This is a genomic window from Streptomyces sp. NPDC005303 (genome assembly GCF_040607335.1).
GTDB lineage: Bacteria > Actinomycetota > Actinomycetes > Streptomycetales > Streptomycetaceae > Streptomyces.
In genome coordinates this window covers 1-56,982 of sequence record NZ_JBEXGM010000031.1, presented here as the reverse complement: position 1 = coordinate 56,982, position 56,982 = coordinate 1, and the positions used below count along the sequence as shown (strand labels likewise).

Annotated in this window: 49 protein-coding genes, 1 tRNA gene and 1 pseudogene (1 of these 51 only partly in view); 36 read left to right on the top strand and 15 right to left on the bottom strand. The window is 68.1% G+C overall.

Annotation, left to right across the window (positions count from 1 at the left end):
* The 11 genes from bldG to ABZT93_RS32015 form a co-directional block, all read left to right on the top strand.
* On the top strand, nucleotides 1-59 hold the 3' end of the coding sequence (gene bldG, locus ABZT93_RS32065; protein WP_006132569.1) for an anti-sigma factor antagonist BldG. Its footprint begins 283 nt before the window's first position; only the last 59 of its 342 coding nucleotides appear in the window; the start codon falls outside the window, past its left edge; it ends in the stop codon at nucleotides 57-59.
* Nucleotides 60-176: 117 nt separating this feature from the next.
* Complete coding sequence (locus ABZT93_RS32060; protein WP_356111278.1) at nucleotides 177-614, top strand: ATP-binding protein; 438 nt, start codon at nucleotides 177-179, stop codon at nucleotides 612-614.
* A gap of 285 nt (nucleotides 615-899) precedes the next feature.
* On the top strand, nucleotides 900-3,308 hold the full coding sequence (locus ABZT93_RS32055) for a sodium-translocating pyrophosphatase (protein WP_356111276.1): 2,409 nt from the start codon (nucleotides 900-902) through the stop codon (nucleotides 3,306-3,308).
* A 215-nt stretch (nucleotides 3,309-3,523) separates the two neighbouring features.
* On the top strand, nucleotides 3,524-4,123 hold the full coding sequence (locus ABZT93_RS32050) for a small secreted protein (protein ID WP_356111274.1): 600 nt from the start codon (nucleotides 3,524-3,526) through the stop codon (nucleotides 4,121-4,123).
* A gap of 536 nt (nucleotides 4,124-4,659) precedes the next feature.
* Nucleotides 4,660-6,186, top strand: a complete 1,527-nt coding sequence (locus ABZT93_RS32045; protein WP_356111273.1) for a class I SAM-dependent methyltransferase — start codon at nucleotides 4,660-4,662, stop codon at nucleotides 6,184-6,186.
* Between the two features lie 521 nt (nucleotides 6,187-6,707).
* Nucleotides 6,708-6,905 carry a hypothetical protein gene (locus ABZT93_RS32040; protein WP_356111271.1) on the top strand — a complete coding sequence of 66 codons (198 nt, stop codon included), beginning with the start codon at nucleotides 6,708-6,710 and terminating at the stop codon, nucleotides 6,903-6,905.
* Between the two features lie 260 nt (nucleotides 6,906-7,165).
* Nucleotides 7,166-9,994 carry a type I DNA topoisomerase gene (topA, locus tag ABZT93_RS32035; RefSeq protein WP_356111269.1) on the top strand — a complete coding sequence of 943 codons (2,829 nt, stop codon included), beginning with the start codon at nucleotides 7,166-7,168 and terminating at the stop codon, nucleotides 9,992-9,994.
* A 125-nt stretch (nucleotides 9,995-10,119) separates the two neighbouring features.
* Complete coding sequence (gene tmk, locus ABZT93_RS32030) at nucleotides 10,120-13,362, top strand: dTMP kinase (protein WP_356111267.1); 3,243 nt, start codon at nucleotides 10,120-10,122, stop codon at nucleotides 13,360-13,362.
* A gap of 129 nt (nucleotides 13,363-13,491) precedes the next feature.
* A complete protein-coding gene (locus tag ABZT93_RS32025; RefSeq protein ID WP_356111266.1) occupies nucleotides 13,492-14,697 on the top strand; it encodes a DNA polymerase III subunit delta' in 1,206 nt (401 codons plus the stop codon).
* Nucleotides 14,698-14,794: 97 nt separating this feature from the next.
* Nucleotides 14,795-16,435: an alpha/beta hydrolase gene (locus ABZT93_RS32020; protein WP_356111264.1), complete on the top strand. Its 1,641-nt coding sequence runs from the start codon at nucleotides 14,795-14,797 to the stop codon at nucleotides 16,433-16,435.
* Between the two features lie 106 nt (nucleotides 16,436-16,541).
* Nucleotides 16,542-16,615, top strand: a tRNA-Thr gene (locus ABZT93_RS32015).
* 47 nt (nucleotides 16,616-16,662) lie between these two features.
* On the opposite strand, the pseudogene ABZT93_RS32010 reads toward ABZT93_RS32015, so the two are convergent.
* Nucleotides 16,663-16,818, bottom strand: a pseudogene (locus tag ABZT93_RS32010) (integrase); the annotation flags it as partial.
* A gap of 160 nt (nucleotides 16,819-16,978) precedes the next feature.
* Between ABZT93_RS32010 and ABZT93_RS32005 the strand changes: the two are divergent.
* The 4 genes from ABZT93_RS32005 to ABZT93_RS31990 all read left to right on the top strand — a co-directional run bounded on the left by ABZT93_RS32005 (nucleotide 16,979) and on the right by ABZT93_RS31990 (nucleotide 21,147).
* Nucleotides 16,979-17,353 carry a hypothetical protein gene (locus ABZT93_RS32005; protein ID WP_356111263.1) on the top strand — a complete coding sequence of 125 codons (375 nt, stop codon included), beginning with the start codon at nucleotides 16,979-16,981 and terminating at the stop codon, nucleotides 17,351-17,353.
* A gap of 865 nt (nucleotides 17,354-18,218) precedes the next feature.
* Nucleotides 18,219-18,527, top strand: coding sequence for a hypothetical protein (locus ABZT93_RS32000; protein WP_356111261.1), 309 nt, complete (start codon nucleotides 18,219-18,221; stop codon nucleotides 18,525-18,527).
* Nucleotides 18,528-18,738: 211 nt separating this feature from the next.
* Nucleotides 18,739-19,779, top strand: a complete 1,041-nt coding sequence (locus ABZT93_RS31995) for a hypothetical protein (RefSeq protein ID WP_356111259.1) — start codon at nucleotides 18,739-18,741, stop codon at nucleotides 19,777-19,779.
* A gap of 930 nt (nucleotides 19,780-20,709) precedes the next feature.
* On the top strand, nucleotides 20,710-21,147 hold the full coding sequence (locus tag ABZT93_RS31990) for a VOC family protein (protein WP_356111257.1): 438 nt from the start codon (nucleotides 20,710-20,712) through the stop codon (nucleotides 21,145-21,147).
* 125 nt (nucleotides 21,148-21,272) lie between these two features.
* On the opposite strand, the gene ABZT93_RS31985 is transcribed toward ABZT93_RS31990, so the two are convergent.
* Entirely contained in the window at nucleotides 21,273-21,587 is a 315-nt protein-coding gene (locus ABZT93_RS31985) for a hypothetical protein (RefSeq protein WP_356111255.1), read from the bottom strand.
* A 574-nt stretch (nucleotides 21,588-22,161) separates the two neighbouring features.
* Here ABZT93_RS31985 and ABZT93_RS31980 point away from each other — a divergent pair.
* The 3 genes from ABZT93_RS31980 to ABZT93_RS31970 all read left to right on the top strand — a co-directional run bounded on the left by ABZT93_RS31980 (nucleotide 22,162) and on the right by ABZT93_RS31970 (nucleotide 24,768).
* On the top strand, nucleotides 22,162-22,461 hold the full coding sequence (locus ABZT93_RS31980; RefSeq protein WP_356111253.1) for a hypothetical protein: 300 nt from the start codon (nucleotides 22,162-22,164) through the stop codon (nucleotides 22,459-22,461).
* 873 nt (nucleotides 22,462-23,334) lie between these two features.
* A complete protein-coding gene (locus tag ABZT93_RS31975; RefSeq protein WP_356111251.1) occupies nucleotides 23,335-23,769 on the top strand; it encodes an RDD family protein in 435 nt (144 codons plus the stop codon).
* Between the two features lie 558 nt (nucleotides 23,770-24,327).
* The gene (locus ABZT93_RS31970) at nucleotides 24,328-24,768 is read left to right on the top strand and encodes a hypothetical protein (protein ID WP_356111250.1); all 441 of its coding nucleotides are present in this window, start codon (nucleotides 24,328-24,330) and stop codon (nucleotides 24,766-24,768) included.
* A 373-nt stretch (nucleotides 24,769-25,141) separates the two neighbouring features.
* On the opposite strand, the gene ABZT93_RS31965 is transcribed toward ABZT93_RS31970, so the two are convergent.
* The 8 genes from ABZT93_RS31965 to fabG (ABZT93_RS31930) form a co-directional block, all read right to left on the bottom strand.
* Nucleotides 25,142-27,160 carry a pentapeptide repeat-containing protein gene (locus ABZT93_RS31965; protein ID WP_356111249.1) on the bottom strand — a complete coding sequence of 673 codons (2,019 nt, stop codon included), beginning with the start codon at nucleotides 27,158-27,160 and terminating at the stop codon, nucleotides 25,142-25,144.
* 1,584 nt (nucleotides 27,161-28,744) lie between these two features.
* Nucleotides 28,745-29,314: a sigma-70 family RNA polymerase sigma factor gene (locus ABZT93_RS31960; RefSeq protein WP_356111247.1), complete on the bottom strand. Its 570-nt coding sequence runs from the start codon at nucleotides 29,312-29,314 to the stop codon at nucleotides 28,745-28,747.
* 15 nt (nucleotides 29,315-29,329) lie between these two features.
* The gene (locus ABZT93_RS31955) at nucleotides 29,330-30,472 is read right to left on the bottom strand and encodes a beta-ketoacyl synthase N-terminal-like domain-containing protein (RefSeq protein ID WP_356111245.1); all 1,143 of its coding nucleotides are present in this window, start codon (nucleotides 30,470-30,472) and stop codon (nucleotides 29,330-29,332) included.
* A complete protein-coding gene (locus tag ABZT93_RS31950; RefSeq protein WP_356111243.1) occupies nucleotides 30,469-31,692 on the bottom strand; it encodes a beta-ketoacyl-[acyl-carrier-protein] synthase family protein in 1,224 nt (407 codons plus the stop codon). Before ABZT93_RS31950 ends, ABZT93_RS31955 begins: the two co-directional genes overlap by 4 nt.
* Nucleotides 31,685-31,966, bottom strand: coding sequence for an acyl carrier protein (locus tag ABZT93_RS31945; RefSeq protein WP_356111241.1), 282 nt, complete (start codon nucleotides 31,964-31,966; stop codon nucleotides 31,685-31,687). Before ABZT93_RS31945 ends, ABZT93_RS31950 begins: the two co-directional genes overlap by 8 nt.
* 50 nt (nucleotides 31,967-32,016) lie before the next feature.
* Nucleotides 32,017-33,276, bottom strand: coding sequence for an NAD(P)/FAD-dependent oxidoreductase (locus ABZT93_RS31940; protein WP_356111239.1), 1,260 nt, complete (start codon nucleotides 33,274-33,276; stop codon nucleotides 32,017-32,019).
* 813 nt (nucleotides 33,277-34,089) lie between these two features.
* Nucleotides 34,090-34,248 (bottom strand): hypothetical protein, encoded by a 159-nt coding sequence (locus tag ABZT93_RS31935; protein ID WP_356111238.1) that lies wholly within the window; start codon nucleotides 34,246-34,248, stop codon nucleotides 34,090-34,092.
* A gap of 45 nt (nucleotides 34,249-34,293) precedes the next feature.
* Nucleotides 34,294-35,097: a 3-oxoacyl-[acyl-carrier-protein] reductase gene (fabG, locus tag ABZT93_RS31930; RefSeq protein WP_356111236.1), complete on the bottom strand. Its 804-nt coding sequence runs from the start codon at nucleotides 35,095-35,097 to the stop codon at nucleotides 34,294-34,296.
* Nucleotides 35,098-35,279: 182 nt separating this feature from the next.
* Between fabG (ABZT93_RS31930) and ABZT93_RS31925 the strand changes: the two genes are divergently transcribed.
* Nucleotides 35,280-35,762: a hotdog fold thioesterase gene (locus ABZT93_RS31925; protein ID WP_356111234.1), complete on the top strand. Its 483-nt coding sequence runs from the start codon at nucleotides 35,280-35,282 to the stop codon at nucleotides 35,760-35,762.
* A 220-nt stretch (nucleotides 35,763-35,982) separates the two neighbouring features.
* The gene (locus ABZT93_RS31920) at nucleotides 35,983-36,681 is read left to right on the top strand and encodes a 4'-phosphopantetheinyl transferase superfamily protein (RefSeq protein ID WP_356111232.1); all 699 of its coding nucleotides are present in this window, start codon (nucleotides 35,983-35,985) and stop codon (nucleotides 36,679-36,681) included.
* 465 nt (nucleotides 36,682-37,146) lie between these two features.
* Here the strand turns inward: ABZT93_RS31920 and ABZT93_RS31915 are convergent, their stop codons facing one another.
* A complete protein-coding gene (locus tag ABZT93_RS31915; protein WP_356111230.1) occupies nucleotides 37,147-37,722 on the bottom strand; it encodes a TetR/AcrR family transcriptional regulator in 576 nt (191 codons plus the stop codon).
* Nucleotides 37,723-38,336: 614 nt separating this feature from the next.
* Here ABZT93_RS31915 and ABZT93_RS31910 point away from each other — a divergent pair.
* The 10 genes from ABZT93_RS31910 to ABZT93_RS31865 are packed head-to-tail and all read left to right on the top strand — an operon-like array spanning nucleotide 38,337 to nucleotide 48,012.
* Nucleotides 38,337-38,822: a nuclear transport factor 2 family protein gene (locus tag ABZT93_RS31910; protein ID WP_356111229.1), complete on the top strand. Its 486-nt coding sequence runs from the start codon at nucleotides 38,337-38,339 to the stop codon at nucleotides 38,820-38,822.
* Between the two features lie 45 nt (nucleotides 38,823-38,867).
* Nucleotides 38,868-39,929 carry a 3-oxoacyl-[acyl-carrier-protein] synthase III C-terminal domain-containing protein gene (locus tag ABZT93_RS31905; protein WP_356111227.1) on the top strand — a complete coding sequence of 354 codons (1,062 nt, stop codon included), beginning with the start codon at nucleotides 38,868-38,870 and terminating at the stop codon, nucleotides 39,927-39,929.
* Between the two features lie 52 nt (nucleotides 39,930-39,981).
* On the top strand, nucleotides 39,982-41,097 hold the full coding sequence (locus tag ABZT93_RS31900; protein WP_356111226.1) for an AMP-binding protein: 1,116 nt from the start codon (nucleotides 39,982-39,984) through the stop codon (nucleotides 41,095-41,097).
* A gap of 2 nt (nucleotides 41,098-41,099) precedes the next feature.
* Complete coding sequence (locus ABZT93_RS31895; protein WP_356111225.1) at nucleotides 41,100-42,473, top strand: aldehyde dehydrogenase family protein; 1,374 nt, start codon at nucleotides 41,100-41,102, stop codon at nucleotides 42,471-42,473.
* A gap of 46 nt (nucleotides 42,474-42,519) precedes the next feature.
* On the top strand, nucleotides 42,520-43,950 hold the full coding sequence (locus ABZT93_RS31890) for an MFS transporter (RefSeq protein WP_356111224.1): 1,431 nt from the start codon (nucleotides 42,520-42,522) through the stop codon (nucleotides 43,948-43,950).
* Nucleotides 43,951-43,982: 32 nt separating this feature from the next.
* A complete protein-coding gene (locus tag ABZT93_RS31885) occupies nucleotides 43,983-44,414 on the top strand; it encodes a hypothetical protein (protein ID WP_356111223.1) in 432 nt (143 codons plus the stop codon).
* Nucleotides 44,415-44,454: 40 nt separating this feature from the next.
* A complete protein-coding gene (locus ABZT93_RS31880; protein ID WP_356111221.1) occupies nucleotides 44,455-45,516 on the top strand; it encodes a ketoacyl-ACP synthase III family protein in 1,062 nt (353 codons plus the stop codon).
* Nucleotides 45,513-46,724, top strand: a complete 1,212-nt coding sequence (locus ABZT93_RS31875) for a beta-ketoacyl-[acyl-carrier-protein] synthase family protein (protein ID WP_356111219.1) — start codon at nucleotides 45,513-45,515, stop codon at nucleotides 46,722-46,724. Before ABZT93_RS31880 ends, ABZT93_RS31875 begins: the two co-directional genes overlap by 4 nt.
* Before the next feature lie 20 nt (nucleotides 46,725-46,744).
* On the top strand, nucleotides 46,745-47,641 hold the full coding sequence (locus ABZT93_RS31870) for an alpha/beta hydrolase fold domain-containing protein (protein WP_356111218.1): 897 nt from the start codon (nucleotides 46,745-46,747) through the stop codon (nucleotides 47,639-47,641).
* Complete coding sequence (locus ABZT93_RS31865) at nucleotides 47,638-48,012, top strand: nuclear transport factor 2 family protein (protein ID WP_356111216.1); 375 nt, start codon at nucleotides 47,638-47,640, stop codon at nucleotides 48,010-48,012. The genes ABZT93_RS31870 and ABZT93_RS31865 overlap by 4 nt, the downstream gene beginning before the upstream one ends.
* Nucleotides 48,013-48,206: 194 nt before the next feature.
* Here ABZT93_RS31865 and ABZT93_RS31860 read toward each other — a convergent pair whose 3' ends face one another.
* From ABZT93_RS31860 to fabG (ABZT93_RS31850), 3 genes are all read right to left on the bottom strand, one after another.
* A complete protein-coding gene (locus ABZT93_RS31860; protein WP_356111215.1) occupies nucleotides 48,207-49,028 on the bottom strand; it encodes an AfsR/SARP family transcriptional regulator in 822 nt (273 codons plus the stop codon).
* Nucleotides 49,029-49,210: 182 nt separating this feature from the next.
* Nucleotides 49,211-50,161: an aromatase/cyclase gene (locus ABZT93_RS31855; RefSeq protein WP_356111214.1), complete on the bottom strand. Its 951-nt coding sequence runs from the start codon at nucleotides 50,159-50,161 to the stop codon at nucleotides 49,211-49,213.
* A 20-nt stretch (nucleotides 50,162-50,181) separates the two neighbouring features.
* Complete coding sequence (fabG, locus tag ABZT93_RS31850; protein ID WP_356111212.1) at nucleotides 50,182-50,967, bottom strand: 3-oxoacyl-ACP reductase FabG; 786 nt, start codon at nucleotides 50,965-50,967, stop codon at nucleotides 50,182-50,184.
* Between the two features lie 156 nt (nucleotides 50,968-51,123).
* Here fabG (ABZT93_RS31850) and ABZT93_RS31845 point away from each other — a divergent pair, with 156 nt between their 5' ends.
* The 3 genes from ABZT93_RS31845 (at nucleotide 51,124) to ABZT93_RS31835 (ending at nucleotide 53,507) form a co-directional block, all read left to right on the top strand.
* Nucleotides 51,124-51,576, top strand: coding sequence for a nuclear transport factor 2 family protein (locus tag ABZT93_RS31845; protein ID WP_356111210.1), 453 nt, complete (start codon nucleotides 51,124-51,126; stop codon nucleotides 51,574-51,576).
* 91 nt (nucleotides 51,577-51,667) lie between these two features.
* On the top strand, nucleotides 51,668-52,741 hold the full coding sequence (locus ABZT93_RS31840) for a serine hydrolase domain-containing protein (RefSeq protein ID WP_356111208.1): 1,074 nt from the start codon (nucleotides 51,668-51,670) through the stop codon (nucleotides 52,739-52,741).
* 10 nt (nucleotides 52,742-52,751) lie between these two features.
* A complete protein-coding gene (locus tag ABZT93_RS31835; protein ID WP_356111207.1) occupies nucleotides 52,752-53,507 on the top strand; it encodes an SDR family oxidoreductase in 756 nt (251 codons plus the stop codon).
* Nucleotides 53,508-53,587: 80 nt separating this feature from the next.
* On the opposite strand, the gene ABZT93_RS31830 is transcribed toward ABZT93_RS31835, so the two are convergent.
* Nucleotides 53,588-54,448: a methyltransferase domain-containing protein gene (locus ABZT93_RS31830; RefSeq protein ID WP_356111205.1), complete on the bottom strand. Its 861-nt coding sequence runs from the start codon at nucleotides 54,446-54,448 to the stop codon at nucleotides 53,588-53,590.
* A 227-nt stretch (nucleotides 54,449-54,675) separates the two neighbouring features.
* Here ABZT93_RS31830 and ABZT93_RS31825 point away from each other — a divergent pair, with 227 nt between their 5' ends.
* From ABZT93_RS31825 to ABZT93_RS31815, 3 genes are read left to right on the top strand one after another with little or no spacing between them, the layout of a single operon-like run.
* Nucleotides 54,676-55,110, top strand: coding sequence for an ester cyclase (locus ABZT93_RS31825; RefSeq protein ID WP_356111203.1), 435 nt, complete (start codon nucleotides 54,676-54,678; stop codon nucleotides 55,108-55,110).
* Between the two features lie 3 nt (nucleotides 55,111-55,113).
* A complete protein-coding gene (locus ABZT93_RS31820) occupies nucleotides 55,114-56,007 on the top strand; it encodes an NAD(P)H-binding protein (protein WP_356111201.1) in 894 nt (297 codons plus the stop codon).
* Nucleotides 55,994-56,878 (top strand): NmrA/HSCARG family protein, encoded by an 885-nt coding sequence (locus tag ABZT93_RS31815; RefSeq protein WP_356111199.1) that lies wholly within the window; start codon nucleotides 55,994-55,996, stop codon nucleotides 56,876-56,878. The genes ABZT93_RS31820 and ABZT93_RS31815 overlap by 14 nt, the downstream gene beginning before the upstream one ends.
* Nucleotides 56,879-56,982: the final 104 nt, after the last annotated feature.

Sequence of the window (56,982 nt, the reverse complement as noted above, 5' to 3'; positions counted from 1 at the left end):
TCACCAAGGTGTTCCCGATCCACACCTCGGTCGAGGAAGCGGTGGCGGCGACCGACTGACACGTTCCCGGGCCCGTGCCCGGATCGGCAGAAGGACGCCGACAGAAGCAAGAGAGGGGGGCCGGGCTTTCGGCGCCCGGTCCCCCGACAGCACGCCCGTAGTTCCGAGGGGGACGCATGGCCACCGTTGAACTCCGTTTCAGCGCGCTGCCCGAGCACGTCAGGACCGCCCGACTGGTGGCGGCAGCGGTGGCGCGCAGGGCCGGAGTGGACGAGGCCGTCCTCGACGAGGTCAGGCTCGCCGTCGGCGAGGCCTGCACCCGTGCCGTCGGACTGCACCAGAGCGGCGGCATCACCGCGCCGGTCCAGGTGCTGCTGATCGAGGAGGAGAAGCAGTTCTCCATCGAGGTCGGCGACGAGGCACCGCGTTCGACTCCGGGTGACCGGGCGTCGGGCGCACCGGGCGAGGAGCACGACGTCGAGACCGAGGAGGACGAGATGGGCCTCGCGGTCATCAGCGGCCTCGTCGACGACGTCGAGGTTTCCGCAGGGGAGCATGGCGGTCAGATCCGGATGACCTGGCCGACCACGCCGCCGGCCGTAGCGCTTCCCTGACCCCCGGTTCGAATCAGTTTTCTGTTCGACATGCGGAAGGGCCCCACCACTCCGGTGGGGCCCTTCCGCATGTCGGCGTGGGCTTTCTGTGCCTACAGTGGTCTGGTGCGATGGGTTTCGTGAATTGGTTCACGATCAAGATATCGGCCATGAATGCCTTCGGGGCATTACTGCTTTCGGGTTCTGTAAAGGCGGAATTCCGTTTACCGCGCCCTGTTTTGATCAAGGCGGGGTACCTACAATCCGTCCACATCTTGAGCTCAGTCCAAGCGTCAAGGAGGACGAATGGCGGGGCTTTCTTCCCCTGATCAGTTGGACCAGCCCACAACAACCCTCGCGGCCGCGGTGCTCACCGATGACAACCGGGTGCTGATCGCGGTCATCGCGGTCGTCGCCCTGGCGGCGCTCGTGGTGGCGGGTGTCCTGGTGCGCCAGGTGCTCGCAGCCGGCGAGGGCACCGACAGCATGAAAAAGATCGCGGCGGCGGTCCAGGAAGGTGCGAACGCTTATCTGGCACGCCAGCTGCGCACGCTCGGCGTATTCGCCGTCGTCGTGTTCTTCCTGCTCATGCTGCTGCCCGCGGACGACTGGAATCAGCGTGCAGGCCGATCCGTGTTCTTCTTGATCGGTGCGGCGTTCTCGGCGGCCACTGGCTATATCGGCATGTGGCTCGCCGTGCGCAGCAATGTGCGGGTGGCCGCGGCGGCACGAGAGGCCACTCCGGCGGAAGGCGAGCCGGAAAAGGATCTCACCGCCGTCTCGCACAAAGCCATGAAGATCGCTTTCCGTACGGGCGGCGTCGTCGGCATGTTCACGGTGGGGCTCGGTCTGCTGGGCGCCTCCTGTGTGGTGCTGGTGTACGCGGCCGACGCGCCGAAGGTCCTGGAGGGTTTCGGTCTAGGCGCGGCGCTCATCGCGATGTTCATGAGGGTCGGCGGCGGCATCTTCACCAAGGCCGCCGACGTCGGCGCCGACCTGGTCGGCAAGGTCGAGCAGGGCATCCCGGAGGACGACCCGCGCAACGCCGCGACCATCGCCGACAACGTGGGCGACAACGTCGGCGACTGCGCGGGCATGGCGGCCGACCTCTTCGAGTCGTACGCCGTGACCCTGGTCGCCGCGCTGATCCTCGGCAAGGCGGCCTTCGGCGACTTCGGACTCGCCTTCCCGCTGCTCGTCCCGGCGATCGGCGTGATCACCGCGATGATCGGCATCTTCGCGGTCGCGCCGCGCCGCTCCGACCGCAGCGGCATGTCCGCGATCAACCGCGGGTTCTTCATCTCCGCGGTGATCTCGCTCGTGCTGGTGGCGATCGCCGTCTTCGTCTACCTCCCGGGGACGTACGCCGACCTCGACGGCGTCACCGACACGGCGATCAGCGGAAGGGACGGCGACCCGCGGATCCTCGCGCTCGTCGCCGTGGCGATCGGCATCCTGCTCGCCGCCGTCATCCAGCAGCTGACCGGCTACTTCACCGAGACCAACCGCCGCCCGGTCCAGGACATCGGCAAGAGCTCGCTCACAGGGCCCGCCACCGTCGTCCTCGCGGGTATCTCGATCGGTCTCGAGTCGGCCGTCTACACCGCCCTGCTGATCGGCCTCGGCGTCTACGGGGCGTTCCTGCTCGGCGGCACCTCGATCATGCTGGCGCTGTTCGCGGTGGCGCTGGCCGGCACCGGCCTGCTCACCACGGTCGGTGTGATCGTCGCCATGGACACCTTCGGGCCGGTCTCCGACAACGCGCAGGGCATCGCCGAGATGTCCGGTGACGTCGAGGGCGCGGGCGCGCAGGTGCTCACCAACCTGGACGCCGTCGGCAACACCACCAAGGCCATCACCAAGGGCATCGCCATCGCCACCGCCGTCCTCGCGGCGTCGGCGCTCTTCGGGTCGTACCGTGACGCGATCACGACCGGCGCGCAGGACGTCGGCGAGAAGCTCAGCGGGGCGGGCGCGCCGATGAGCCTGATGATGGACATCTCGCAGCCCAACAACCTCGTCGGCCTGATCGCCGGCGCGGCGGTCGTCTTCCTCTTCTCGGGGCTCGCGATCAACGCGGTGTCGAGGTCGGCGGGCTCCGTGGTCTACGAGGTGCGGCGGCAGTTCCGCGAGCATCCCGGGATCATGGACTACAGCGAGGAGCCGGAGTACGGCAAGGTCGTCGACATCTGCACCCGGGACGCCCTGCGCGAACTCACCACGCCCGGGCTGCTCGCCGTGATGGCGCCGATCTTCATCGGGTTCACCCTCGGGGTGGGCGCCCTCGGCGCGTTCCTCGCGGGCGCGATCGGCGCGGGCACCCTGATGGCGGTCTTCCTGGCCAACTCCGGCGGTGCCTGGGACAACGCCAAGAAGCTCGTCGAGGACGGACACCACGGTGGCAAGGGCAGCGAGGCCCATGCCGCGACCGTGATCGGCGACACCGTCGGCGACCCCTTCAAGGACACCGCGGGCCCCGCGATCAACCCGCTGCTGAAGGTGATGAACCTGGTGGCGCTGCTGATCGCACCGGCGGTGATCAAGTTCAGCTACGGCGAGGACAAGAGCATCGGCGTACGGATCTTCATCGCCGTCCTCGCGTTCCTCGTGATCGCCGGCGCGGTCTACGTCTCCAAACGGCGCGGCATCGCCGTGGGTGACGAAGACAACGAGAAGAAGGTGGCCAAGTCGGTGGATCCCGCGGTGGTTTCGTAGATCCTGGCAGGAGGCCCAGCTCAAGGGGCGGGCGTGCGGCGCGTGTTCATGCGCCGCATGCCCGCCCTGTGCGTGTGCGCCGCTCGGTCGTGAGGCTTCTCTCGCCTGGTGCGAAAGGCGATAAATAGTGCCTGTACGGGATATTCGGTGTGCGGGTGCGGTGCCTGTGCTGTGTAAGGTCCGGGGGCTGAGAGGCCACGGAAGGGACCGATCCGGTGAACAAGAAGCTCGCGGCCGCACTGTCAGGCGGTGCGGTACTGGTACTGGCGCTGTCGGGATGCGGTGGCAGCGAGGACAACAAGGAACTCGACGCCTGGGCCAAGAAGGTCTGTGACCTGGTGCCGGCCCAGAACAAGAAGATCACGGCGGCCTACGACGCGATCACCAAGGCGGCCGAGGACACCGAGAGCACCCCGGCGGAGCTCCAGAAGGCCGACTCCCAGGCCTTCCAGGACCTGTCCGACGGCTACAAGGCGCGCGCCACGGTCATCAAGAACGCCGGGGCGCCTCCCGGTGCCGAGGACGGCGCGAAGAAGCTCCAGGAGGCCGTCAAGCAGCTCACGGCCCTCTCGGCGTCCTATGCCGACATGAAGACACAGGTGGACGGGCTCAACACCAAGGACCAGGCGAAGTTCGCGACCGGTCTCAAGGATGTCTCGGCCGAGATGAAGAAGGTGGAGACGCAGCGCCAGACCGCCCTCGCCGCGCTGAAGGACCTGGAGTCGGGCGACACCAAGAAGGCGCTGTCCGAGCAGTCGGGCTGCAAGCCGGCGTCCACCTCGCCGGCGGCGTCCGCCTCGGTGACGGACAGCTGAGCGGACACGGCGGCGGAGGGCTGCGCGCAGTTGCGGCGACAGACGGTTGAACGTACCCGCGGCGACGGGCGGTTGTCCGTCCGTGGTCCCGGACGGCTGCCCGGCTGTGGCCCCGCACCCGTCGAGCCGTGGCCGGGGTGACGACGGTGGAGCGGCCGTTGGTTCCCGACGGTTGAGTGGCCGATGGGCCATCGGCGGCTGAGCACCCTTTGACGCGTCGGCCCGCGGGCGGCTGAGAGCGGCTGAGCGGCTGAACGGGACGTCACCTCGCATGCGCGGCCCCGCGCGGCCCGCGCGGAGGTCTCGTACGGTCCGCGTGGAGGGCCCGCACAGCCCGCGCGGAGGTCTGGTTCGGTCCGTGTGCCCGGCACTGGCCGACGTCGGGTGCGCGCCGCCTCGCGGGGGACCCACGGCCGACCTCGGCGCCGCGCCGTCGTACGTCCGTGGCGGCCTCGGTGGCCGAGCCGCGCCGTGAGTCGGGCGGCGAGTCGCCCGGTGAGGCGTGCCGTGCGGCGGGCGCGGGACACAATGGGGGCGTGAGTACTTCCAGTCTGCCCACGCTGCCCGCCGCCCCCGCTCCCGGCCGTCCCGACGTCACCGTCCGGCTGCGGGATGCCCTGCTCGGAGCCTCCTTCACCGCCGACGGACTGCTGGAGCTGCTGGGCGCCCCCGCGTACGCGGCCCTCGCGCGCAGCGAGACCGTGCCCGCGCTCCGGGCGACCCGCGGGGACACCCCGCTGGAGGTGCTCGTACGCCTGTTCCTCCTCCAGCAGCCGGTGCTCCGCGCGCGCGTGGCGGACGTACTGCCTCTCGACGCGTGTCTGGAGAGCGGCTGGCTGGTGCGCGCCGGTGCGGATGAGGTCGCCGCGACGGTGGACGTACGGCCCTACGGCGGCCCCGGTGGCGAGGACTGGTTCATCGTGTCGGACCTGGGCTGCGCCGTCGGCGGCGCCGGTGGCATCGGCAGCCGGGAGGAGGGCGTCGTCCTCGGCGTCGGCGGTGCCTCCACGACCCTCGCCGGCATCACCGTGCGCACGCCCGTCGGGTCCGCGCTCGACCTCGGCACCGGCTCCGGGATCCAGGCCCTGCACGCGGCACAGCACGCCACGCGCGTGACGGCGACCGATCTCAACCCGCGCGCGCTGCACATCACCGCGCTCACGCTGGCCCTGTCCGGCGCCCCGGCCGCCGATCTGCGGCAGGGCTCGCTGTTCGAGCCCGTCAAGCAGGGGGAGACGTACGACCTCATCGTCTCGAATCCACCCTTCGTGATCTCGCCCGGTGCGCGACTGACGTACCGCGACGGCGGGATGGGCGGGGACGATCTGTGCCGCTCGGTCGTTCAGGGGGCGGGAGAGCTGCTGAACGAGGGCGGGTTCGCGCAGTTCCTCGCCAACTGGCAGCACGTCGCGGGGGAGGACTGGCAGGACAGGCTCAGGTCGTGGGTGCCGCGCGGGTGCGACGCGTGGATCGTGCAGCGCGAGGTCCAGGACGTCACGCAGTACGCCGAGCTGTGGCTCAGGGACGCCGGCGACCACCGGGGCGACCCGGCCGAGTACCAGGCGCTGTACGACGCCTGGCTGGACGAGTTCGAGGCGCGCAAGGTGAGGGCCGTGGGCTTCGGCTGGATCACCCTGCGCAGGACGGGCTCCGCCGTGCCCTCCATCACCGTGGAGGAGTGGCCGCACCCGGTCGAGCAGCCGCTCGGCGACACCGTCCGGGCGCACTTCGAGCGCCTCGACTACCTGCGCGCCAACGACGACGCGGCTCTGCTGGAGGCCCATTTTAAGCTCGTGCCCGAGATCGTCCAGGAGCAGGTCGGGCTGCCCGGCGCGGAGGACCCGGAGCATGTGGTGCTGCGCCAGCACCGCGGGATGCGCCGGGCCACCAAGGTGGACACCGTCGGCGCGGGCTTCGCCGGCGTGTGCGACGGCTCGCTGAGCGCGGGCCGCATCCTGGACGCGATCGCCCAGCTGATGGACGAGGACCCGGTCATGCTGCGCGACCGTACGCCCGCGCAGATCCGGCTGCTGGTGGAGCAGGGGTTCCTGGAACCCGCGTGAGCCGCGCCGCCTCCGAAAAGAGTTCTGTCAGAGGTCAGAGGTCAGAGGTCAGAGGTCAGAGGTCAGAGGTCAGAGGTCCGTGGTCCGTGGTCCGTGTGAAGTGGGAATCCCCCACACCGACCAGGTGATCGGCACTGTTCAGTCCTCAGCCGGAATGAGCGCGACCGAAACAAGGGAATCACCAAGATCGTGTGCACGGATACCCGCGCCCGCCGCGGTCTGAATCCGGTCGGTTTTCGTGCCGAATCCGGTGCGGGACAGTCGCACAAGTGCGGGGTCCGGGTGAGAAGTGGGCGAGAACCCGACGGGATCTGGTCGGGATCCGGACGGGATCCGGACGGGATCAGTGGGCGTCGGAGGCGGCCGGGGTGGCGGGCCGGCGGTCGGCCGGGGGCCGGTCAGGGGGAGTCCGCGGTCGTGTCGGCGCGGCGTTCACCCGGGGTTCGTCTGTCCGCCGCCCGCGCGTGCCAGTCTCCATCAAAGGCGCACGCGCGGACGGATAAAAAGGGGCACGGGAGACCATGGAGAGCGGACCGGCGATCTTCGCGGGAATGGTGTTCGCCCTGTTCGGAGGAGGGCTGCTGGTGTGGACCGCGGCCCGGGTACGGCATCGCGAGCCCGTCGCCCACGGTGTGAGTCCCGTCGCATCCGCGACCCTCGCGACGCTCGCCGCGCTCCTCACGCTGGCCCTCGGCGCATGGTGCTTCACCCGCCTCTAGAGCGGCTGTCGGGACGCCTCCGCAAGCGGGCCGACCAGTAATGGGGAGATCGCCCTCCGGATGAGCACGAAAAGGCCGGTGGGTACTCCGGGCGGCAGGAATGGCGGTAGTCGGGTTACCGTTCGAGTGGCCGTTGCGGGCTTTTCCCGTTTGACACGGGGGCGGGATGTACCGTCACACTCCGCAGCGTCAGCATGACCCGACCCCGGGAACCAAGGCCTGGGGAGACCCCAGTGCCTCGACCGGAGAGAAGAGCGAAGTTGTCCCCGACCAGCGAGACCGCACAGGGCGGCCGCCGACTCGTCATCGTCGAGTCGCCTGCCAAGGCGAAGACGATCAAGGGCTATCTCGGCCCCGGATACGTCGTCGAGGCGAGTGTCGGGCACATCCGCGACCTCCCCAACGGCGCCGCGGAGGTGCCCGAGAAGTACACCGGCGAGGTCCGCCGCCTCGGCGTGGACGTCGAGCACGACTTCGAGCCGATCTATGTCGTCAACGCCGACAAGCGGGCCCAGGTCAAGAAGCTCAAGGACCTGCTGAAGGACTCCGACGAACTCTTCCTCGCCACCGATGAGGACCGCGAGGGCGAGGCCATCGCCTGGCACCTCCAGGAGGTGCTCAAGCCCAAGGTCCCGGTCAAGCGGATGGTCTTCCACGAGATCACCAAGGCCGCGATTCAGGCCGCCGTCGCCAACCCGCGCGAGCTGAACCAGAAGCTGGTCGACGCCCAGGAGACCCGCCGCATCCTCGACCGCCTCTACGGCTACGAGGTCTCGCCGGTCCTGTGGAAGAAGGTCATGCCGCGCCTGTCGGCCGGCCGTGTCCAGTCGGTCGCCACCCGGCTCGTCGTGGAGCGGGAACGCGAGCGCATCGCGTTCCGTTCCGCCGAGTACTGGGACCTGACGGGCACCTTCGGGACCGGCCGCGCGGGGGACTCCTCGGACCCGTCGTCGCTGGTCGCCCGCCTCCAGAGCGTCGACGGCAGGCGGGTCGCGCAGGGCCGTGACTTCGACTCCCTGGGACAGCTGAAGAGCGCGAACACCCTCCACCTCGACGAGGCGAACGCCCGCGCGCTGGCCGCCGCCCTGGAGCAGACCCGGTTCGCGGTCCGCTCGGTCGAGTCCAAGCCGTACCGCCGCTCGCCCTACGCCCCGTTCCGTACGACGACCCTCCAGCAGGAGGCCTCGCGCAAGCTCGGCTTCGGCGCGAAGGCGACCATGCAGGTGGCCCAGAAGCTGTACGAGAACGGCTTCATCACCTACATGCGTACGGACTCCACGACCCTCAGCGACACCGCCATCACCGCGGCCCGCGCCCAGGTCACGCAGTTGTACGGCGCCGACTACCTGCCCTCGGCCCCGCGCACCTACGCCGGGAAGGTCAAGAACGCGCAGGAGGCGCACGAGGCGATCCGCCCCTCGGGTGATCGTTTCCGCACGCCCGCCGAGACCGGCCTGACCGGCGACCAGTTCAGGCTCTACGAGCTGATCTGGAAGCGCACCGTCGCCTCGCAGATGAAGGACGCGACCGGCAACAGCGTGACCGTGAAGATCGGTGGCACCGCCGCCGACGGCCGGGACGTCGAGTTCAGCGCCTCCGGCAAGACGATCACCTTCCACGGCTTCCTCAAGGCCTACGTCGAGGGCGCCGACGACCCGAACGCCGAGCTGGACGACCGCGAGCGCCGGCTGCCCCAGGTCAGCGAGGGCGACCCGCTGTCCGCCGAGGAGATCACGGTCGACGGGCACGCCACCAAGCCCCCGGCCCGCTACACCGAGGCCAGCCTCGTCAAGGAGCTCGAAGAGCGCGAGATCGGCCGCCCGTCGACGTACGCGTCGATCATCGGCACGATTCTCGACCGCGGCTATGTCTTCAAGAAGGGCACGGCACTCGTGCCGTCCTTCCTGTCCTTCGCCGTGGTCAACCTCCTGGAGAAGCACTTCGGCCGACTCGTCGACTACGACTTCACCGCCCGTATGGAGGACGACCTCGACCGCATCGCCGCCGGTCAGGCGCAGTCCGTGCCGTGGCTGAGGCGCTTCTACTTCGGTGAGGGCACAGCCACCGGCGGCGCGGCCGACGCCGGCAACGGCGACGGGGACCACCTCGGCGGCCTCAAGGAACTGGTGACCGACCTGGGCGCGATCGACGCGCGCGAGGTCTCCTCGTTCCCGGTCGGCAACGACATCGTGCTCAGGGTCGGCCGCTACGGCCCGTACGTCGAGCGCGGCGAGAAGGACTCCGAGAACCACCAGCGGGCGGACGTGCCCGAGGACCTGGCGCCGGACGAGCTGTCCGTCGAGCTCGCGGAGGAGCTGCTCGCCAAGCCGAGCGGTGACTTCGAGCTCGGTGCCGACCCGGTGACGGGCCACCAGATCATCGCCCGCGACGGCCGCTACGGCCCGTACGTCACCGAGGTGCTCCCCGAGGGCACCCCGAAGACCGGCAAGAACGCCGTGAAGCCGCGTACGGCCTCGCTGTTCAAGTCGATGTCGCTGGACACCGTGACGCTGGAGGACGCCCTCAAGCTGATGTCGCTGCCGCGCGTCGTCGGCGCCGACGCCGAGGGCCAGGAGATCACCGCTCAGAACGGCCGCTACGGCCCGTATCTGAAGAAGGGCACGGACTCGCGCTCGCTGCAGACCGAGGACCAGCTCTTCACGATCACCCTCGAAGAGGCGCTGCAGATCTACGCGCAGCCCAAGCAGCGTGGCCGCGCGGCCGCCAAGCCGCCGCTGAAGGAGTTGGGCACCGACCCGGTCAGCGAGAAGCCGGTCGTGGTCAAGGACGGCCGCTTCGGACCGTACGTGACCGACGGGGAGACCAACGCGACCCTGCGCTCCGGCGACAGCGTCGAGGAGATCACCCCCGAGCGCGGCTTCGAGCTGCTCGCCGAGAAGCGGGCGAAGGGCCCCGCCAAGAAGACGGCGAAGAAGGCGCCCGCGAAGAAGGCCCCGGCCAAGAAGGCGACGGCCGCCAAGAAGAGCGCGGCGAAGAAGACCACGACGGCCGCGAAGAAGACGACGGCGAAGAAGACCACCGCCACCGCGAAGAAGGCGGCGGCTGCCAAGACGGCGTCCGAGGACTGAGCCCCGGCGCTGTTCCTCCACGGAGGCTTCGCAATGTGAACGTCCCGGCATCACTTTGGTGTCGGGACGTGCGCACGTCAGGATGGGCCCTCCGGGCTGTCGGTGGCTCCCGATAGGCTGAACGCATGACCCGTGCCGAGCAGCCAACGGCCCTTCACCCGGCCCCCGACGATGCCCTGGTCGCGGACTCCCGCGAGCGCGCCGTCCGCGCCCTGCTGCGCAGGCCTCAGCTCAAACGCCTGTGGAGCGCCCAGCTCGTCGGTGGGATCGGCGACACCCTCGCGCTTCTGGTGCTGGTGCTGCTGGCCCTTCAGGCGGCGATCGCCCAGGGCTCGTTCAGCGGCGGCTACCGGGGCGTGGCGTTCGCAGTGGCGACCGTCTTCGGTACGCGCATCCTGGCGACGCTGCTCTTCGGCGCAGTCCTGCTCGGCCCGCTGACCGCGCTCACTGCGCAGGAGGGGCCGCTCGACCGCCGCTGGACCATGGTCGGCGCGGACGGAGTCAGGCTCGCCCTGCTCATCGTCGCGCCTCTGTGGATCGACTGGATGCCGGACGACGCGCTCGCGGTCCTCCTGGTGACCGTCTTCGTGACCGGCGTCGCCGAGCGCTTCTGGACCGTGTGCCGCGAGAGCGCGGCGCCCGCCCTGCTGCCGGCTCCGCCTCCCGAAGGGGCGACCGTACGACCGCTGCCGGACCACCTGGACGCACTGCGCCGTCTGTCGCTGCGGACGACCTTCGTGGTGATCCCGCTGGCCGGCGCCGTGCTCGTCGCCGCCGGTCTGCTCAACAACCTGCTGGGCTCCGGCATCGACTGGTTCGGACAGCACCAGGCGGCCCTCGCGTCGTACGTCGCGGCCGGGCTGTTCGCCGCGTCCCTGTCCGTGCTGACCTTCCTGGAGCTGCCCGACACGCGCACCCCGCGCGCGCGTTCACCGCTGGAGGGGCTGCGCCGGCCCAAGTCGGGCACCGGCGTCGACAAGGGCCGTACCGGCGTGATCCCGCTGCTGGTGCCGGCCTGCGCGGCCGTGGCCGGGGCGATCGCGGCCGCCGTGGCCGTCGCCGTGCTGCACGCCAAGGACCTGGGCGGCGGCCCGGTGCTGTACGGCCTGATGGTGCTCGCACTGACCGGCGGAGTCGTGGTCGGTGTCCGTACGGCGCCCAAGGTGCTGGTCTCGCTCTCGCGGCGCCGGCTGCTCGCGCTGGCGATCGCCTTCACCGGTATCGCCCTGCTGGCCGCCGGGCTCGTCCCGGACGTCACCACCGTGCTGCTGATCGACGCGCTGGCCGGTGTCGGCGCGGGCGTGGCCGCCAACACCGGGCACACTCTGCTCGACCAGGAGACCGAGGAATACCGGCGGGCGCGGACCACCGAGCATCTGCACGCGGTCGTGCGGGTCGGTGTGGCGCTCGGTGCGCTGATCGCCCCCGTGGTGGCCGCGGCGATCGGACCGCACCGGCTGGTGAACGGCAAGTTCGTGTTCGCGCACGGCGGCGCCGCGTTCACCCTGATGCTGGTCGGAGCCCTGTTGCTGCCAGTGGCCGCGTTGGTGCTCGCCAAGGTCGACGACCGGTCCGGCGTGCCCCTGCGGCACGACCTGCGGGACGCGCTGCTCGGCGGCGACGACCCGGAGACGGTGCCCGCCTCCTCCGGCTTCTTCATCGCGCTCGAAGGCGGCGACGGGGCCGGGAAGTCCACCCAGGCCGAGGCGCTCGCCGAGTGGATAAGGGCCAAGGGGCACGAGGTCGTGGTGACGCGTGAGCCGGGGGCGACCCCGGTGGGCAAGCGGCTCCGGTCGATCCTGCTGGACGTGTCGAGCGCCGGGCTCTCGCACCGCGCGGAGGCGCTGCTGTACGCGGCGGACCGCGCGGAGCACGTGGACACCGTGGTCAGGCCCGCCCTCGAGCGCGGTGCGGTCGTGATCTCCGACCGGTACATCGACTCGTCGGTGGCCTACCAGGGCGCCGGGCGCGACCTGTCCCCGACCGAGATCGCCCGCATCAACCGCTGGGCGACGGACGGCCTGGTGCCGCATCTGACCGTTCTGCTGGATGTCTCCCCGGAGATCGCCCGCGAGCGGTTCACCGAGGCGCCGGACCGGCTGGAGTCGGAGCCCGCGGAGTTCCACGCACGCGTGCGGTCCGGATTCCTCACGCTGGCCGCCGCCGACCCCGGCCGGTACCTGGTCGTGGACGCCGGACAGGAGCCCGAGGCCGTCACGACGGTCGTACGCCACCGCCTCGACCAGATGCTGCCGCTGTCCGAGCAGGAGATCCGGGAGCAGGAAGAGGCCCGCCGCAAGGCGGAGGAGGAGGCGCGGCGCAAGGCCGAGGAAGAGGCCGCGCGCAAGGCCGAGGAGGAGCGCCTGGAGCGGGAGCGCCAGGAGCAGCTCGCCCGGTTGAAGGCCGAGGAGGAGGAGCGCAAGCGGCGCGAGCTGGAGGAGGCCCAGCGTCGCGAGGCCGAACGCCAGGCGGAGGAGGCCAGGCTGCGGGCCGAGGAAGCGCGCAGGCGGGCCGAGGAGGAGCGGGCACGGCTCCTCGCCGAGGAGAAGGCACGCGCGGAGGAAGAGGCACGGCGCAAGGCCCAGGAGGAGGCCGCCCGAAAGCGGGCCGAGGAGGAGGCGCGACTGCGCGCCGAGGCCGAGGAGCGGCGGCTGGAGAAGCAGCGCAAGGCCGAGGAGGCGCTGCTGAGGGCGGAGGAGGCCCGGCGGCTCGCCGAGGCCGCGACCGCGGCGGCGGAGGAGGGGCCCAAGCAGGCCGCCACTCCCGCGGCGGGGCTGGACGCGGCGACCGTGCCCACCCCCGTGGTGACGCCGACCAACGCGTCGGGCGGTCCGGTGGACGAGACGGCCGTGCTGCCTCGGGTACCCATGGAGAAGGACGACGAGGAGTCTTCCGGTAGCGGTGCTTCCGGTGCTTCCGGTGCTTCCGGTGCTTCCGGTGCTTCCGGTGTGTCCGGTGGGGCCTCCGACTCCGAGGTGACGGCTGAGCTGCCGCAGCCGCCGGTTCCGCCGGGGGCGGCGGACGAGACGGCGGTGCTGCCGCCGGTGCCTCCGGGTGCTGCCGATGAGACCGCGGTGCTGCCGCCGGTCGTGCCGCCGGGCGCGGCTGATGAGACGGCCGTGCTGCCTCCTGTGCCTCCGGCGCCGGGGGAGGGGCCTTCGAACCGGGTGCCGCCGGGGTACTTCCGGGACGAGGAGCGGACACGGGAGCTGCCGCAGGTCGACGCGGAGGGGACACCTCGGCGGAGGACTCGCTCGGACTGGGCCGAGGAGACTCCGCTGGACGACCTGCCTACGTTGGCTGACGAGCTGCTCGGGCCGCACGACGACGAGTACGGGGATGAGCGGGGGCGGCGTCGGGGCCGTTAGCGGCCGAACTGCGGGTGCGGGTGCGTCGTGGCTGGGCCCGCAGCCGACCATGGACCGTCGGCCCTTTGTCAGTGGTCGCCCCCACAATGGACCCAACGCACGAAGCATGACGAAAGGGCGGCGTGACCCATGACCGTATGGGACGACCTGGTCGGCCAGGAAAGGGTGAGCGAGCAACTCGCCGCCGCCGCCCGGGACGCCGACGCCCTGGTCACCGCCGTCGCCACCGGCACCCCGCCGCCCGAGGCGTCGAAGATGACGCATGCCTGGCTGTTCACGGGACCCCCCGGGGCGGGCCGGAACCAGGCGGCGAGGGCCTTCGCCGCAGCGTTGCAGTGCGTCAGTCCGGACCGGGCTCTCGGGGGAGCGCCCGGCTGCGGATTCTGCGACGGATGCCATACGGCACTCATCGGCACCCACGCCGACGTCACCTCCGTAGCCGCCGTCGGCACTCAGATCCTCGCCGACGACATGCGGGACACCGTCAGGAAGTCGTTCACCTCGCCGGCGACCGGCCGCTGGCAGATCATCCTTGTGGAGGACGCCGAGCGGCTGAACGAGAAATCGGCCAACGCGGTCCTCAAGGCCGTCGAGGAGCCCGCCCCCCGCACGGTCTGGCTGCTGTGCGCGCCGTCCATCGAGGACGTCCTGCCGACGATCCGCTCCCGCTGCCGTCACCTCAACCTGAGCACCCCCGCCGTGGAGGCCGTCGCCGACATGCTCGTGCGCCGGGAGGGTGTCGAGCCGGCCGCCGCGATGGCCGCCGCCCGTGCCACCCAGGGCCATGTCGACCGGGCCCGCCGCCTCGCCACCGACCCTGCGGCGCGCGAGCGCCGGGCCGCCGTGCTGAAGCTTCCCCTGCGCATCGACGCCATCGGCGGCTGTCTCAGGGCGGCGCAGGAGCTCGTCGACGCGGCGGCCGACGATGCCAAGCAGCTCGCCGAGGAGATGGACGGCAAGGAGACCGAGGAGCTGAAGGCCGCGATGGGCGCCTCACAGGGCGGCCGTATGCCCCGCGGCACGGCGGGCGTGATGAAGGACCTGGAGGACCGGCAGAAGCGCCGGCGCACCCGTACCCAGCGCGACAGCCTCGACCTCGCCCTGACCGACCTCACCGCGTTCTACCGTGACGTCCTCGCCCTCCAGCTCGGCTCCCGGGTCGCGATCGCCAACGCGGACGCGGAGGACGCGTTGGAGCGGCTCGCCCGCGGCAGCTCTCCGGAGACCACGCTCCGCCGTATCGAGGCGATCGGGGCCTGCCGCGAGGCCCTCGACCGCAACGTGGCCCCGCTGCTCGCGGTGGAGGCCATGACGATGGCGCTCAGAGCGGGCTGAGGGCCGGGCGGGTGATCACGCGTTGACGGGGTCACTCGTACGGGCCGGTTTGTTCACGCACGGCATGTGATCCAATGCGGAGAGTTAGGCTCGTTCGATGCACCTCAGGCGAAATCCCCGCCACACCAGCCTGCAGATTCCCACGCGACGGGTACAGGCACCGGCACCGGCGCACACGGCCCGCACGACCCGTGCCCTCGGCGCGCTCCTCGCCGTTGCCGCGCTGCTCGTCTCCGCCTGCTCCGCGGGTGCCTCGACGAGTTCGGCGACCTCAAACGCCGGGGTGGCCCTGGGCGCGCTGCCGCGGTCGACACCGGCCGCGCTGTCGCCGTACTACGGGCAGAAGACGCGCTGGCACAGCTGCGGGGTCCCCGGTTTCGAGTGCGCCACGCTGAAGGCGCCGCTCGACTACGACAAGCCGGCCGACGGGGACGTCCGGCTCGCCGTCGCCCGCAAGAAGGCCACCGGCCCGGGCAAGCGCCTCGGGTCGCTGTTCGTGAACCCGGGTGGTCCGGGCGGCTCGGCGGTCGGCTATGTCCAGGCGTACGCCGGGATCGGCTACCCGGCCGAGGTGCGGGCCCGTTACGACATGGTCGCGGTGGACCCGCGGGGAGTCGGCCGCAGCGAGCCCGTCGAATGCCTCGACGGGCGGGACATGGACACGTACACCCAGACGGACAGCACCCCCGACGACGCGCGTGAGACCGCGGAACTCGTCGACGCCTACAAGAAGTTCGCGGAAGAGTGCGGCGCGCACTCGGCGAAGCTGCTGCGGCATGTGTCGACGGTCGAGACGGCCCGGGACATGGACATCGTGCGGGCGGCACTGGGTGACGCGAAGCTGAACTACGTGGGGGCCTCGTACGGGACGTTCCTCGGGGCGACGTACGCGGGACTGTTCCCCGGCCGCTCGGGGCGGCTGGTGCTGGACGGCGCGATGGATCCCTCGCTGTCCGCGCGCCGGGTGAACCTCGACCAGACGGCGGGCTTCGAGACGGCCTTCCAGTCGTTCGCGAAGGACTGTGTGCAGCAGCCGGACTGCCCACTCGGCGCGAAGGGCACACCGAGCGCGGAGGCCGGCCGGAAGCTCAAGGCCTTCTTCGGCAAGCTCGACGCGCACCCCATTCCCACCGGCGATGCGGACGGCCGCACACTCGGCGAGTCCCTCGCCACGACCGGCGTGATCGCGGCGATGTACGACGAGAGCTCCTGGGCGCAGCTGCGGGACGCGCTGAGCTCGGCGATGAAGGAGAACGACGGCGCCGGGCTGCTGGTCCTCGCCGACAGCTACTACGAGCGGGACGCCGACGGCCACTACAGCAACCTGATGTCCGCCAACGCGGCCGTGAACTGCCTCGACGGCCAGCCCGCCTACGACAGTCCGGAGGAGGTCGAGAAGGCCGTCCCGACCTTCGAGAAGGCGTCCCCCGTCTTCGGTGAGGGCCTCGCCTGGCCCTCCCTCAGCTGCGCGTACTGGCCGGTCGGCCCCACGGGCGAGCCGCACCGCATCGAGGCACGGGGCGCCGGCCCGATCGTCGTGGTCGGCACCACCCGCGACCCGGCCACCCCCTACCGCTGGGCCCGTGCCCTGGCCGCCCAGCTCTCCTCGGGACGCCTGCTCACCTACGAGGGCGACGGCCACACCGCCTACGGCCGCGGCAGCGCCTGTATCGACTCCGCGATCAACGCGTACCTGCTCCGCGGCACTCCTCCGGTGGACGGGAAACGCTGCTCCTGACCCGGTCACCGGAGCGTCCGGGGGTGCCCGAGGGCTGGTGCGGAGCACCCCTCGAAACTGTGTAGACTTACCGACGTTGCTGACCGCACCATGGTGCGGACAGCGCGCCGCCTTAGCTCAGATGGCCAGAGCAACGCACTCGTAATGCGTAGGTCTCGGGTTCGAATCCCGAAGGCGGCTCTGTGGAAGCCTCAGGACTCACTCGCCGTGACCTGGGGCTTTTGCTATTACCGGATGCGGCGACGACGCCGCGCGCGGGCCGCGCGACTGTCCCTAGTCTCAGTTCCAGTCTCAGTTGGCGGCGCAGGCGCAGATTCCGGGGTGGGCAGGAAGGCGTCCCCCATACGACGCATGGCGTCCTTCGAGAGGTGCGAGCGGCTGCGGGCTTGTTGCGGTGCAGCTGCCGAATGTGCAACCCCCCATCGCGAGATCATCAACCCGTGAGGGCGCCCCCCCGGACGTCGTGGGCGGACGCCACCCCTTGCATGGGCCCGCCGGCACTCAGATGCGGACGCATGTGAAGGCTCGGGCGGCCGTGTGATTGTGGAAGGTCGCACTGGCAGACACGACACGCAGAACGTACGCGGCTGCACGCCCCCGTTGTCGACGGCCGTCGAACTCGTCGTGACGCTGCTGCGCTGCGAGCCCGGCCCCACCGAGGAAGGCTGCCCGCCGTCATGCGAGGAACTCGAAGCGGCGGCCAGGGCCACCTACATCGACGCCGTCGCCGTGTTCAACGCGATCACCTGCTGCCTAGCCGCCACCGGAAGACGAGGACGTCGGCGCGGCCGACCGTACATCCTCGGCCGTCAGCAGACCCTCGGCCCGCAGGGCGGCTGTATCGGCGTCGAGCAGCGCGTCACGATCGCCCTGCTCGGCTGTAAGTGCCCTGTGGAGGTGGCCAGTTGTGAGTGTTGAGGTACGAGTTGAGGCCGGCCGGATCGCCCGACTCCTGCGCGCCCGGGGCGGCATCGCCTACCGGCGGATCAGCCAGCGCACCGCACGTGTGGCGGAGATCGCAGAGAAGGAGGCGCCGGGTCCATGGGCTCCTACATCTCCAGGAAGGTCCAGGAAGGTTCAGGAAGCGCCCCGGCGCCTTGAGGGCGTGATCGTGTGCGACCACCCAGCGGTCCGGTTCGTGCTCGACGGCACCAGGCCCCACCTGATACGCCCGCGCCGAGAGAGGGCGCTGCGGTTCGAGATCGACGGCCGGGTCGTGTTTTCTGCCTACGCCCGGCATCCCGGCACCCGGCCCAATAACTTTATGGCGCGGGCGCTGCGGCGCGGCCTGTAACAACCTGGCCGTAGGAGGTACGCACGAGCACAGTGTCCGGGTGCGAGGTCGCATGGGATGCCTTAGAGTCACTTGAGGGGATGATTTCGGCGGGGTGGGAGCTGAGAATGGGTCGAAGCCTCAGTTTCTCTGTTTCCTCGGGAGGCTATTGTGCCTCGGCGCGCATTTTCCCTTGCTGCCGTATTTGTGGCGGCGTTCGCATTTAGCCCTTACCTCCCTCTCGCGGCTGCATCAGAGTCTCAGTCGGCAGCAGGAAATGGCTCGACTATGGAGAGGCCGCACCCCGATGTGCTCCATCCTATGTCGCGACAAGCATTCGATGCGGCTTGCAAGGAACAGGGCTACGCCGGGGGTGTGACTACGGTTGGGAAAACTGCGTACTCCATCCGGTGCGTCAATGAAGACGGAAGCCTTCAGACCTTTCGCCCGCGAGAGGAAATTCACAACTTCGTTGCCCAGGCCTGTCAAGACACCTATACCGATGTCAGGGTGACGGATCGTCTCGCCACCATGGGCGGCACCTACACAGCTTGGGAATGCGCCGACTATGGGTCGTACGCAGGAACTCCCGACCTCAAGGAATGGTGTGGGTCCAAAGGGCTGGGGCTTATCAAGTACGCACGTGCCTCGTACCCGGCCTACCAGTGGTTCTGTGCGAATTCATCGAGGAGTAGGGTGCAGGGAATCCCTATGGATGATGTCTGCGTGTCGCAGTTCGATGAGTCCGCTCTCGACCGGGTGTTCAACGTGTATGGGAAGACTGTTGAAGATGCCTGGGACTGCTTCTACACCAAGTAGATGCGTCGGCCAGCGTCAGCAGAAGAGCCGCGCTGCAACGCCAGTCGTCAGACCGAGATGCGGAGCAGTCTGTACGAGATGACTTTCGGATCGGTAGGTTGACCCTCGTTGCCGGAAGGAAAGACTTATGTGGGGAAGCTCCCGGCGATTCACCTGTGTAGCGTTGGGTGCCGCCTGCGTGTTGATGGGCGGACCGACCGTGGCTATGCCAATGAGTATGCGGGAAGTGCCGCAGGGCAGCAGCTTCCGGGGGTGGTCGGAAGCGGACGCGCACAAAGTAGCGGTTTCGACTGTTGACTGGAGGAACCGAAATTACCGCATCACTTGCGATGACACCGTCGATAAGCCAGTCAAGGTAGTTGTCCGCAATGGTAGGGGCGTCGCGCGTGGGGCAGGAATTGGGGACTATGATCGCTGGGAGGTGGGGTTGCAGCGGATCACCCAAGGGAAAATATCGAGCCTCGGGAGCGTCACTGCTGTGCTGTTCTACTGCAGTCCCCAACCGAGCAACTTCTTCACGCAAGAGTTGCGCGTTTATCGATCCAGTAACGGACGTGAGATAGCCCGCATTCCCCACTTGAGTGGCGGGAAATGGCTTCCTCCCGAATATCAGCCAGGATCCGTATCGATCAGCGATGACCGTATACTTGCTGATCTAAAATTCTACGGGCCCGGAGATTCTCATGGATCCCCGTCCAGCCTGCGCCATCTCGACTGGAGTTGGGATGGCAAGAAGTTCGTGACACATGTCCGTGGCGCGGCGTCGGAGGCTCCCGGTCGTATTGACTTGACCCGCGAACGTATCACCGTCAACGGGATGGGCCCTTTGAAGTTGGGCATGAGTCGTGAGGAAGCAGCGAATGTGATCGGTGCGCCGATTCCGGGGAAGGAGAACCGCGAGAGGTTCTGCACAGACTTCACTGTGGAAGGGGGACCGGAGGGACTCTACCTACGCTTTGTATCTGATCACCTCGTGGCCATCTACGTCCAACCGTCAGCGAGAACGGTCCTGACACGCTCGGGAATCCACGTAGGCAGCACTCGAAGAGATGTAATCGACACCTACGCCGGGCAAATCACAGTCGTCACCCCTGACTACGGAGGTGAAGAGCTTGTCTTCGCGCCATCCGCACCAGAATTTGCAGGAAAAGTGATCAGGTTTGGGATAAGCGATGGTGTCGTTGAAACGTTCATTGCCGGAGAACGTGACTGGGCGACCTTCTCCACCCCGTCTTGTGGGGTTCCCGAATAGAGGGTGGCTATACCCCGCAGGACTGCGCCACCTGTCTGGGTAACGACGGTCGCCTCTGGCCCCGTGAGCCTGCCCGGCCACGGGAGCGCCGCAACATGTTCCCCCCGGTAGGACGGCTGCCAAGGAGTCAACCCAACATGCGGTTCGCGACGGGCTGCGGCCCGCGCGAGGCGCTTGATGTCATCGGGCCATGCTCCGGTGGCCACATCGGCCTCGCTGTTGCGGGCGAAGCCACGGTCCACGAGCCCGCGGGCGTCGCCCGTGCGGGTGCCTGGCCGCAGCTTTGACGGCGCCGACCGCGTTGGCCAGGGCGCCGGCCAACCGCGACCACTCTCCCTCGCGGGCTTGTGCCGCCGGGTTGCCTACGTCGTAGTCCGCGTCGTCGGCGACGGACTGCGCGCGCACCGACAAGTCCAGCCGCCAGAACAGCGGCAGCTGTTCGAAACGGACGAACAGCAGGCGGCGGCGGTCGGAATGAAGGAAGTGTCGCTGCGTACCCCTGCCACGGGGTGTACCGGGTGCAGGACGGCGCTTACCTGCGCCAGGCAGGCGACGAACTGGTCGTCGGGGACGATCCACTCGGCGTCAATGTCGCTGTTGGCGCCCGCGCTGCCCGCCGCGAGAGACCTCAGCAGCCTCGTCCGCGAACCGGTGCACCCCCGCTCAAGGGCAGCTTGTACCTCGGCCGCCAGGCTTTCGCGGTCACCTCGAAACTCCATGCCGGGCACCCTGGAGCCACTTCGCCCGGCATCGGCAGTCACATCCCTCCCGGGCTCGTTCGGGGGCACCGGTTGAGCCCGGCCGGGCGCAGCCCGACACTTGGGCAGCAGGCGGATACGTTGTACGGGATCCGGCCGCTGAGAGCGGTGCCGGCGAGGCCGAATCTCCAGCCCTGGCAGTCCTGTCGCAGCAGGGAGTGAGGCCACCGGCATGGATGTGCTGTTCATCACGAGCGTGGCGGTGGTCGCCGCCGACCCGCCGCTGAGCCGCAAGCTGTTCATCGAGGCTCTTGGCCTTCCCCTGGAGGGGGAGGGCGACGGCTACTACTCCAGCGGGAGCGTTCCCGGCAGCAAGCACTTCGGCGTGTGGCCGCTCTCGCAGGCGGCCGAGGCATGCTTCGGCACGGCCCAGTGGCCCGCCGACCGGGTTCTCCCGCAGGCGTCGATCGAGTTCGAGGTGGCGAACGCGGAAGCCGTCACCGCCGCCGGTGCCGAGCTGCAGCGCGCGGGCTTCGAGCTGGTGCACCAGGCCCGCACCGAGCCGTGGGGTCAGACGGTGGCCAGGCTTCTCACGGCGGACGGCTTGATCGTCGGGATCTCGTACGCCCCCTCCCTGCACGACGTGCAGGACGACCAGCACCCCGGGTGAGCCCGGCCGCTGAGCCGCGCTCACGACACGGCATGGTCGGCCGCGGAGCTGCGTGCCGGACCGGGCCAGACGGCACGGTTACCCCACAGCTGAAACCGCTCGCTGCCGCGCTGGCGGACGCTCCCTCACCGTTCACCGCTATCCAGTGGATCAAGCAGAGCCCGAACACCAAGCTCCTTGCCTGGCTCGCGGCCGAAGGACACGAGCTCACCCACGACCTGCTGGACGAGTTCCCTCCCAGCCGGAACCAACGCTACATCCGCCAACTCCTTGTCCACACCGGCATCTTGGACGAGCGGAACGAAGACCTCGAACGCGTCATCGGTTGACTGGAGCACGAACTCGCGGGCAAGCCGGCCGCGCACGCCAACCTCGCCCGCCCGTTCCTGAACTGGTTCCTGCTTCGACGCACCCGCCAACGTGCCGCCACCCGGCGCCATCCCGCCTCCGCCGACCGCGACTTGGGGCGCCGCGTCAGCGTCGCTCTGGACTTCCTGGCCCGATAGACGAACGCGACCTGCCCCTCGCCGACCTCGCCCAGGAACACATCGACGACTGGATCGTCGGAGGCACCAGCCAACGGCGCTACCTGATCCGCCACTTCCTAAGATGGACCACGAGCCATCGGCTCACCCGCGAACTGCCCGTCCCCTCCATCCCGAGGCAGGAGCCCCAGAACCTGCTCGACGAGGACGATCGATGGCCCCTCCTCCAGCGCCGTCTCACCGACCATGCGCTACCTACGGACGTCCGGGCTGCCGACGCGATCACCCTGTTGTTCGCCCCGTCCACCGGAGCCTCTGCCATCTGACGCCTGAGCACCTCAAGTTCGGCGACGAGCACGCACACCTGAAGCTGGGCCGCCACACCATCCTGCTGCGGCCGCGACTCCCCCAACTCCTTCGACATCTCGCCGAACAGCCCCAGCTGTGGCCGCGGCTCTCGCGAGTCCGCCCAGGGTCTCGGTGGCTATTCCCGGGCATGGGCCCGGGCAAGCCCATCTCGACGCACGGCATGACCCAGAAGCTGGGCCGCTACGGCATCCCGGTCCGCACCGCCCGCAACGCGGCACTGGCCGCCGCCCTCGCCGCTGATCTCCCCAGCCCGATCCTCGCTCACCTGACCGGGATGCACCACCACACCGCGCTCCGCTGGGTCGCCTACGCCAAACGCGACTGGGCCGCATACCTCGCCGCCCGGACGGCAGACCGGATGCCGCCGTACAACGCGCCGTCGCCAGCGCGGTGTTCAAGCACGTGTATCAGGCCCACCGGCGACTTCACGAGCCCGTCGCACCCTGCACCGCATCGGTAAGCGCGAACAGTTCGCAACACCAGATTCGACGGACACGAGTGGAGCAGTAAATTCGGTGCGCATGCACACAGCGCCGCAGCCCTGCCCGAGATGCAGCCCGGGTGAGGGAAGCGCACGATGAGAAGAGGCCACCCTCCCCGGAGGTGATCAGGATGCGACGTGTGCTAACCGCCGCAGCGGCCCTGGCTCTTCCCATTTCCCTTGCAGGAGCACCGGCTTTAGCGGCATCGCACAGCATTTCTGCGACCGCCGCGGTGACCAGCACCCGGCCGCACACCAGTTGAAGCGTCCAACAAACCTCGTGACTCAGGGACCGGACGATGTATGCAACTACACCAATAGCCGACCGAGCCTTCACCTAGGGTCATCCGGGCCAGCAGTCCAACAAGCCCAGTGCTACCTAAATCAGGCCATCGTCGTCGACGGGCGCATCGGAGCCCAAACTTGGTCGTTCCTTTCCTTCTGGGTCAACGCGCCAGGGGCTCCCTTCTGTTGACGGTCCCGGGGCAGTGTGGTCCTGAACCGGGCGCCCGGCCTGCTCGGTGCCCCGCGCCGCTGGGCCGCCCCAATACGGCACAACATCCAAAGAATAGCGCCGAGACAAGCAACTCGCCGTCAAACCATGGCCCTTGTCTCCCTCACCTCATGACGACCTGACACCCTGGGGAGATGTCGATCATGGTTGAGAATCCAGATCGCGACATAGAAAACCGGAAAACTGACGAACAGCCCGAGCCAGTCCAATGGCCGAGTCGACCGGGCTACACACACCCTCCGGCGCCTACCGCTTGTCCTGTATGCGGGCAGGTGACAACAGGCGAACTCTCCTGTCAGTTCTGCGGGCAGGTCCTCTTCCTTCCCAAAGGGCTCCCCTTGTCCACCATCGGCCTTCGATTTGGTGGATATCTATTGGAGGGGGTCCTGTTCGTCTTCACAGCAGGGATCGGGTGGCTCATTTGGGCGCTCTTCCTTTTCCCGCAGGGGCAGACGCCTGCCAAGCAACTACTCCAAATGAGAGTAGTCCACATCGGGGAACCGATCGCTGCTCGGTTCTGGCGGATGTTCTTTCGTGAATTCATCGCGAAAACGATCGTCGCAATTCTCGCGACCTTCACATTTTTCATTCTCTATTTTTGGCTGTTCTGGGACCGCAACCGGCAGGAACTGTGGGACAAACTAGCCTCCACGCTAGTCGTCAGCGACCGGCAAGGCTTGCTCCGCCCTGTTCAGCGCCAGGACAGTACGACCGCAGGAGGGGAAGATGGGCGGTCGCACTGGGGCGCCCCACCCGACGCCAGAGGTGGATGACGACGAGCGCTGTCGTCCGCATCTCGACGATCAAAGGTCATCTGTCGTCGACGGGGAAGACCCTTCTGCTTATCGCTGTGGCAAAAGGGCAAGGAACTGTGCGGAGGTCTCATGACTGGCTACCGGCGCATAGTCTTGGCGGCTATTGTCTCGATAGCTATTTCCATTCTCTCTGCCCCCGTATCGGGACATACTTCGCCGGGGGTCAACGTAAGCGTTGAACGTGCGCTTACGTATGACTCTGCGGGACACGAGAAGAGTACATTTTCTCCGGGGGAGACGATTCGATACGCAGTGCTGGTTCGGGTTGCTGGGGGATCGGCGAGTCTTGACCTTTCATGGAAAGTCGGCAATAACGCTAGAAGTATCTACTCCTACCGCGAGGGCCACACCTTCGCAGCTGGTTACCACGCTATCTACTCTCCCAGTACGGCTCCTGAGGACTCAGCAGGCCCGTACGATAATGCCGTCAACGTAGGGTTTGGCGTCGGTCGGAACGTCACACGCCACAGCGTACTAACAGTTTCAGGTGGGCGCGTCTGTTTGTTCCATGCTCCTGTGTCAGTCATCGGACAAGAAGTGGGCCATGTGGGGTGGGCCTTCCGTACGACAACTGGCGATCGCTGGGAGTTCGGTGGGACAGAATTCTCCGCAGACAACAACTGGATTCGAACTGGCAGCTGGCAGAACGTTCTTTCTTCATTTAAATCACCTCCGACTTCCGTGAAAGGGCACTATACGGAATACCGCTGTCTCGATTGGCCAAAGGCATGGATGGATCCTGTGGCAGCGGCTCGCGAGGCGAAAGAGGGGCAAGCCCGCAACTATGATCTACTCATCGACAATTGCCTTACGCGTTCCGTAGCTATCTTCAACGGCTATGGCCTCAGCCTTGCGTCCGGCGAAACCGAATACCCCAGCACCTACTTCAGGAATCTTCCGCGAGCTACTGAAGGGGTAAACGCACCCACAAAATGGGGACCTGTTGTGGCATTGTGACTCAACGACGTCAGGCAGACGCTGGCCCTGTTCGACGGAGAATGGCTAGTTGCCGGCGCCAAGGTGCATCGAGCAGCCACTCTTGCAAGGTGATCAGGCAGCAGGAACGGTAGACGCCAAGGCCGCTGCCGTGAGGTGTGCCGCGACGGGCGATGACCGGCAGAATCCGACGGTTGCCCGCACCTGGTCGCGGTGCATCATGGCCGCAACCGTGGTCGGCGAAGACCGCCTGCGGCCTGCGCCGGGACCGACCGTGCCGGCCTCTGCCGGGCAGGATGGCGGGGAATAGTGCACCCCCTCCCGCCAGTAGTCCAGGGCCGGCGTCGGCAGAAAATTCTGCCTCTTCACCAGTAGGTGTGAGGACGGCGGACGATCAGCGCTTGACGCGGTTGCGGATGGCCAGGACCGCGAAACCGAGCAGGATGGGTTCGGCGACGCGGGAGGTGATCTCGGTGTAGGTGCCGGACGTGGTGAGGTCTTGGCCAGAGGAGCGGAACACGACGGAGTTAATGACCACGCGCAGGGCCTTCTCGAAGCGTTCGGTGGTGAGCCGGGAGGGCCATGGTCCAGTGGGGTTGACCGGATCGGCGGTTTCTGTGGTCAGGGTGATGTCCTGCCCGATCGCAACCTGACGACCGGTAATGGTTGGCTTCGGATCTTCGGCGGGCATGCCCCAGAGCATCAGCGCCAGTATGGTGGCCGTCATGGCTACTACTAGCCATGCCATGGCGCGCAGTGCTCGGAGGCCGTAGCCCGAAAGGGCCCAGTACGCCGTCAGGAGGGCCCGTTCGCTGGCCGTCCGGGTGGTGTCGTGGCGGCGCATCTCCATCTCGCCGTAGTAAAAGTCGGCGGCGTCCGGCTCGTTCTTTCCGTCCTCGAGCGACTTGCGCACTTGCCTGTACAGGGCTGCAAGCGCCGCTGGCTTCAGAACAGCGACACCCGCTGGCGGGGGCATCCAACCGCGGGCGCGGTTCTGCCGGGCAGACTGAGTGCGCCAGTGGTGCTCCTCGGTCAGGGTCCGTCGCGCACTCCACGGTCTCAGTGGGCGCCGGTACCACGGGCCGCCGGTGGGGGTTTCGGCAAAGGTGCACCAGCCGTCGACACGGAGCTGGTCGAGGTGGATTGCGCCAGCGAATTGGCAGATACTGAGATCGATGTCATGCAGCACCAGTTGTGCGGCGTCGACGCCGGCTACGGACTTTAGACGTACACCGTCACTGAGGCCCTGCAGCCCATTCTCCGGCAACGGCTCACCGAAGGGGCCTGGAAACGGCGTGGAGCGGGCTGTGACCGTCATTGGGTACTCCAGGACCGCTTCGCTCATGTTCAGTTCCGCGTAGCGCAGGCGCAGCGTAGCGGCCGAAGCCCATTGCGTACGCGCACAGCGCACCTCGCGGGCTGCTATCTCCACTGTGACGGGCACACCGAACCACGCCCCGTCCAAGGTCACTTGCTGACTGCACACCAGTGGTCCCAAGTGTGACTCGCTCTCAAAGCGCGTCCCGACGAACTCGGCGGGGCCTGCGAAGGAGGCCCGGTCGAACCCCGCGGTGCCAGCGAAGGATGCTCCGTCGAAAGCGGCGGTACTGGCGAAGGACGCCTTGGTGAACTCGGCGGTATCCGCGAATGTTGCCCCGTGCAAGCTCGCGATGCCCGCGAACGTTGCCGCGCGGAACCCGGCGTGGCCATCAAACGATGCATGGTTGAACCCGACGCTGTCTGAGAACGACGCACTGCCGAACTGGGCGCTGCCGGCGAAGGACGCACTGTCGAAACTGGCTCCGAGGGAGAAGCATGCCCTGTCGAACCCGGCGGTGCCGGAAAAGGAAGCCCTGTCGAACCCCGCGGTGCCAGCGAAGGATGCTCTGCTGAAGTTGGCATCGCTTGAGAAGGACGCGTTGTTGAACTGGGTGGTGCCAGCGAAGGTCGTACTGTCGAACCGAGCTTGGTGGGAGAAGTGCGTACTGCTGAACCTGGCGTCGTTGGCGAAGGAAGCACTGTCGAACCGGGCGGTTCTTGAGAAGGACGCACCAGTAAACCGGGCAGTGCCTGAGAAGGAGGCCCTGGTGAACGGGGCAGTGCCTGAGAAGGACGCCTCATTGAACCAGGCAGCGCCGAGGTGTGGATTGCTCCTCGTGGGACCGCGCAGGGCATTGAGGAGCTGGTCCAGAAGCGCTTCGGTGAAGGGGGTACCACGGTGGTCGATGTCGGAGCCGGGAGCCAGAATCGCCAGGTATGCGACGCGGTCGGCATCATTCAGATGCGCCAGGCACTCGGCGTATCCGCTGACACGTATGCCTCGGCAGCCGACAGGGTTCTCCGGCGTTGCGTCCCGGCCACAGTGCGACCATGGGGGCGGAGTGCGGGATGGCTCAGGCGCTGCAGACGTCATGCTCCAATGACGGTCCGGGCGAGCTTCTCGGTTGCCTGCTTTCCTCAAAGGTCACCACTCGTATGGCGAAGCGGTCGATCTCGCCGGGAATGTGGCGATCCGATCGCGGGTCGCTACACAAGGGCCACCTCCGTAAGACCCAGGTCAGCGCTTTCTATCGGTAGCCCCGTTTACCGGCGGCCAAGGCTCGGTGCGAGACGCTCGATCTTGTCGAGCTGGTGCACGCGGATCTCCGGACATGGCCGGACGTACGCGTCCCCGGCAGCGTAGAAGAGATCCGCAAGGGGTTCGGTTCGCGCTGGTGGATCCAGCACATGTCGCATGCCGGAGCCGTCGAGGTACGCGAGATCGGGTGGGGGAGGTCGGCCACATGACCGAGGGCCCCCGGAAGGGCCCTCGGCGGTGCTCTCAGCACCTGTCATCCGTGCTTATCACCTCTCGCGCACAATCATGAAGATGATGGCGATCAGCAGAAGCGCAAACGGATCCATGGATTGATCTCCTCAACAAATCGAGCCCCTGAGGGCGTGGGTTGTAGGGAGATCGCACTTCGGTGCTTCGAGCACTTCCAGCTTGCCCGAGTTGCCCCGTCGGAGCGACCAGCTGACAGGAAGTGAGGCATTGCGTTCCGGCTCGTCCCGACACGGCACAAAGGCATAACGGGGGCTGCACTGCACGCCGGTGCTGACCCAACCGTGGAGCGTGCGAGTCGTCCAGAGAGCGTTGGCCGTTACATAGGTCACCGAGCCGATGGACTGAGAAGAGTCGGATGGGAACGGTGACCCCTTGCCTGGCTACATCGACGACGCCGAAGCCCGCCTCGCCTACGTCGCCGTCACCTCGTCGCCCCGACCACTCAGCAGCGGTGCTGACAGTCGAGCGGCAGTCTCACTGGCGGGTCGGCGAGGACTCCACCGGTGGACAGCCGGTGGACAGACGCCTTTGGACGGTGCATCACGGGGTGGCCCGGGCCAACCTGTTGCACCTGCTCTGATCAGGAAGGACGTCACCACGCGTCACGACGGAGCACCAGGCAACACGATCGCTCATGGTCTCGTAATGCGTAGGTCTCGGGTTCGAATCCCGAAGGCGGCTCCATGGTGAACCCCAGGTCAGGGATCTGACCTGGGGTTTCTTGTTCTCGTTGACCTTGGAATTCGGGGCAATCGGGCACGTGTGCTTTGTGCATCGCAATGCGTGGGTCTGTTCGCAGACAGTGACGGTTCGGCCATGTGGTGGCCGAGCGTGTAGACCAGCTCCCGGTCGACCGCGAAATTGGCGGTTCACAGGGGAACGAAACTTGTGGACGCGCGGTCAACCTGCGCCCCGTCTCGGGTGGTCGCCGGAAGCCGTCGATGTGGACCAGGGCGGCACCAGTCGGTCACCTTCGGAGTCACAGCCCGGGTGGCCGGGGGACCTGCACCTGCCCGAGCGCGGTGGCGATGCTGCGCGGCGGGTGATGCGCACCGGCACCTTCTCCCGTTCCCGGTCGGCGATATGGATCCTCTCGTTCTGTGTCAGGTACAGAGATGACGAAATGAGCCTGCTCAGCCGACACCTTGCGGGCCGGCTGAGCAGGCTCATTCATTGGACGGGCTGGGCGAGCAGCCCCCGCAGTCGGCCCAGGGCGCGCTGCCGCAGCGGGCCAAGTGACCCGCGCGGCAGCCCGAGCAGCCGGCTGGCCTGGTCGTAGCTCGGTGGCGGATCGGCCATCAGGACGCCCAGCAGCTCTTGGTCACGACTGGGCAACCGGCGGAAAGCGGCCAGGACTTCGGAGGCGTCGGCACGCCGCAGCGCCTGTTCGTCGGGATGCTCCACCTCTCGTGCACAGGTGTCGAACAGAGAACTGTCGCCGACCGGAACGAGACGCTGATGGCGCTCGATGTGCTTGAGACACTCCCGGCGGGCTGTCGTCGCGAGCCAGGCCGCCACTTGCTTGCGCTCGCGCAGCTGCGGAAGGTACTGAACGGCCCGCAGCCACGTTAGTTGGTACACGTCCTGGCAATCGGCGGGGGAGAGGCGATGCGAGCGGGCGATCGTCCACACCAGCGGTGTGAAGTGGTCGACGAGCCGGACCCAAGCCTGCTGATCCCCTCGCAGGCAAGTGGTCACCAGTTCGGCCACGTCGGCGTCGGCAGGGGCAGTATGTGCCATGTCCGGCTCCCCGGATCAGCCGGACAGACGGGCGGATGGGCTGCGTACCACCAGGCAGCCGACGTTCCCATCCGTGCCGACCGAGGTCACCAGGGCAACCTCGCCGTCCCCCGACTCCTCCTGCCAGGCCGCAAGCAGCGCGGCGAGCTGGAGCGAACCGCTGGCGCTGAAGGTCTCGCCCAGCCGCTGGGTGATGCGCAACGTGCGGTCCGGCAGTGCGCCCAGAGCCCCGGCCACTCCCCGTTCCTCGATGCGCTCGAGACCGACATGGCCGCTGCATCCCAATGACACGGCGCTCACCTGGTCGGCGGACACCTCACTGCGCCGCAGGGCACGTTCGATGCACTGTGACAACGCGGCGGCGAGGCTGCCCTGTTGCACACCGACCCCCGCTGACGAGACCTCACAGGCCAGCACCTGTGCCAACGCCGGGCGGCCTGCGGCGGCCGCATCCTCGGGTCGTTCGACCATGAACACGGCACAGCCCTCGCCCACGGCGGCGCCGCCCGACAGCGCCTTGGACAAGTGCCATCCCCAGGCGGACTGCGGGCAGAGTTCCTCCACGGCCCCCACCAGCGCTCGGTCGACGTGGCCGCCTGCGATGGCGTTGCGGGCGTAACGGATCGCGTTGAGGCTCGACAACCGGCCCCCGGCGATCGTCGCGTTGACCCCGCGCAGCTTGGAGCGGATGGCGATCTGCCCGGCGCAGCAGTTCATGACCGAGTTGGGGAAGAGGTTGGCCCGCACCAGGTACGGCTTGTCCTGGACGAGCGTGTCCCGGGAGAACTCACTGGAACTGCGGATGCTGCCCGTGCTCGTGCCGATCACCACGCCGGTGCGCGGCTTGTCGTCTTCGGCCAGCGGTACGGGCAGCCCGGCCAGCGCCCTGGCACACGCCACGAGAGCGAGCTTGGTCGTGCGGTCCAGGTGACGGATGCCCTTGCCGCCGAGGTACTCCTCGGCGTTGAGATCGGCTACGGCGTGCAGCGCGATCGGCGGCAGATCGTCGGAGATCTGTGAAAGGTCCGCCCGCGGCGCATCGCCCGAGGGCAGGGATGGCTGCAGGGTGCGAAGCCCCTGCCCGGCCGCGGACAGTACCCCGGTACCGGTGATGAGCAGGGGCGCCACGGTGGTCACTGGTGCAGTGAGGGTGCTCATGCCGCCCTTCCCAGGATGGTGATGGCGTTGTTCCCGCCGAAGGCGAATCCGTGGTTCTGCACGATGCGGGGGGCAGCCGGCCGCGCCGTGCCCGGCACCGGATCCACTCCCGGACCCAGGGCAGGGTCGGTCTCCGTGACGTTCGCTGTCGGCGGCAGGAACCCCTCGTACAGCGCGAGGCAGCACATCAGCGCACCGAAACCACTGGCCGCACCCATGGTGTGACCGATCGCCGACTTGATCGAACTGATCGGCGGCAGACGGTCCCCGAACACCTCCCGCACGGCCTTGACCTCGGTGGCATCGTTGGTGGGCGTCCCCGTGCCGTGTGCGCAGATGTAGTCGATCTGTTCCGGCTCCACGTTCGCGTTGCGGTGCGCGGCGCGGATGCACTCGGCGATGCTGCTCGGATCGGGGGACACCGGATGCTGGGCATCGCAGTTGACGCCGTACCCCAGCACTTCGGCGTAGATCCTGGCGCCCCGGGCCACCGCATGGTCGTAAGGCTCGAGGAAGAGGGCTACGCCTCCCTCGGCGGTCAGGATTCCGCTGCGGTGCGCGTCGAACGGACGGCAGACCGACTCGGCGAGTGCGCCGAGCCGGAAGAACCCGGCGTGCGCCCACCGGTTGATGGAGTCCGCACCGCCGCTGAACATGAAGTCGGCTTCACCGCTGCGCACCATGTCATAGGCGTACCCGAGTGCGTAGTTGCTCGCGGAGCAGGCCGTGGCAATGGTCTGCGCTTCCCCGGACAGCCCCAGCTCGGCGTTGACCGCGGTGGCGATCTGGCTGGCCGGCACTTTGCGAATGGCGGTGGGGTCCAGCCGTTTGAAGCTGTCCTTGACCCACTGCTCGGTGAGCTGCTCGATGACGGCGGACTCACCGCTGGTCGTGCCGATGGCCGAGCCGGTGTGCGCCTCGGCCACCAGGGCGGGGTCGAGGTCCGCGTCCTCGAGGGCCAGCCGGGCGGCGGATGCGGCGAACAGCCCGCTACGGCCCCACTGTTCGGGGTCCAGGCTGCGCAGCACGCTGCGAGGCTCGAAGTCGTGGACCTCGCCGGCCATGGTGTGGGGGAAGCCGCTCGCGTCGAACCCACGGATGGGTGACACCCCGCTGCGGCCTTCACGAATCCCGGCGGCGAACGTATGAGCACCGATACCCAGACTGCTGACGGCGCCGAGCCCGGTCACCACGACCCGGCGTGCGGTGGTGTCACGCATTCGGTATCTCCCAGCCGGCGTTGCGGGCGACGACGTCGTAGACGGCGGTCAGCGTGACCATCTCCGGCAGCTCCTCCTGCGGGATCGAAACCCCGAGGTCGAGTTCGATCCGCGCGAGGATCTCCAGCGCCAGCAGAGAGTCCGCGTCGTGGTCGTTGACGAAGTGGCTGGTCTCCGTGAGCTCGTCCGGTCCGAGCTCGAGCACCTGGACGACGATGGTCCGCAGGGCCTCCAGCCGCTCTGTCTGGATCAGGTTCTCGCTGGTCTGAGGCATGACGTTTCCCTTCGCTGATAGGTGGGGGTCTAACGTGCGCAGGCGAGGCATCACGCGCCGCCGGCGTGCAGCCTTGAGGCAGGCCGCAGCTGGTGGCGGAGGTTCACCAGGGTCGCCTTGGCGATCGACGACGGTGAGAGGAACGCTCCGGTTCCGATGAGGCGTGAGCCGAAGCTGTGGAAGTGCCGGGCCATCTTCGGGTCACGCGCGGCCGCCGAGAACATCAGCTTCTCGACGGGGTTGAACGGCCGGCTCGAGGCGTAGTCGGAGATCAGGAACTGATAGCCCTTGAGCTTCGAGCGGCGGCTGCGGTACGCGGCCAAGGACCGGTCAAGGTCCCCGGACCCTTGCGCAGCGGCCGATGTCGAGGCAACCAGCCACTGCGCGCTCTGCAGTGCCCAGCCGCAGCCGACCCCCCACAGGGGGTCACTGGTGAGCGCGGCATCGCCGATCAGCGCCCAGCCCGGACCGACGGGTTCACGAACGATCAGAGGGTAGTTGACAGTTCCCACGATCTTGCCGACGAGCTCGCCCTGGTCCAGGTCGGGTGCCTCGGGAAGAGACTTCACGAAGGCGCGGTAGGAGCCCTCCAGATCGGCCTTGAACTCCGGGAGCTTCGCCTTGGACGGGATGCACGCGACGAGCGTGATGTCTCCGTCGTTCGGCATCGCGTAGGCGACATCGGGCTCGCGGAACCACGACAGCGTCATGTCGCCCGCAGGGCGCGGAAGTCCCTTGAAATGGGCGAAATAGCTGAAGCGCTCGTTGTCGACGGTCTTGGTGGCGGCCCCGGCGAACTTGCCGATCGCCGAGTCCTTCCCGTCGGCGCCGACGACCAGCCGCGCGCGGAACTCCCGTCGCTCGCCGCTCACCGACGCGGTGACGCCGGCCACCTTGTCGCCCTCGGTGAGCACGCCGTCGACGGTGTGCCCCAGGAACAGGTCGACTCCGGCGGTGCCCTGTGCGAGCCGTCGCAGGATCGGGTCCAGGGTCTGGCGCCGGACGTTGTACCCGTAGGGCAGACTCCGCTGCCGAGGATCACGCTCGGGCCGTATCCAGCCCCAACGGGTCCAGTAGCGTGCCGAATTGGGGACCGCGCCCGCGGCTTCCAGCTCTTCGGTCACTCCGAGTTCCGCCAGCGCGGGGTACCCGCAGGCCTGGATGTAGTGCGTGCACAGCACCTTGTAGGCGGACATGTCGGAGCGGCGTTCCAGGAGGGCCACTCTGGCCCCGCGCCGGGCGTACAGAACGGCTGCCGTGCACCCCGCGATGCTCGCTCCGTTCACGATGACGTCGTACGACTCGCTCATGATTCCCCTCTTTGGGACATGCGTGAGAAGGCCACGGCCGACACAGGCCGTGCGAGGCCTCGGCTGATGTCAGACACCGGGCGGGCAGGCAGCCGCTCGCAATCGGTGGACGCATCCCGCTGCGGGGAGCAGCCGAGTCGGGCGGTTGTGCACAGCGCTGGGCACACTGAAATGCCCGCCGTCTATATCCGCGGTGGCCACGCCGATAGGCGTTCAACGGCGCTGATGGAATGCTGATCGTCCAGCTTGACTACATTGTCAAGCAATGAACTAAGTCGACGGGGTGTGTAACGCACATTTATTGCGCGAACTGCACCCGGAAAATGGAATGAGAAGTTCCGCTCAGTGGCGGACGGGGCGCGGCCGATCGTTCCTACAGGACCGGGCCGACGGCGCATGATGCCTGGTCAGGGGCCCTCTGGCCGCGCTGACGCCTGCGTCCGAGATGGAAACTTCGGCGGGTGTGCCGTGCCGATATCCACGCATTGTGCTCTGCCCCCGTGCAGTGAAATTTAGTAGGTGCTAACTACTTTCTTTGCTGAGCTTAGCTAGTCGCCCGCTCGAGTGTCAAGGTGAATTTAAAGTACCTACCTGCTTGTCAAGGGTTAGTCATGAGAGAGCATTACCGAGTGAAAGAAAGGCTGGTTTTCGTGCCACGCCTGCGTGCCCTGCGCTAAGAAGCGGACTGCCGCATGCCGCATGCCGCGTCGGCCGGAGGTGCCGCGGAGAGCGGCAGGGCCGCGGCCGGTGGTGACACCGCCTCGTGAGTGAGGGACACGAGGCGGCGCACAAGGTGCCGAACACGCGGGTGGGTCAGTACGCGCCCTCTGCGACGTCGCCCTCTGCCTGGTCGAACAGTCTGACGGCGTCGTAGGCGGATTGCCTCAGGGCCTCGGGAACCGGGCCCGAAGCCCGCACCAACGCCGCCAACAGGTCCTCGTCCGCCGGGCCGGCAGGCTGATCAGGAGACATCGGTACCCCCAGCTTCATCGGTGCCGAGCCGACGTGGGGCCGTGCTCACAAAGCGATCCCCCCATCGACCTGGAACGTCTGCCCGGTGATGTAGTCGGCCCGGTCGGAGAGCAGGAAGGCGGTGATCTCCGCGACCGACTCGGGCGTACCGAACCGGCCCAACGGAACGCTGCTGAGCGCCTCCTGGCGGGCCTTGTCCGAGAGGCCGGCTGTCATGTCGGTCTCGATGAACCCCGGAGCCACGACATTGACACGGATGCCACTGCGCGCGACCTCCTTCGCCAGCGCCTTGCTCATGCCGATCACGCCGGCCTTCGCGGCCGAGTAGTTGGTCTGCCTGGCGTGGCCGAACACACCCGCCACGGAGGACATGTTGACGATCACTCCCGACCTGCGCTTCATCATGGTGAACGCGGCAGGCTTGCAGAAGTTGAAGGTACCGCTGAGGTTCGTGTCGATCACCGACCGCCAGTCCGACGACGGCATGAGCACCATCGGGTTGTCCCGGACGATGCCCGCCGAGTTGACCAGTGCGCTCACCGGCCCGAGTTCGGCCTCCGCTTTCGCCAGAAACGCCGCAGCCGCTTCGGCGTCGGTGACATCGCACGCGTCGTGATAGACGCCGGCTCCTTGCTGTCGCAGCTGCTCGGCGACGTGCTCGCCCGCCTCGCGGTTCGAGTGGTAGCAGAACGCCACGTCATAGCCGTCCGCGGCCAGACGCAGAGCCACGGCGGCACCGATACCGCGTGACCCACCGGTGACCACGGCTACTTTTCGCTGAGGCATCGCGACTCTCCCAGTCCTGTGGATGACAGTTGCAGGACGATGCGCATGCACGCCCACCTTCACAGAGCGCCGACCTCCGTCGGGAGATACGTTCCGCCGCGGCGCGGTGCGGTCAGCCGTGCGGCGGCGCGATTCAGCCCGCCTGCCGAGAAAGAGACCGCACAACTGCTGTATCCGTGTCAGCCCCTTGCGGATCTGTGCTCATGAACGCGCCTGCTGCGCCCTGCTGCAAGGAGACCGCCGCGATGACACAGCCCATCGGCATCGAAGAATTCACACTCATGGCCGGGGTCCTGCCGGACGATCTGCCGGACGACCTCGGCACACTCATGCGGGAGGCCGGGCTCGGGGCCGGCGGCCTCTACTGGAAGCTGGGCATCCACCTGGAGGAGGCCTCCGCTCAGCTGGTCGTCGGCACGATGCCGGTAGAGGGCAACACACAGCCGCAGGGACTGCTGCACGGCGGCGCGTCGATCGCCTTCGCCGAGACGCTGGCGTCCACGGCCGCGGCCCTGTACGCGGGCACCCGCCGCATCGCCGTGGGCGTGGAGGTCAGTGCGACGCACCACCGCTCGGCCCGCAACGGAACGGTGCGCGGCAGTGCTCAGGCCGTCCACCTCGGCTCCTCCATGGCCACCTACAACGTCGAGCTCACCGATGCGAGAGGACGGCTCCTGTGCTCATGCAGGGTCAGCTGCATGCTCAAACCGCGCCCCGGCCTGAGCTGAACCGAACTGAGATGACCACGAGCCATGAAATCGGACCGCACCTGTGATCCCGCCGGCTGGACATGCCGAGCAAGGACCTCTGATCGCCTCTGAGATCATCGCGAGCTGGGCCGCGGAGTTCTCCGGCAGACTCCAAGCGCTGACCCGTGTGAAGGGCTTCGGCCAGGGCGGGCCGGCCGAGCGGTATCTCGGGCAAGCGGGGGGATACGGAGACCGAGGAATGATCTCTGAAGTACTGCCGGCCGGTGCCAGGGGCGCGGAATCCTTCGGAGAGCAGGACGAGATCGCCCTCGAGGCCTTGCTGCCACAGGAGTCGGAAGCGATCTCGCACGCCGGCGTGCGGCGCCGGCAGGAGTTCGCGGCGGTCCGGCACGGCGCGCGGCAGGCACTCGCGGCGCTCGGCCTTCCCCCTGCCGCACTTCTCCCGGACCAGGCAGGCGCACCCCTCTGGCCTGCCGGTGTGGTGGGAAGCATGACCCACTGCACCGGCTACCGGGCAAGCGCCGTGGCACTCAGGCAGGACATTGCTTCCCTCGGCATCGATGCCGAGCCCAACTCACCGCTTCCCGCCGGGACCCGGCGATTGGTGCTCCTGCCTCCCGAGGTTGAGCGTGCACGGGAGTTGGACACGGTGCGACCCTCCGTCGCCTGGACCCGACTCCTCTTCTGCGCCAAGGAAGCGGCGTACAAAGCCTGGTACACCCTGACCGGACAGCCACTCAACAGCGGCGATGTGGAGATTGTGGTCAACCCGGAGGGCACAGTGGCTGCAGCGATCTCGCTGACGCCGGGGGGCCGAACGGTCCCGACACTCCGAGGCCGCTGGCTGGTGCGGGACAACCTTCTCCTTGTCGCGCTCGCCGTCCCGCGGCCGAGCCGGCCGTCCTCCGAACCTCAACGGCACCGGGGCCATCCGTAGTCGGCCTCAGGGGCAGGTCCAGGCCCTCGCGCAGATCCTGGGTCGATTGCGCATGCGAAGCCGTCGCAGGTGCTTCCCGGTATCTTCGACCGGCGCGAGCGCAGGCTCTACTCCTGCGGCGGCAGAGGAATTCTCATTTATTTCGGCAACGGCTTCGTCATCGCGACATCCGTTATTGCGCCGGGTTCGTTTACGCGCGACCCTCGTAAAACCTGGGGTACTTGTAGGATCGCCGCCACGAACACGCTTTCGCTGGGCACCCGGCGCGTTCGCGCTGTCGCTGCTGCCGACCTCGAATCAAACTCCAGGCCATGGCGGCGACATCTGATTCTCGAAGAATGCGGGGCGAAGTCGCTTGCGGGGTCAGCCCGGCCGGCGGGTTCACAGTCGGTTCAAGGCATATTCCTGGCTCACGCACAGGTCGAGGTGAAACGGCTGCCGGCAACCCTGCGTGCGGTTGTGCGGTTATATTTCGGTGCTGTTCAGCGTCCCCAAAGCGGAATAGACAGAGGCGTCGATGACGGTGTAGGCATCGTGCACCCACTGCTCGTCGTTGCTCGCCGACGTCCTGGCGTCGATCATCGTCAGGTCGTTCAGCAGCAGGCCCAGTGCCATGTAGATCTTCATTTGCACGGGGGCCACCCCGGCATGCTCGGCCAGTCGGCGCCACTGATCGCCGTAAGCCTCTCGGACGGCCTCGCGCACCTCGTCGTGGGCGCACGCGGCGAAGGCCTGGGTCTGGATCAGTACATCGGGATTGTTCTCCAGATTCGACCGGTACTGATTACCCATCGCGATGAGCGCGTTGACCCCGGACAGGCCCTCGGCCGCATCCAGCATTCGTGCCGTCGATTGCGCAAATGAAATGCGAACGCATTCGGTGAACAATTTGGTCTTGCTCCCGAACAGCCGGAAAATGTACGGCTGTGTAACACCCGCTGCCCTGGCGATCACTTCGGCAGAGGTGCCGAAGAGTCCCGTTCGGGAGAACTCCAACATGGCGATATCGAGGATCTGTGCTCGTCGCTGTGCTGCTGACATGCGGATTTTTTGCATGGTTCATTATGTCACACGGAGGGTTTCTCATTCCAGGAGTTCGTAACGGATCACGGGCGTTGTGGAGTTCGCGTTGTCGTTCCCGGTGCACGGCAGGGCGTTTGGACTGGTGGAGCGGGACAACTGCTCGATCCGGGCGCCTTCCTGTACCCGCCTGTGGTGCCTTCACTGCCACGGCGCTTCCCTCGTGGTGATGGCGTACCCAGTGGGAAGCTACCACTAACTATCCCCGCGCAGCGAGGCTTCCAAAACTTCATGGCAGGTCAAGTTTGTGCAGGTCACAGCGATATGTGCGACGCCTGGGAAGTTGTATGCATCCACTTACTTAAGGGTTGTGGAGGCTGTCGGTCTGGGCTATAGTCAGTTCTGCTGGCGGCGAGCCGTCGTCCCGCCCGGGTCCCGACGACCCGGCGTCCGTGCGAGCGGATACGGGCGCGACCGACTGGTCCGCGGCAAGGATGACTTCACGCTCGTAAACGGCACGGCGATGTGGCGCCGCATCAGCTCCTGCGGACCGACTGCGCCGGTTTTCACCTCGATCAAGTCCGACGGCGGCGCGCGGCGATGATTCTGGTCGCCGACACCGAAGGAGAAGGACGATGCGCACAACATCCTTGGCAGACAACCCGTCAACCGACGTCGGACAGGAGATCTGGGATTCCTGGACCGGTCTGTGGAACGGCACCGGCGGGCAGGACCCGGCCGAGTTCATCGCCGACGACGTGACCGTGCACCTGCCGACCTTCGGGATGCCGCCCTCGGAGTCGTTGACGACCCGCGACGACGTCACACGCTGGATCGAGGGATTCCGGAGCTGCTATCGCCCCGGCGCGCGGTTCGCCGCCGAACTCGGGCCGTGGCTCGTCGCTGACGAACTCGTCGTGGCGCGCTGGCGTTTCACCGGGACGTGGCAGGGCGGTGTTCCCGCGACGGCCACGGCGGCAGCGGGCACCGAGGTCTCGATCTGCGGTGTCGACATCCTGCGGCTCGAGAACCGGCGCATCGCCGAGTACTGGCTCACCGATGACCAACTCGACCTGTACGGCCAGCTCGGCGCGACGATCCCGGCGGGAGCTCGGTCCTGATGAGGAGGACGACCATCGTCGCCGACACACGACAGGAGCCGTTACATGCGGTCGCCGGCTGAGTCGAGCGCCTTCGTGATCGGCAGCGCCGTGGTGCTGCCACCCGCGGTGGAGTCCGCCGCCGAGGCCGTGCGCTCGGGGCGGATCACCGAGCAGGAGCGTGCACAGCTGGGAGTGACGAGCGTGCACGTCGGTGGCGAGCCGGCGCCGGTACTCGCCGCGGCCGCCGCTCGCGCCGCTGCTGCCGAGGCGGGTATCGAGCCCGACCGCGTCGGTCACCTGCTGCACGGCCACACCTACTACCAGGGGCACGACTTCTGGTCACCCGCGCATTTCATCGCCAACGAAGCCGGATTCGACAGTTGCGTTCCGATGTCCATCGAGCAGATGTGCAACGGCGGCGCTGCGGCGCTGGGTATCGGCGTCGAGCGGGTTCGGTACGCGGTCTCCGGCGAGCCGGTTCTGAGCGTGGCGACCACGGCGGACGCGTTCGGCGGCAACGGCTTCGACCGGTGGGGCAGCGACTACGACACCGTGTACGGCGACGGCGCCACCTGCGTGATCCTGTCCCCGGAGCTCGGCGACACGAGTGTGCCCGCCCTGCGCGTCGTCGCACTGGACTCGCGTGCCCGGCCGCAGTTCGAAGCCATGTACCGCGAGGGCGACGCCTTCGGCACCACCCCCCACGAGTTGCGGGCGGCCATCGATGTGAAGGCCACCAAACGCGCCTTCTTCGAGCGTTCCGGCGGGACCGCCGAATTCCGCGACGCCGCGCTCAAGACGATCGGCGAACTCGTCGCCGGCGTCATCGACCTGGCCGGTGTCGGCACCGCCGACGTGGCGGCGACGATGCTCCCCCGGCTGAGCCCCAAGGTGCTCGACCTCATGTACTCCGAGGCGATCGATCCTCGGCTGGTGCCGACGCTGCACTGTGAGCGCGACACGACCGGGCATCTGGGAGCGGGCGACTTCCTCGCGAACCTGGATCACCTGCGGCGCACCGACCTCGTCGCCGACGGACAGTACGCGCTCGTCATCGGTGGTGGAGGCGGGTTCACCTGGTCGGCGGCGCTCGTACAGAAAGTGGGCTCCGCCCCACGGACCTGACCGCTCCCCCTTCCTGTCCAGCAATGCATCTCCACCTCGAAAGGACCCACCGATGTCTGACCCCGGCGCGCGCGACTGGTCGATTCTGGATGTCGATCCGCTGCAGCGGACCGTCACTGATGCCGACGCATACGTGCGCACGCTCATGCAGTGGCACTTCGGGCCCGAGACGGGGTCGCCGTTCTGGCTGAAGCGCAAGGCTGCCCTGGCCTTCGACCCCCTCACCGACGTGAAGTCCGTCGATGATCTCGCGCTCTTCCCCAACCTCATCGACGAGTTCCGCGACGTCGCCGCCGAGGAACTGATTCCGCGCGGCCTCGGCGACTCGCCGAAGATCGCGGCCATCTTCGAGAGCGGCGGCACGACGGGCCGGCCCAAGCGGTTCATCATGTTCGAGGACTGGTTCACCCGGTACCTTGCCTGGGCGGGCCGCAAGGCCGCGTCGGGCCTCGGCGGCTCGGGCATCAACCTGCTGGCCACGACGCCGTCCGGCCCGCACATGATCGGCGAGGTCACGGTCCGGCAGTCGCATGCGCTGGGTGGCAAGCGGTTCACGATCGACATCGACCCGCGGTGGGTCAAGAAGCTCATCGAGCGCGGTCAGACCGATGAACTGCGCGCGTATGTCGACCACCTCGTCGACCAGACCGCCGACATCCTGGCGACCCAGGACATCGGCATGATCCAGACCATTCCGATCCTGCTGACGAAGATCGCCGAACGCCCCGAGCTCGTCGAACTCGTCCGCTCAAAGGTCAAGCGCATCGCCTGGGGCGGGGCGCACATGGATCCGGACACCCGCGCCATCCTGCGCGAGGAGGTGTTCCCCGGCATCCCGATCGTCGGCGGCTACGGCAGCACGACCATCCTCAGCGTCTCGGTGGAGCGGAAGGAGGAGCAGCCCTCCGGCCTGGCGACCTTCGACCCGTTCTCCCCGTACGTGTTCTTCCGTGTCGTCGACCCGGAAACCGGCCGGCCGGTGGCCTACGGCGAGCGCGGGCAGATCGTGATGAACCACATCACCAAGTTCGCGCTCATCCCCAACAACCTGGAACGCGACACCGCGGTACGAGTAGAGGCCGAGGACGGCCACATCGGCGACGCGGTCGCCGACGTCGCGCCGGTGCAGACCTTCGACGGCACGGCCATCACCGAAGGGGTCTACTGACGATGAGCGACCCCGAAGACGCACCGGTGTTCGCCCACGTCGACGCCATCACCGACGCGGGCGAGTACCGGGCCCGGGCGAGCAAGCCGCTCCGCCTGCCGGACGGACGTGAGATCGGCGCCCTGTCCGAGGTCCCCCGGCTCTATGTCGCCCGCGCGTTCGCCCGGCTGTCCCAGGCCCCGGTGTTGCCGTACGCGACACGGCTGGAGATGCTCGCCAAAGCGGCGGATCTGTTCGAGAACGCCGTGGTCGAGGGGCAGTCGATCGACGACTACCTCGATCTGGTGAGCCTGTGCGCCGGTGTGCCGCGTGCGATCGCACACGCCTCGATCGCCGCCATCGCCCGGACCCTGCGCGCGTTGCCGGACACGCTGGCTCAGGAGATACCGCGGGGCGCGGTCACCGACATCGACGACCCCCGGGTGCGGGAGGGCGCGGCGTACTGGGCCCGCCAGGGCAGGACGCTCGCAGTCCATGCCTCCGGCAACACCCCGGGCGTACACGCTCTGTGGCCCAGCGCGCTGGCGCTCGGCTACTCGGTGGCGGTCCGGCCGTCGAGCCGCGAGCCGTTCACTCCGCAACGGCTCGTGCGCGCGTTCCGGGAAGCGGGCTTCACCTCGCACGTGGCCCTGCTGCCCACCGACCACGACGTCGCCGACGTGCTCATCGAGCACGCCGACCGCGCGCTGGTCTACGGCGGACAGGCAGTCGTGGACAAGTACGCCGCGAACCCGGCGGTACTCACCCAGGGGCCGGGGCGCTCGAAGACGGTCGTCACCGATGACGTCGACTGGCGTGACCACCTGGACACCGTCGCCGCCTCGGTCGCGAACCTCGGCGGCGCCGCCTGCACCTGCACCACCGCAGTGCTCGTCGAAGGCGATGCGGCGGAGGCGAACGCCTTCGCCTCCGCCCTGGCCGACCGGCTCGCCGAACTGGAGGTCGGCAAGCACCGCACCGAGCTGCCGCAGGCCACGGCCCGTCAGCTTGCCGACCACGTCGAGCGGGTCGGCGCGGGCACGACCAGCTTCGGCCGGGACGACATCGTGGAGACGGTCCGGCCGGGAACCGCGGTACTGCACCCGGTCGTCCGGGTCGCGCCCGACGCCAAGTCCCCGGTGTTGGGCGTGGAACTGCCCTTCGCGTGCGTCTGGATCGCGCCGTTCAGCCGTGCCGACGGGATCGCGCCGCTGACCTCTTCGCTGGTCGTCGCCGCGATCACCGAGGACATGGAGTTCGCGCAGCAACTGCTCGACGAGCCGAGCATCACCAACGTCTACATCGGCGCCCACACCACGACGTGGATGAAACCGGGGGTGCCGCACGACGGCTACCTGTCCGAGCACCTGATGAGAACCAAGGGCGTCATCCGATGACCTGGTCGCGCTAGAACAACCACCCCCACAACCGAAAGAACCGATCATGAGCGCCGACACGCCCGCCCTCGCCACTACCGCCCCGGTGGACAAGGCGGCCGACCGCCGCCGAGCGATTGTCTTCGCCGTTCTGTGCTGCGGATTCGTGCTGACAAGCCTCGACATGATGATCGTGAACGTCGCTTTCCCGGCGATCGAGCACGAGTTCCCCGGCTACAGCAATGCCGTCCTCAGCTGGACGCTGAACGCATACACGATTCTCTACGCCGCCGCGCTGATCCCGGCCGGCCGGCTGGCCGATCATCTCGGCCGCAAGCAGACGTTCCTCGGCGGGCTGATGCTCTTCACCCTGGCCAGCGCATTGTGCGCGTTCGCGCCGAGCCTGCCGGTACTGATCGCGGCGCGGGCCCTGCAGGCGCTCGGTGCCGCCGCCCTCACTCCGACGTCCATGGGCCTGCTGCTGCAGGTGAACCCACCTGAGCTGCAGCAGCGCGCGATCCGCAGCTGGACGGCGGCCGGCGGGATCGCCGCGGCCATGGCACCGATCGTCGGCGGCCTGCTCGTCCAGTACGACTGGCGGCTGATCTTCCTGATCAACGTGCCGATCGGCGCCCTGGCCACGGTCGTCGGGCTGCGCGTGCTGCCCGCCTCGGCACAGCGTTCCTCGGCGCCGAGCCCGGACCTGCTCGGTGCGCTGGCCGTCGCACTCTTCGTCGGTGCGCTCGTCTTCGCACTGGTCGAGGCGCCGGATGCCGGATGGGGCTCGGCGACCACGCTCTCGGCGTTCGCCTGCGCGGTGGTGCTGCTCGTCGTCGCCATCGTCCGGAACCTGCGGCACGTGTCGCCGGTAGTCCCGCGCGAACTGCTCGCGCTGCCCGTCTACGTCCGGACGAACATCGCGGCCTTCGTCTACAGCGCGGCCTTCGCGGTGATGCTGCTCTCGGTTGTCCTCTGGACGCAGAACGTACGCGGCTACTCCGCGATCGAGACCGGCCTGGCCATCGCGCCGGGGACCGTGCTGATGCCGATCTTCGCCATCCTCACCGGGCGGATGGCGAAGAGCATCGGCCTGGCCCGCACCGCGGCGCTCGGCTGCGTCGTCCTCGGCCTGGGCATGGTCTGGTGGACGGTCACGGCCCCGACGGACCTGCCCTACGTGCTGGCGGTCATGCCCGGTTCCATGCTCACCTCCATCGGCACGATCGTGGCGATGGCGGCATTCGCCGGACAGGTGTCCACAACCATCCCGCAGGCCTTCTACGCCTCTGGCTCGGCCGTGCACACGATGGCCAAGCAGATGGGCATCGCGATCGGTGTCGCCCTGCTGCTCGTCATCCACGACAGCGCCAACAGCGACGGGACGTCGCCGGTGCCGGCCCTGCGCGACGCGTGGATCGCCGCCGCCGTACTCACCGTCGTCGCGGCCGGCATCGCCCTGGCCGCTCCAGGTAAGACGGCTACCACTTCTGCTGAATAAACCACTCCTGCCGAATAAAAGGGAATCGTCACATGCTCACGTTGGACACGTCTGCCGCGCGCAAGATCTGGGAAAACTGGCTGCGCATGTGGAACGAGGATTCTGACGTCGCCCACGAAATCATTTCTCCCGCCGGATACGTGCTGCACCTGCCCGACGTCGGCGCCACGATCGACCCGTCGAAGATCTCGGGGCCGGCGGAAATGTCGAAATGGGTTTCCGGCTTCACCGGGAAATTCGAGGGACTGCGGTATTCGACAGACTTCGGACCGTTCGTCGACGAGTCCGAGCGTCGTTTCGCCTATCGCTGGATAGGCACCGGTACCTGGACCGGAGCCACCAACTGGCCGGTCGACATCCCGGGCGAGGAGGCGATCTTCGTCGGAGTCGACATCTTCCAGGTCGATGAGTCGCTGCAGATCACCGAGTGCTGGTCCCAGGGCGCCGTCACCAGGACGACCTGAGCGCCCACCCGCAGGCATCCCAGACCGACGAGGAGTAGCCATGGCACTGCATACAGAGACGGCCGAGCCGATTCTCGGTATCCGGGCGGCGCGCTGCTGGTTCCCGGAGAAGACGCGTACACCCGCGGACGAGGTCCGGACCGGGAACCTCACCGCCGAGCAGGCGGCCCGGCACGGTGATGTGACGCTGCACATCAGCCGCTGGTGGGACACCGAGTCCGCGCCGGCGATGGCCGTGGCCGCCGGCCGCGCGGCGCTGTCGGCGTCGGGGGTGCCCGGCGACGCCATCGGGTTGCTGGCCTACGCATGGACGAACTACCAGGGCAATCCCTTCTTCACCGCGGCACACTGCGTCGCGGAGGGGCTGGATCTCCCGCGCTCGTGCGCACCGGTCGGCATTCAGCAGGCCTGCAACGGTGCGGCGATGGCCTTCTCCCTCGCGGCCGGTCAGCTGCGGCTGGACGAGCACTCCCACGCGTTGATCGTGGCGGCGGACCGGTTCGAGGCGCCCGCCGTCGACCACTGGCGCAGCCACATCATGCTCGCCTACGGCGACGGCGCGTCGGCCGCGGTCGTCGGGCAGCCTGGCCCCGGCGACGCGTTCCACCTGCTGGCCATCGAGCACGTCGCCGCACCGGAGCTGTGGCGCACCCGTGACGACTACGACGGCTTCGGCCCGCAACCGGCGTTGGCGCCGCCGTACATCAACGCGATGCCGACCACGAAGTTCTCCGACGAAGGCGGGCGACCCCGCCTGCGCGCGGTGTCGCACGAGTGCATCACCGAGGCGGTGGACAAGGCTCTGGACCGCGCCCGGTTGGCGCCGGGTGATCCGCGGATAGCCAGGGTGCTCGCCCCGCGGCTGAGCCACAAGGTGCGCGAGCTGATGATCGGGCCGATCGAGGACAAGTACAGCGATCGGATCGTCTGCCACTACAGCGCGTCGGGACACCTCGGCGCGGGCGACTTCCTCGCCAACATCGCCGAGGCCGAGACGGCGGGCGATCTCGCGCCGGGGGACATCGTGCTCGTCCTCGGAGCCGGCGGCGGCTACTCCTACACCTGCGCGGTGTTGCAGGTGCCGCAGGAGCGTGCGGCATGACCCGACTCGCGATCACCGGGATGGGGTTCACGCTGCCGGGCGGGGTCCGTACCGCGGACGACTTCTGGGGACGAGTACGTGCTGGGAAGTCGGCGCTCACACCGCATTCGGCGTTCAACGACCGCGGTGTGCCGACCGTGATGGCGGGACAGCTCACGCACGACCCAGTGGTCGGGGGGCTGGACCCGAAACACGCGAGCAAGTATTCGCGCGAGATCCTCGCAGCGCTCGCGAGCATCGACGAGGCGTTGGCCGACGCCGGTGTCGGTGACTTCGATCCGCACCGCGCCGGTGTCGTCGCTTCGTCATCGCGCGGCCCGCTGCAGTGGTGGGAGCGGGAGTTCGCCTCGGCGTCCGGGATCGGGCGGGTGCTGGGCGGTCTGCCGGGCGCACCGGCGAGCATCGCGGCCATCCGCACCGGCGTCCAGGGCTACGTCACCACGGTGTCGTCGGCCTGTGTCGGCGGCACTCATGCGCTGCGGTCGGCTGCGGCGGAGCTACGGTCCGACGAGGCCGACGTCATGATCGTCGTGGGACACGAGTTCCCGCTGACCGCCGACCTGCTGAAGGTGTACACCGACCCGAAGTCACGGGTGCTGAGCCTGGGCACAACCGCGGCGGACTCGATCCGTCCCTACGACGCCAACCGCGATGGCACCGCCCTCGGCGAGGGCGCCGTCGCCCTCGTCCTCGAACGGGAAGCCGACGCGGTGGCCCGTGGTGCGCACATCTACGCGTTCGTGCTGGCGACCGGCGTCGCCAACGAAGCGGCTCACCCGACGACGATGGAGCTGTCGGGCGAGAAGACCGCAGTGCTCGCCGAACGGGTGATCAAGAAGTCGAACCTGTCGGTCGGCGACATCGGCTATGTGTGCGGTCACGGTACGGGCACCCGGTCGAACGATGTTGCCGAGAGCCGGGCGGTCCGGCGCGTTTTCGGCGACCGCACCGATGTGCCGCTGACGTCGGTAAAGCCGATCTTCGGGCACTTGTTCGGAGCTTCTTCGCTGGTCAACATCGCCGCGACGGCCTCCATGCTCGACGCGCAGACGATCGCGCCGACGGCCAACAGTGCACAGGCCGATGCCGAGTGCGGGCTCGACTCCGTATTCGGCGGCGCACGCGCCGCCGAGCTGCCGGCCGCGCTGTCGTTCGCGTTCGCGCTGGGCAGCCAGTCCTCGGCGGTGGCCCTGGCGGCGCCGAGGTGACCGCCCCCTCCGACGGGTCCATGGCCCTGGCGACGATCGGGCACGCGTACGCGCGGGAATCAGTGCGCGTCGGTGAGCAGCTGAAGTCGAGGCTGACGACGCTGTACGACGTGCCGACGGGCATGACCTTTGCGCAGTACCGGGCGACGATCCGGTTCGGCGACGACGTCACGGTGCCGGCCGCGCGAGATCTGACCATCGGGGGTGTGCCTGTCCGTTCGTTCACCCCCGATGCGCCCTCGCGTGGCGAGTACGTGCATCTGCACGGGGGCGGGTGGTGTCTGGGCAGTCACACGATGCACGACGAGACGCTGCAACAGCTCGCCGATCGCACCGCACTGACGGTGACTTCTGTCGGCTATCGGATGGCGCCCGAACACCGTTACCCGGCGTGTCTCGATGACGTGCTCGCCGTTGCCCGCGCGGTCAGTGAGCGTCCGGGCGCGGGATTCCTGGCGATCGGAGGCGAGTCCGCCGGTGCACACCTCGCCGCCATGGCTGTGATCGAGCTGCCGAAACGCCTGGGGCGGCAACCCTTCTCCGCGGTGTCGCTCAACTATGGTGCCTTCGATCTCACTGCCGGGTTCGACCGCGCGCTCGCGCTCCTGATGCCCGGCGCCGGTCCTGCGGACCGGCGGGCCGCCTCGCCGCTGCTCGCCGAGCTGAACGGTGTGCCGCCCGCACGGTTCTGCGTCGGCACCGGCGACGCACTGCTCGCGCAGACCTTGTCGATGGAGGCGCGGTGGCGTGAGCACGCATCGACCGAACTGGATGTCTTTGCCGGGGCGGCACATGCGTTCACCACGATTCGGTCGACGGCTGCCCGGGCGGCGAAAATTCGTGAGGCAGAGTTCTTGTGCCGTCGGCGCGACAGCAAACGGTACCCATCAACACGGCAAGGCGGTATCCAGGAATGATCGAACTGAAGAAGCTGGATCTGTGGAACGACATGTGGAACGGTGCGCTCGATCTCGCGGACGAGATCTGCTCCCCGGAGTTCACGATCTACTTCGGCCGTGACGCCTCGACTCACAACGGGGACGACATCACCGGTCCCACACAGCTGAAGACGTTCGTCCGTGATTTCCGGGCATCGATGAACAACGATCTGGAATTCTCGCTCGTCCGCAATTTCGTGGATCCCAGCACAGACTTTGCCGTGTCCCTGTGGAACCTGCGCATCGGCCAAGACCGAGTCGTCGGCGGAATTGATGTTTTCGAGTTCGACGATGCCGACCGAATCCGCAAGGTGTACTCGGTGACGGGGCAACGCGGCATCGCCGAGTAACCGTCGGCTCGGACGTGCTGCATCCCGGGGTTGGGGCTGGTAGCAGCAGGTGTTCGGCAGGCGGGACAGGGCTCCGGTGCGGGGCACGTCGCCCTGGCGGAACCGGCGGGTCGGATCCGGTCGCAGACTGGTCCACGCGTCCGTTCCTGCGGTGGGCCCGCCGTCGCATGCGGCGGCGGGCCCTGGCCGCGTTCTCAGGCCGCGTACAGATCGAACGTGGAGCCGCGGTGGTCGTTGGTGAACACTTCGAGGTGGGGGTCGACGGTGAGGATCGCCTGGTGGAGCCGTTGCAGCTGGGGTGAGGGTTCCACGCCCAGCTCCTCTATCAGGCGGATTCGCAGTTTGCGGTAGACGTCCAGGGCACACGCTTGGCGGCCGGAGCGGTAGAGCGCGACCATCGCCTGTGAGTGCAGCCCCTCGTGCTGCGGGTGACGTGAGATCAGGTCGAACAGTTCGGCGATCAGCCGTGAGTGCTTGCCCAAGCGGAGATCGGCATCGATGCGGCGCTCCGTGGTGACCAGCCGGGACTCCTCAAGGCGCATGACCTCGATCTCCAGGATCGGCCCGACGCGTACGTCGACGAGGGCCGGCCCCTGCCACAGGGACAGCGCCTTGGAGAAGGCCCCGGAGGCCTGGTCGTCCCGGTTCTGTTCGAAGGCGCTCTGCGCACAGGCCACCAGCCGCTCGTACTCGCGCACATCGGAGCAGGCCGGTTCGGCCTGGAGCACGTAACCGCCGTGCCGGGTGGCGAGCACGTCCTTGGCCGTTGCCGGTGTGTCCGGGCCCATGGCGGTTCCGAGCCGTCGGCGCAGTTGGAGTATGTATGTCTGGAGCGTGGTCAGTGCGCTCGCAGGCGGTTCCGTACCCCAGATCTCGTCCATCAGTGTGGAAACCGGTAATACCCTTCCTGGATGGAGCGCGAGGAGGGCCAGGATCTGCCGCGGTTTCCCCGCAGTCGGAACGATGGACTCTCCTCGGACGGTTGCCCCGAGGGGGCCAAGAAGCTGAATCTCCACAATTTCTCCCCGTTTCTCGTCGCGCTAGGTCGAGTCAACGATGAGTCAAGAGTCGACGTCAAGGGTGCATTGACCCGTTCCGCGCTCTCGGCGCTTGCTTATCCACTAGCGCTCGACTGCGTCTCCACTCCGGAAGCTATTAAACATGCCAAGAGTCGGTGATTTAGTCGCATTTCGGATATCTATTTAAATGCACCCTCCGCGTATTTCTTTGCGAGGTTGAGTGTCGCGGTGCTGTTTCGGCCGAGTGCCTCGCGCACGTATTCGCGGGCCCTGGCCACGTCGGCGTTTTCGCCGAGTACCCGCCGGATGTTCTCCTCGCGCAGAATGACGCTGTGGTGCGAGGTGACCGTCATGCCCGACACATCGGGGACGACCTGCCACTCCCCGATGTGGGCCGACATCAGCGCGGGCGTCACGGTCTGCTTGTAGACGATGCGTCCGGCATGCGGGAAGCAGACGCGGACCGATTCGGTGGTGTGGGTGGAGCCGTCCGAGGTGCGGGTGTCCATGGACATTACCTGGACGCCGGGCTCGTCCTCGACCACATCCAGCCGGGTGACGTGCGGGACGAGCTCGGACCAGTCACGCACCCGGTAGAGGAACTCGTAGACCCGCTCGGCGGGGCCGTCGACCCGGACGGAGTCCTCGAAGGACAGCACCAGGTCGTCCAGGCGTGCCCAGCGCTCGGCAAGGTCCTTGAGACTCGCGAGTTCCGCACGGCTGTTGGTGTCGGTCGCCTGCTCGACCCACGCCACGCCGGAGGCCGAGTCGCCCTCGACCGTGAAGTCGTGCAGCAGGATCAGTCTTGACTCCGCCGCGCCCAGCGGCTCGACGATCCAGGTGCCGCCCATGGTCTTCACCGGAGCCGTGGACTGCTCCTGGCGGAACTTCACCCGCCGCCGTTCCGGGTCCAGCACCCGGCGCGAGGTCCAGGACTTCGTCCGGCCGTTGGCTGTGGCCCAGATCCTCAGCCGTTCCTGCCGGCCGTCGGACTCCAGCTCTTCCACATGGATGTTCGGCGGGAAGTACAGCGGCCACCTGACCGCGTTGGAGACGATCCCGTAGACCACGCTCGCGGGCGCCGCCACGTCGATCTCGTGCGTCGTACGGTGCACTCGCTCAGTAGTCATCTCATCAGCCTCTTTCCACATCAGAAGTTGCCCAGGCCGCCGCAGACGTTGAGCGCCTGCGCGGTGATGGAGGCGGCCTGCTCTGTGGTCAGATAACCGACGAGGCCCGCCACCTCCTCGGGGGTGGAGTAGCGCCCGAGCGGGATCTTCGCCTCGAACTGCTGCCGCACGTCGTCCTCCGTGGTGTCCCAGACGGCGGCGTAGCCCTGGCGGACCCGCTCGGCCAGGGGGGTTTCGACATAGCCGGGGCAGACGGCGTTCACGGTGATGCCGGCCGGGGCGAGCTCCTTGCCCAGGGCCTTGGTGAAGCCGACGACGCCGTGCTTGGACGCGGAGTAGGGGGCGCCCAGCAAGACGCCCTGCTTACCGGCGGTCGAGGCGACGTTGATGATCCGGCCGTAGTCGGCATCCGCCAGACCCCCGAGGGTGAGGACCCCGCGGGTCACCAGGAAGACGCTGTTGAGGTTGGTGTCGATGACGTCGTACCAGAGCTCGTCCGTGATACCGGCCGTGGGACCGCCTCCGCTGCGTCCCGCATTGTTGACCAGGACGTTGACCGGGCCGAAGGTGGCCACCACGGTACGGACCAGGGCCGCCACGGAGTCGGCGGAGCGCACGTCCGCGGCCATGCCAGCCACCTCAAGGCCCGCCCCGCGCAGCTCCTTGACGGTCTGTTCGACCTTGTCCTCACTGCGGGCGCAGAGGAAGACACGGTGTCCGCGCCGGCCGAGTTCCTGTGCCACAGCGAGGCCGATGCCACTTGTGCCCCCGGTGACCAGGGTCACCGGGTTCGTCACTGTCGTCATTCGGTCTACCTCCCAAGCGGCGATGGTGCCTTCGACCGTGGCCCGGACCGCTCGAAGTCCGGACGAAGATCGCTCGAGGGGCGGCTCGACGAGGCCTCGAAGCCCGCTCGACCTGAGTGCCGGACAGTGGTGGAAATCGACGGATCGGAGATGTCCATGACCATCCATACCGCTGTCCAGCCGCAGGCCACAGGCGTGTTCGCCACCCTGTACGCGCAGGTGCAGCAGTTCTACGCCCACCAGATGCAGCTGCTGGACCTCGGCGAGTGCGAGCGGTGGGCGGCGACCTTCACCGAGGACGCCACCTTCGACGTGCCGACGTTGCCCGAGCCGGTGGTCGGCCGGGCGGCCCTGGCCACGGCCACCAGCCGCACGGCGGCCCAGCTGGCGGCGAACGGCACTCGGCACCGGCATTTCGTGGGCATGTTCGACGTCGCGGAGCAGCCGGACGGAACGGTGGGCGTGCGCTCGTACGCCATCGTGTACGCCTCGCAGATCGGCGGTGAGTCGCAGGTGCACCGAGTGTGCGTCTGTGACGACGTGCTGGTGCGGGTGAGCGGCGGACTCCAGGTCGCCACCCGCAGGGTCACCCGTGACGACCTCGCCTGAGCGGGGCTCAAGCGGCTCGCGTGCGTGTCTCCATCACGGGCCGTCAGGCTCCCCTTCAACAAACCGCTCTACGACATTGGGGTGTTCCGGCATGCAGCAGGCGACAATCATCACTCCGGAGGTCTCGGCCCACCGGGAGGCGGTCCAGCGCGCGGCCGACCGTCTCATCGAGTTGGGCGCCGCCGGCGTGCAGTTCCGGGTCACCCGGGGGGAGCACGCGTTCGTAGTCACCTCCGGCGTCGCGGAACTGGGTACGGACCGGCCGGTTCCCGAGGACGGCCGTTTCCGGATCTCCTGCATCACCAAGCCGTTCGTATCCGTCGTGGTGCTGCAGTTGGTCGCCGAGGGCCGGATCGAGCTGGACCGCACCGTGGAGAGTTACCTCCCGGGGCTGCTGCCGTATGGAGAGCGGATCACCGTCCGCAACCTGATGCAGCACACCAGCGGCCTCTACAACTACGCCGACTCGTTCCAGAAGCCGGGCGACCGTTTTCTGCGCGACCGCTACAAGCACTACGAGCCCGAGGACCTGATCGCCATCGCGTCCGGCAAGCCGCTGGAATTCGAGCCGGGGAAGGAGTTCGCCTACTGCAACACCAATTACTTCATCATCGGTCTGCTCATCGGGAAGGTGACCGGCCGCTCGTACCGCGAGGAGATCCGCGAGCGTGTCCTGGAGCCGCTCGGGCTCAAGGAGACCACGCTGCCGGGCGATGCCCCGGAGATTCCCGGACCGCACGCGCACGGTTATATGCGGATCGACGGCCGTACGGAGGACGTCACGCTGATGAACCCCTCCGAGGCCGGCTGCGCGGGCGAGATCATCTCGACCACGGCGGACCTGGACCGGTTCTTGACCGGGCTGTTCGGCGGGGAGCTGCTCGCCGAACCGGAGTTCAAGGAGATGACCACCCCGCTGCCCGGCGAGATGATCAAGGACCTTCCCATGGGCATCGGCTACGGCCTGGGACTGATGAAGCTGCAGAACGACAAGGACCTGGATCTGTGGGGGCACGGGGCGGGCATCCCCGGCTATGCCACGTTCGCGGCGACCACGCCCGACCTGGGGATCCGGGTCCAGCTGTCGATCACGTTGGACCAGGACTTCACCAAGGAGGCCGAGCAGGCGGTCATTCGGGGCGTCAACACCGCCGTCTGCTTCTGAGGCCGGCGTCATGTCCCCTTCCGCCGACAGGGCGGTTGTCATCACCGGCGGCGGCACCGGAATCGGCCGTGCCACGGCGCACGCGTTCCATGAGGACGGGGCGCATGTGCTGATCGTGGGCCGCACGGAGGAGACCCTCGAAGCCACTGCTCATGGGTACGACAGGATGCGCTGCCTCACCGCCGACGTCCGCGCACCTGGCGCGCCCGAGGAGATCGTCTCGGCGGCTCTGCGGGAGTTCGGCAGGATCGACGTACTCGTCAACAACGCGGCAGTCACCGGATTCGCGTCGCTGGACGGACTCGACCGGGCCGCTGTCGAGGCCCAGTTGGGCACGAACCTGATCGGCCCGCTGTTTCTGACCCAGCGCGCGCTCGACGCGCTGGAGGCCACCCGGGGCACGGTGGTGAACATCGGCTCGGCGGGCGCGCTCGGTCGACGAGCCTGGCCGGAGAACTCCGTGTACGGCATGGCCAAGGCCGCCCTCGACTTCCTCACCCGCACCTGGGCCGTGGAGCTGGCCCCGCGCGGCATCCGCTGCGTGGGCCTCGCACCCGGGGTGGTCGACACCGGCGTCGGGGTACGGGCGGGAATGCCTCCCGAGGCGTACGACGCCTTCCTGGCACAGATGGCCGAGCGAATTCCGTCGGGCCGGGTCGGCCGACCCGGCGACATCGCCTGGTGGATCGTGCAGCTGACGCGGCCGGCGGCCGGATACGCCAACGGCACGGTGCTGGCGGTGGACGGCGCGCTCTCGGTGACCTGAGGCGGCCCGGGGCCGGCATATGGATCGGGGCGGAGGACCGGGGGTGACCCCGACCCTCCGCCCCTTTCTCGCACCCGGGGTCAGTGGGCGACCGTGGCGGTGACGTACCGGACCGGCACATCGATCCGCACCGGACCATCGCCGTCGCGCAGAGCGTCGAGGGCGGTGACGAGGCGGGTGCGCAGGGCCGAGGCCTCGGCCTCAGGCAGGTGCTGCCACAGCAGGCGCATGCCCTGGGTGTGTGACCAGTCGACCCATGTCGCACCGGAGATCGCGGTCATTCGTACCGGCTCGTCGGTTGTCTTCACGTCCGTGAACCCTGCCCGCTCCAACGCGGCCGTCAGGTCGGCCGGGTCCTCCAGCCAGGAGTGCAGCTGCCGGTGCAGCTGTTCCGGGTGCCAGGACTCGGGCAGATACCGGAGCAGGTCCAGTGGAATCAACTCGGTGAACATCGGCGGAAGGAACGGGAAGGTGCCACGGGAGAAGACCGGACTGGTGAAGCCGATCCGACCGCCCTCGGCCAGCAGACCGGCATAACGGGCGAGTGCGGCACGCGCGTCGGGCAGGAAGATCACGCTGTAGCTGCCGAGCACCAGGTCGAAGGAGCGGAGCGGAAGGGCGGGGTTCTCACCGTCCATCACCCGCAGTTCCACGTTTCCGACGCTCTGCCGGGCGGCCTCGCGCCGAGCCTCCTCGACCATCGCGGGGGCGATGTCGATGCCCAGGGCGTGCCCCGCCGGACCGATCATCTGGGCCGCGGGCAGCAGGGTCGCGCCGAGTCCGCAGCCGATGTCGAGCAGCCGTTCTCCAGGCCGAGGCGCGGCCCGCTCGACCAGTCGGCGGCCCATGGGGGTGAAGAATTCCACGCCCATCCGGTCGTAGGTGGCCGCGGCGCGGTTGAAGGCATCGGTGACTTTCATCTTGTAAGCGGCGGTGTCCATGGCTTCTCGTCACTCCTGTTCGATACGGAGAATCAGGCCTGAGTCTTATCGTCCGGGCCGTGGCACGTGCTCCGCCGGAAAACGCTTCGAATACCGCTCGAGGGCCGCTCGAATCCATTTCGACAAATGGACTTCCGGGGAATCTCATACTTGTCCGCCGACATGTGGTGCCGCAGGATTGCATAGAAAGTTCATGGCATTACCCCATGGCATTCGAAAGGCATCCGATGAGCAATCAGACAGACGCTGTACGCCGACTGATAAAGGCGTACAACACGGGAGAAACCGACGATGTCGCGGAATACGTTCACCCGGAATACCTGAACCCGGCGGCGCTGGAGCACATGGATGTGCGGGGACCCGAGTCCTTCGCGATGGCCGTCAAATGGCTGCGGATGACGTTTTCTGAGGAGGCCCGCCTGGAAGAGGTGCTGATCGAGGAGCGCGGCGACTGGGTCCGGGCCCATCTCGTGTTGTACGGCCGGCACGTCGGCGATCTCGTCGGCATGGCCCCGACCGGGCGGGTTTTCTCCGGTGAGCAGATCCATCTGTTCCGGCTCGTCGACGGGAAGATCCGCGACCACCGAGACTGGCCCGACTACCAGGGCACCTACCGGCAGCTCGGGTCGCCGTGGCCGGAGCCGCAGGGCTGGAGGGCCTGACCGATGATTCTGATCACCGGAGCCACTGGCAAGGTCGGCCGCGAGGCCACCCGGCAACTCCTCGAACTGGGTTCGGACGTCCGCGCGTTGAGCCGCACACCCGGGCAGACCGGGCTGCCCGGAGGCGTCGAGGTGGTCGCGGGCAGTCCCGCCGACCCCACCTCGCTCGACGCGGCGTTCGCGGGTGTGTCGGCGGCGCTGATCGTGCTCTCCGGCGATGTCGCGGGAGAGGCCGCCAACGTCGCGGCCGCTGCGCGCAAGGCGGGCCTCGGCCGGATCGTGCTGCTGTCGTCTGCGAGCGTCCTGCATCCGGTGCCGCACGGCATCGCGGACGAGCACCGTGCCGCCGAGGAGGCGGTGCTCGGCTCTGGCGCGGCCTGGACATTTCTGCGTCCCGGTCCGTTCCACGCCAACACGTCCTGGTGGACCAGGACGATCCGGGAGAACGGCTCGGTGCGCTGCTGGATCGGGAACAACCCGGGGGCGCCCGTGGACGAGTACGACATCGCCTCGTCGGCCGTCTCGGCGCTCACCCAGGACGGTCACGAGAGTAGGTCGTACCTGCTCACCGGTCCGCAGACGCTCACCTCGCGGGAGCAGGCCCGGATCCTCGGGGACGTCCTGGGACGGGAGCTGGAGTTCTCGGTGGCGCCCGCCGAGGAGGTCGTGGAGGTCTTCTCCGGGATCACCGGCGACCGCGCCGCCGCGGTGACCAATGTCGCGGCGCTGCGCAGCCCCCGGGTGCCCTGGGCCGAGCCGACGACCGCGGTGCGTGACCTCACGGGGCGCGAGCCGCGCCCGTACCGGCGGTGGGCCGTGGAGAACGCTGCGCTGTTCGCGTCGGCGGCGCCGGAGAGTCGGAACAGTCGGAGGGGAGTGCTGAATGAACAGCGGTGACGAGAGGGCCGGGCCGGTTCTCGTGACGGGGGCGACCGGTCTGCAGGGCGGGGCCGTGGCGCGGGAACTCGTCCGCCGGGGCCGCGCCACTGCGGCCCTGGTACGGAACCCGGACTCCGCCGCGGCCAGGAAGCTGGCGGAGCGGGGAGTGACCCTGGTCCGCGGCGACCTGGACGATGAGGCGTCGTTGCGGGCCGCGATGGACGGGGTGAGCGGTGTCTTCTCGGCGCAGACCTTCATGACGCCGGCCGGGCTCGGCGGCGAGGTCCGTCAGGGGCGCGCCGTGGCGCGAGCGGCCCTGGCCGCCGGTGTGGCCCACGTGGTCTACACCTCGGTCGGTGGCGCCGAGCGGCACAGCGGCGTACCGCACTTCGACTCCAAGCGGGGCATCGAGCGATACCTCACCGAACTCGGAGTGCCGACCACCGTGCTGCGCCCGACCTTCTTCATGGACAACTTCGCGGCCCACGGCGTGCCTTCGGAGGACGGCACGCTGGTGGTGAGGCTCGCCCTGAAGCCGGACACCCGGGTGCAGTTCATCGCCGTTGACGACATCGGGTTCTTTGCCGCGCAGGCCTTCGAGCGTCCGCGGGAGTATCTGGGGCGGGCGGTGGAGATTGCCGGGGACGAGCTGACGGCGACCGAGGTGGCCGAGGCGTTCGCGAAGCGCACGGGGCTGCCGGCGCGCTTCGAGGAGTTGGCGCTGGACACCGTCGCGGTCAACCCGCACATCCCTCACGCGCCCGAGATCTCGCTGATGTTCGAGTGGTTCCAGGAGCATGGTTATCGCGCGGACATCCCCGCGCTGCGGGCCGAGCACCCGGGGCTGATGGACTTCGCCACGTATCTCGAGGGCGTCGAGATCGCGTAGCCGGGAACGACAGAGGTGCCCCGGACCGGCCGACAGCCGTGATCCGCCTGGAACACGGGCAGCCGATCCGCTTCGGCACCGACCTGTCCAAGGGCGTGGTGCGG

Excerpts from the sequence above, each read along its gene's own strand:
- ABZT93_RS31995 (WP_356111259.1), top strand. The coding sequence starts at position 18,739 with ATGAGTATGCGGGAAGTGCCGCAGGGCAGCAGCTTCCGGGGGTGGTCG.
- ABZT93_RS31825 (WP_356111203.1), top strand. The coding sequence starts at position 54,676 with ATGAGCAATCAGACAGACGCTGTACGCCGACTGATAAAGGCGTACAAC.
- ABZT93_RS31960 (WP_356111247.1), bottom strand. The coding sequence starts at position 29,314 with ATGGCACATACTGCCCCTGCCGACGCCGACGTGGCCGAACTGGTGACC.
- ABZT93_RS31855 (WP_356111214.1), bottom strand. The coding sequence starts at position 50,161 with ATGACTACTGAGCGAGTGCACCGTACGACGCACGAGATCGACGTGGCG.
- ABZT93_RS32060 (WP_356111278.1), top strand. The coding sequence starts at position 177 with ATGGCCACCGTTGAACTCCGTTTCAGCGCGCTGCCCGAGCACGTCAGG.
- ABZT93_RS31900 (WP_356111226.1), top strand. The coding sequence starts at position 39,982 with ATGTCTGACCCCGGCGCGCGCGACTGGTCGATTCTGGATGTCGATCCG.
- ABZT93_RS31965 (WP_356111249.1), bottom strand. The coding sequence starts at position 27,160 with ATGACGTCTGCAGCGCCTGAGCCATCCCGCACTCCGCCCCCATGGTCG.
- ABZT93_RS31990 (WP_356111257.1), top strand. The coding sequence starts at position 20,710 with ATGGATGTGCTGTTCATCACGAGCGTGGCGGTGGTCGCCGCCGACCCG.
- ABZT93_RS31880 (WP_356111221.1), top strand. The coding sequence starts at position 44,455 with ATGGCACTGCATACAGAGACGGCCGAGCCGATTCTCGGTATCCGGGCG.
- ABZT93_RS31875 (WP_356111219.1), top strand. The coding sequence starts at position 45,513 with ATGACCCGACTCGCGATCACCGGGATGGGGTTCACGCTGCCGGGCGGG.
- ABZT93_RS31835 (WP_356111207.1), top strand. The coding sequence starts at position 52,752 with ATGTCCCCTTCCGCCGACAGGGCGGTTGTCATCACCGGCGGCGGCACC.
- tmk (WP_356111267.1), top strand. The coding sequence starts at position 10,120 with ATGACCCGTGCCGAGCAGCCAACGGCCCTTCACCCGGCCCCCGACGAT.
- ABZT93_RS31815 (WP_356111199.1), top strand. The coding sequence starts at position 55,994 with ATGAACAGCGGTGACGAGAGGGCCGGGCCGGTTCTCGTGACGGGGGCG.
- ABZT93_RS31830 (WP_356111205.1), bottom strand. The coding sequence starts at position 54,448 with ATGGACACCGCCGCTTACAAGATGAAAGTCACCGATGCCTTCAACCGC.
- ABZT93_RS31985 (WP_356111255.1), bottom strand. The coding sequence starts at position 21,587 with ATGGCGCCGGGTGGCGGCACGTTGGCGGGTGCGTCGAAGCAGGAACCA.
- ABZT93_RS31925 (WP_356111234.1), top strand. The coding sequence starts at position 35,280 with ATGACACAGCCCATCGGCATCGAAGAATTCACACTCATGGCCGGGGTC.
- ABZT93_RS32040 (WP_356111271.1), top strand. The coding sequence starts at position 6,708 with ATGGAGAGCGGACCGGCGATCTTCGCGGGAATGGTGTTCGCCCTGTTC.
- ABZT93_RS31895 (WP_356111225.1), top strand. The coding sequence starts at position 41,100 with ATGAGCGACCCCGAAGACGCACCGGTGTTCGCCCACGTCGACGCCATC.
- ABZT93_RS31910 (WP_356111229.1), top strand. The coding sequence starts at position 38,337 with ATGCGCACAACATCCTTGGCAGACAACCCGTCAACCGACGTCGGACAG.
- ABZT93_RS31980 (WP_356111253.1), top strand. The coding sequence starts at position 22,162 with ATGACCCAGAAGCTGGGCCGCTACGGCATCCCGGTCCGCACCGCCCGC.
- ABZT93_RS31935 (WP_356111238.1), bottom strand. The coding sequence starts at position 34,248 with ATGTCTCCTGATCAGCCTGCCGGCCCGGCGGACGAGGACCTGTTGGCG.
- ABZT93_RS31890 (WP_356111224.1), top strand. The coding sequence starts at position 42,520 with ATGAGCGCCGACACGCCCGCCCTCGCCACTACCGCCCCGGTGGACAAG.
- ABZT93_RS31920 (WP_356111232.1), top strand. The coding sequence starts at position 35,983 with ATGATCTCTGAAGTACTGCCGGCCGGTGCCAGGGGCGCGGAATCCTTC.
- ABZT93_RS31940 (WP_356111239.1), bottom strand. The coding sequence starts at position 33,276 with ATGAGCGAGTCGTACGACGTCATCGTGAACGGAGCGAGCATCGCGGGG.
- fabG (WP_356111212.1), bottom strand. The coding sequence starts at position 50,967 with ATGACGACAGTGACGAACCCGGTGACCCTGGTCACCGGGGGCACAAGT.
- ABZT93_RS31950 (WP_356111243.1), bottom strand. The coding sequence starts at position 31,692 with ATGCGTGACACCACCGCACGCCGGGTCGTGGTGACCGGGCTCGGCGCC.
- ABZT93_RS31840 (WP_356111208.1), top strand. The coding sequence starts at position 51,668 with ATGCAGCAGGCGACAATCATCACTCCGGAGGTCTCGGCCCACCGGGAG.
- ABZT93_RS31955 (WP_356111245.1), bottom strand. The coding sequence starts at position 30,472 with ATGAGCACCCTCACTGCACCAGTGACCACCGTGGCGCCCCTGCTCATC.
- ABZT93_RS31945 (WP_356111241.1), bottom strand. The coding sequence starts at position 31,966 with ATGCCTCAGACCAGCGAGAACCTGATCCAGACAGAGCGGCTGGAGGCC.
- ABZT93_RS32025 (WP_356111266.1), top strand. The coding sequence starts at position 13,492 with ATGACCGTATGGGACGACCTGGTCGGCCAGGAAAGGGTGAGCGAGCAA.
- ABZT93_RS31915 (WP_356111230.1), bottom strand. The coding sequence starts at position 37,722 with ATGTCAGCAGCACAGCGACGAGCACAGATCCTCGATATCGCCATGTTG.
- ABZT93_RS31820 (WP_356111201.1), top strand. The coding sequence starts at position 55,114 with ATGATTCTGATCACCGGAGCCACTGGCAAGGTCGGCCGCGAGGCCACC.
- ABZT93_RS31845 (WP_356111210.1), top strand. The coding sequence starts at position 51,124 with ATGACCATCCATACCGCTGTCCAGCCGCAGGCCACAGGCGTGTTCGCC.
- ABZT93_RS31870 (WP_356111218.1), top strand. The coding sequence starts at position 46,745 with ATGGCCCTGGCGACGATCGGGCACGCGTACGCGCGGGAATCAGTGCGC.
- ABZT93_RS32020 (WP_356111264.1), top strand. The coding sequence starts at position 14,795 with ATGCACCTCAGGCGAAATCCCCGCCACACCAGCCTGCAGATTCCCACG.
- ABZT93_RS31865 (WP_356111216.1), top strand. The coding sequence starts at position 47,638 with ATGATCGAACTGAAGAAGCTGGATCTGTGGAACGACATGTGGAACGGT.
- ABZT93_RS31885 (WP_356111223.1), top strand. The coding sequence starts at position 43,983 with ATGCTCACGTTGGACACGTCTGCCGCGCGCAAGATCTGGGAAAACTGG.
- ABZT93_RS32055 (WP_356111276.1), top strand. The coding sequence starts at position 900 with ATGGCGGGGCTTTCTTCCCCTGATCAGTTGGACCAGCCCACAACAACC.
- ABZT93_RS31905 (WP_356111227.1), top strand. The coding sequence starts at position 38,868 with ATGCGGTCGCCGGCTGAGTCGAGCGCCTTCGTGATCGGCAGCGCCGTG.